Source organism: Acidobacteriota bacterium (genome assembly GCA_028874215.1).
Taxonomy (GTDB): Bacteria; Acidobacteriota; UBA6911; order RPQK01; family JAJDTT01; genus JAJDTT01.
This window is the reverse complement of record JAPPLF010000111.1, coordinates 1-52,806: the sequence shown is the minus strand read 5'-3', so window position 1 is coordinate 52,806 and position 52,806 is coordinate 1. Positions and strand designations below refer to the sequence as shown.

The 52,806-nt window shown below is 63.3% G+C and carries 42 protein-coding genes; 27 read left to right on the top strand and 15 right to left on the bottom strand.

The window, feature by feature from the left end; genetic code table 11:
- The first annotated feature begins 193 nt into the window (after window positions 1-193).
- On the top strand, window positions 194-1,141 hold the full coding sequence (locus OXT71_22705) for a transposase (GenBank protein ID MDE2929209.1): 948 nt from the start codon (window positions 194-196) through the stop codon (window positions 1,139-1,141).
- 275 nt (window positions 1,142-1,416) lie between these two features.
- On the opposite strand, the gene OXT71_22700 is transcribed toward OXT71_22705, so the two are convergent.
- Complete coding sequence (locus OXT71_22700) at window positions 1,417-2,580, bottom strand: Gfo/Idh/MocA family oxidoreductase (GenBank protein ID MDE2929208.1); 1,164 nt, start codon at window positions 2,578-2,580, stop codon at window positions 1,417-1,419.
- Window positions 2,581-2,592: 12 nt separating this feature from the next.
- Window positions 2,593-3,729 (bottom strand): Gfo/Idh/MocA family oxidoreductase, encoded by a 1,137-nt coding sequence (locus OXT71_22695; protein MDE2929207.1) that lies wholly within the window; start codon window positions 3,727-3,729, stop codon window positions 2,593-2,595.
- Window positions 3,730-3,870: 141 nt separating this feature from the next.
- Between OXT71_22695 and OXT71_22690 the strand changes: the two genes are divergently transcribed.
- The 5 genes from OXT71_22690 (at window position 3,871) to OXT71_22670 (ending at window position 11,516) form a co-directional block, all read left to right on the top strand.
- On the top strand, window positions 3,871-5,520 hold the full coding sequence (locus tag OXT71_22690; GenBank protein MDE2929206.1) for a hypothetical protein: 1,650 nt from the start codon (window positions 3,871-3,873) through the stop codon (window positions 5,518-5,520).
- A gap of 49 nt (window positions 5,521-5,569) precedes the next feature.
- Window positions 5,570-6,055, top strand: a complete 486-nt coding sequence (locus tag OXT71_22685) for a tetratricopeptide repeat protein (GenBank protein ID MDE2929205.1) — start codon at window positions 5,570-5,572, stop codon at window positions 6,053-6,055.
- 34 nt (window positions 6,056-6,089) lie between these two features.
- Complete coding sequence (locus tag OXT71_22680; protein MDE2929204.1) at window positions 6,090-7,349, top strand: dicarboxylate/amino acid:cation symporter; 1,260 nt, start codon at window positions 6,090-6,092, stop codon at window positions 7,347-7,349.
- Between the two features lie 92 nt (window positions 7,350-7,441).
- Entirely contained in the window at window positions 7,442-10,150 is a 2,709-nt protein-coding gene (locus OXT71_22675; GenBank protein MDE2929203.1) for a DUF1549 domain-containing protein, read from the top strand.
- A gap of 25 nt (window positions 10,151-10,175) precedes the next feature.
- Window positions 10,176-11,516 (top strand): DUF1501 domain-containing protein, encoded by a 1,341-nt coding sequence (locus tag OXT71_22670; GenBank protein ID MDE2929202.1) that lies wholly within the window; start codon window positions 10,176-10,178, stop codon window positions 11,514-11,516.
- 14 nt (window positions 11,517-11,530) lie between these two features.
- Here the strand turns inward: OXT71_22670 and OXT71_22665 are convergent, their stop codons facing one another.
- From OXT71_22665 to OXT71_22650, 4 genes are all read right to left on the bottom strand, one after another.
- Complete coding sequence (locus OXT71_22665; GenBank protein ID MDE2929201.1) at window positions 11,531-13,240, bottom strand: hypothetical protein; 1,710 nt, start codon at window positions 13,238-13,240, stop codon at window positions 11,531-11,533.
- Between the two features lie 63 nt (window positions 13,241-13,303).
- Window positions 13,304-13,669, bottom strand: a complete 366-nt coding sequence (locus OXT71_22660; GenBank protein MDE2929200.1) for a YbaN family protein — start codon at window positions 13,667-13,669, stop codon at window positions 13,304-13,306.
- Between the two features lie 148 nt (window positions 13,670-13,817).
- Complete coding sequence (locus tag OXT71_22655) at window positions 13,818-14,663, bottom strand: outer membrane beta-barrel protein (GenBank protein ID MDE2929199.1); 846 nt, start codon at window positions 14,661-14,663, stop codon at window positions 13,818-13,820.
- A 137-nt stretch (window positions 14,664-14,800) separates the two neighbouring features.
- Entirely contained in the window at window positions 14,801-15,601 is an 801-nt protein-coding gene (locus OXT71_22650) for a hypothetical protein (protein MDE2929198.1), read from the bottom strand.
- 81 nt (window positions 15,602-15,682) lie between these two features.
- On the opposite strand from OXT71_22650, the gene OXT71_22645 reads away from it, so the two are divergent.
- A complete protein-coding gene (locus OXT71_22645; GenBank protein ID MDE2929197.1) occupies window positions 15,683-16,498 on the top strand; it encodes an SDR family oxidoreductase in 816 nt (271 codons plus the stop codon).
- A 20-nt stretch (window positions 16,499-16,518) separates the two neighbouring features.
- On the opposite strand, the gene OXT71_22640 is transcribed toward OXT71_22645, so the two are convergent.
- The gene (locus tag OXT71_22640) at window positions 16,519-17,406 is read right to left on the bottom strand and encodes an SMP-30/gluconolactonase/LRE family protein (GenBank protein MDE2929196.1); all 888 of its coding nucleotides are present in this window, start codon (window positions 17,404-17,406) and stop codon (window positions 16,519-16,521) included.
- Between the two features lie 20 nt (window positions 17,407-17,426).
- A complete protein-coding gene (locus OXT71_22635) occupies window positions 17,427-18,578 on the bottom strand; it encodes a hypothetical protein (GenBank protein MDE2929195.1) in 1,152 nt (383 codons plus the stop codon).
- Window positions 18,579-18,794: 216 nt separating this feature from the next.
- Here OXT71_22635 and OXT71_22630 point away from each other — a divergent pair, with 216 nt between their 5' ends.
- The 6 genes from OXT71_22630 (at window position 18,795) to OXT71_22605 (ending at window position 27,542) form a co-directional block, all read left to right on the top strand.
- Window positions 18,795-20,717, top strand: coding sequence for a hypothetical protein (locus tag OXT71_22630; protein ID MDE2929194.1), 1,923 nt, complete (start codon window positions 18,795-18,797; stop codon window positions 20,715-20,717).
- 33 nt (window positions 20,718-20,750) lie between these two features.
- The gene (locus OXT71_22625) at window positions 20,751-23,267 is read left to right on the top strand and encodes a DUF1553 domain-containing protein (GenBank protein MDE2929193.1); all 2,517 of its coding nucleotides are present in this window, start codon (window positions 20,751-20,753) and stop codon (window positions 23,265-23,267) included.
- A gap of 51 nt (window positions 23,268-23,318) precedes the next feature.
- Window positions 23,319-24,668 (top strand): DUF1501 domain-containing protein, encoded by a 1,350-nt coding sequence (locus OXT71_22620; protein ID MDE2929192.1) that lies wholly within the window; start codon window positions 23,319-23,321, stop codon window positions 24,666-24,668.
- Window positions 24,669-24,823: 155 nt separating this feature from the next.
- On the top strand, window positions 24,824-25,708 hold the full coding sequence (locus tag OXT71_22615; protein ID MDE2929191.1) for a substrate-binding domain-containing protein: 885 nt from the start codon (window positions 24,824-24,826) through the stop codon (window positions 25,706-25,708).
- 89 nt (window positions 25,709-25,797) lie between these two features.
- A complete protein-coding gene (locus tag OXT71_22610) occupies window positions 25,798-26,793 on the top strand; it encodes an ABC transporter permease (protein ID MDE2929190.1) in 996 nt (331 codons plus the stop codon).
- Window positions 26,790-27,542 carry an ATP-binding cassette domain-containing protein gene (locus OXT71_22605; GenBank protein ID MDE2929189.1) on the top strand — a complete coding sequence of 251 codons (753 nt, stop codon included), beginning with the start codon at window positions 26,790-26,792 and terminating at the stop codon, window positions 27,540-27,542. Before OXT71_22610 ends, OXT71_22605 begins: the two co-directional genes overlap by 4 nt.
- A 278-nt stretch (window positions 27,543-27,820) precedes the next feature.
- Here OXT71_22605 and OXT71_22600 read toward each other — a convergent pair whose 3' ends face one another.
- The 4 genes from OXT71_22600 to OXT71_22585 are packed head-to-tail and all read right to left on the bottom strand — an operon-like array spanning window position 27,821 to window position 30,981.
- Entirely contained in the window at window positions 27,821-28,429 is a 609-nt protein-coding gene (locus OXT71_22600; GenBank protein MDE2929188.1) for a hypothetical protein, read from the bottom strand.
- A complete protein-coding gene (locus tag OXT71_22595; GenBank protein ID MDE2929187.1) occupies window positions 28,426-29,685 on the bottom strand; it encodes an ATP-binding protein in 1,260 nt (419 codons plus the stop codon). The genes OXT71_22600 and OXT71_22595 overlap by 4 nt, the downstream gene beginning before the upstream one ends.
- Before the next feature lie 2 nt (window positions 29,686-29,687).
- Window positions 29,688-30,488 (bottom strand): glucose 1-dehydrogenase, encoded by an 801-nt coding sequence (locus OXT71_22590; protein MDE2929186.1) that lies wholly within the window; start codon window positions 30,486-30,488, stop codon window positions 29,688-29,690.
- 31 nt (window positions 30,489-30,519) lie between these two features.
- Window positions 30,520-30,981 carry a VOC family protein gene (locus tag OXT71_22585; protein ID MDE2929185.1) on the bottom strand — a complete coding sequence of 154 codons (462 nt, stop codon included), beginning with the start codon at window positions 30,979-30,981 and terminating at the stop codon, window positions 30,520-30,522.
- 197 nt (window positions 30,982-31,178) lie between these two features.
- Here OXT71_22585 and OXT71_22580 point away from each other — a divergent pair, with 197 nt between their 5' ends.
- The 3 genes from OXT71_22580 to OXT71_22570 are packed head-to-tail and all read left to right on the top strand — an operon-like array spanning window position 31,179 to window position 34,615.
- A complete protein-coding gene (locus OXT71_22580) occupies window positions 31,179-32,522 on the top strand; it encodes a sugar porter family MFS transporter (GenBank protein ID MDE2929184.1) in 1,344 nt (447 codons plus the stop codon).
- A gap of 41 nt (window positions 32,523-32,563) precedes the next feature.
- Window positions 32,564-33,811, top strand: a complete 1,248-nt coding sequence (locus OXT71_22575; GenBank protein MDE2929183.1) for a Xaa-Pro peptidase family protein — start codon at window positions 32,564-32,566, stop codon at window positions 33,809-33,811.
- A 30-nt stretch (window positions 33,812-33,841) separates the two neighbouring features.
- The gene (locus OXT71_22570) at window positions 33,842-34,615 is read left to right on the top strand and encodes a methyltransferase domain-containing protein (GenBank protein MDE2929182.1); all 774 of its coding nucleotides are present in this window, start codon (window positions 33,842-33,844) and stop codon (window positions 34,613-34,615) included.
- 62 nt (window positions 34,616-34,677) lie between these two features.
- Here OXT71_22570 and OXT71_22565 read toward each other — a convergent pair whose 3' ends face one another.
- Window positions 34,678-35,658 carry a hypothetical protein gene (locus OXT71_22565; GenBank protein ID MDE2929181.1) on the bottom strand — a complete coding sequence of 327 codons (981 nt, stop codon included), beginning with the start codon at window positions 35,656-35,658 and terminating at the stop codon, window positions 34,678-34,680.
- Between the two features lie 72 nt (window positions 35,659-35,730).
- Between OXT71_22565 and OXT71_22560 the strand changes: the two genes are divergently transcribed.
- The 11 genes from OXT71_22560 to OXT71_22510 all read left to right on the top strand — a co-directional run bounded on the left by OXT71_22560 (window position 35,731) and on the right by OXT71_22510 (window position 50,164).
- Entirely contained in the window at window positions 35,731-35,970 is a 240-nt protein-coding gene (locus OXT71_22560) for a hypothetical protein (GenBank protein ID MDE2929180.1), read from the top strand.
- The gene (locus OXT71_22555) at window positions 35,967-37,727 is read left to right on the top strand and encodes a CRTAC1 family protein (protein ID MDE2929179.1); all 1,761 of its coding nucleotides are present in this window, start codon (window positions 35,967-35,969) and stop codon (window positions 37,725-37,727) included. The genes OXT71_22560 and OXT71_22555 overlap by 4 nt, the downstream gene beginning before the upstream one ends.
- Window positions 37,724-39,496 (top strand): CRTAC1 family protein, encoded by a 1,773-nt coding sequence (locus tag OXT71_22550; protein ID MDE2929178.1) that lies wholly within the window; start codon window positions 37,724-37,726, stop codon window positions 39,494-39,496. Before OXT71_22555 ends, OXT71_22550 begins: the two co-directional genes overlap by 4 nt.
- Window positions 39,493-40,959 carry a tetratricopeptide repeat protein gene (locus tag OXT71_22545; protein MDE2929177.1) on the top strand — a complete coding sequence of 489 codons (1,467 nt, stop codon included), beginning with the start codon at window positions 39,493-39,495 and terminating at the stop codon, window positions 40,957-40,959. The genes OXT71_22550 and OXT71_22545 overlap by 4 nt, the downstream gene beginning before the upstream one ends.
- A 13-nt stretch (window positions 40,960-40,972) precedes the next feature.
- Window positions 40,973-42,694, top strand: a complete 1,722-nt coding sequence (locus tag OXT71_22540) for a CRTAC1 family protein (protein MDE2929176.1) — start codon at window positions 40,973-40,975, stop codon at window positions 42,692-42,694.
- A gap of 90 nt (window positions 42,695-42,784) precedes the next feature.
- Entirely contained in the window at window positions 42,785-44,776 is a 1,992-nt protein-coding gene (locus tag OXT71_22535; protein ID MDE2929175.1) for a CRTAC1 family protein, read from the top strand.
- A 9-nt stretch (window positions 44,777-44,785) separates the two neighbouring features.
- Window positions 44,786-45,817 carry a hypothetical protein gene (locus tag OXT71_22530; GenBank protein MDE2929174.1) on the top strand — a complete coding sequence of 344 codons (1,032 nt, stop codon included), beginning with the start codon at window positions 44,786-44,788 and terminating at the stop codon, window positions 45,815-45,817.
- A gap of 123 nt (window positions 45,818-45,940) precedes the next feature.
- Window positions 45,941-47,179: a PQQ-binding-like beta-propeller repeat protein gene (locus OXT71_22525; GenBank protein MDE2929173.1), complete on the top strand. Its 1,239-nt coding sequence runs from the start codon at window positions 45,941-45,943 to the stop codon at window positions 47,177-47,179.
- Window positions 47,180-47,350: 171 nt separating this feature from the next.
- Window positions 47,351-48,697, top strand: coding sequence for a membrane dipeptidase (locus tag OXT71_22520; GenBank protein ID MDE2929172.1), 1,347 nt, complete (start codon window positions 47,351-47,353; stop codon window positions 48,695-48,697).
- A gap of 120 nt (window positions 48,698-48,817) precedes the next feature.
- Entirely contained in the window at window positions 48,818-49,441 is a 624-nt protein-coding gene (locus OXT71_22515; protein ID MDE2929171.1) for a hypothetical protein, read from the top strand.
- Window positions 49,442-49,453: 12 nt separating this feature from the next.
- Window positions 49,454-50,164 carry a membrane dipeptidase gene (locus OXT71_22510; protein ID MDE2929170.1) on the top strand — a complete coding sequence of 237 codons (711 nt, stop codon included), beginning with the start codon at window positions 49,454-49,456 and terminating at the stop codon, window positions 50,162-50,164.
- Window positions 50,165-50,182: 18 nt separating this feature from the next.
- Here OXT71_22510 and OXT71_22505 read toward each other — a convergent pair whose 3' ends face one another.
- Window positions 50,183-51,736 (bottom strand): hypothetical protein, encoded by a 1,554-nt coding sequence (locus tag OXT71_22505; protein ID MDE2929169.1) that lies wholly within the window; start codon window positions 51,734-51,736, stop codon window positions 50,183-50,185.
- A gap of 100 nt (window positions 51,737-51,836) precedes the next feature.
- On the bottom strand, window positions 51,837-52,724 hold the full coding sequence (locus OXT71_22500; GenBank protein ID MDE2929168.1) for a phytanoyl-CoA dioxygenase family protein: 888 nt from the start codon (window positions 52,722-52,724) through the stop codon (window positions 51,837-51,839).
- Window positions 52,725-52,806: the final 82 nt, after the last annotated feature.

Genomic DNA, 52,806 nt, shown 5'->3' with positions numbered 1-52,806 from the left:
AAACGGCCCCGTTTTTTTTTAAAAAAACCCCCCCCGGGCCCCCCGGGGCGGGCCCGGGGCGGCGGTGGTTGGACCGTGTCGCCGCTGACCGTTAGATCCGGATGTGGAGTAAGGTCGGCCACCGTCTTTCCCGATGTCCTGAATGGATACGAGGGCATCAAGGCCCGAATGACAAGCACAGGAAACCGGAAAGATGAAACAGCATACCGTAGGCATCGACATCTCGAAAGCGCACCTGGACGCCCACCGGCTGGCCGACGGCCGATCCGCCCGGTTCGACAATGACCCGGCTGGCTTCCGGGCGCTGATCGATTGGATCGGAACTCCGGTCGAGTGCGTCGCCTACGAGGCCACCGGCCCCTATCACCGGAACCTCGAGGAAGCGCTGTGGAAAGCGAAGTTGCCGCTGTCGAGAGTGAACCCCTGGCAGGCCCGGTGTTTTGCTCAGGCGACCGGGAGCCGCGCGAAGACCGACACCGTAGACGCCCGGATGCTGGCCCAGATGGGGGCCAGCCTGGATCCGCGCCGGACCCCGGCGCCGTCCAAGACGCAACGCCGGCTCCAGGAACTGCAGGGGTGCCGGGACGCGCTGATGCGCCAGCGCACGGCGGCGCTCAACCGCCGCGCCCATCTGCGCGAACCGGTGCTGAAGCGGCAGAACCAGACCCAGATCAACCTGTTCGAGCGCCAGGCGAAGGCCATTGACCGAAAAATGCAGCAACTGATCGCGGCCGATCCGGAGCGGGCGCGCAAGTTGGAGATCCTGACCTCCATTCCCGGGATCGCGGCCACCACCGCCGCGGGTCTACTGGCCGAGATGCCGGAGCTGGGCACCCTGAGCGGTAAGGCGGTCGCCAGTCTGGCCGGGTTGGCCGCCGTTGCTCGCGAGTCGGGGGCTTGGCAGGGACGGGCCTTCATCCGGGGCGGACGGGCGCGGGCGCGACGGCTGCTGTACATGCCGGCGGTGGCCGCCCTTCGCTGGAACCGCGACCTGGCCGAGGTCTATGGGAGACTGACCGGGCGTGGCAAGCCCGGCAAGGTGGCCCTGGTCGCCGTCATGCGCAAGCTCATCGTCCTGGCCAACACCCTAGTGAGTCAGGATCGCACCTGGTTGCCCGAAGCGCCCCGTGTGGTCGGCTGAAGCGACGGAGCGAGAGGACCAGGAAAGGGGGCGTGACGGGTCCCCCGAGGAATGATCTGTAGAACTTCCGGTCAGGCTTGGCCGGAAGCTTGCTTACGGCCTTGAAAGCTCTTCACGCCCTGGGGAGCCTCGGGTCACCCGAAGGGCCGCAGCGAAGCGGAGGAGCCGTAGGCTTGACCCGAGGCTCCCCAGGGCGTACCCGCGCCCAGTGGACCGGACAGATCACGTGCCAACAGGAAACCGGACACCTCACTGACTAACGACCCGGGATGGAATCACCGATGAGAACCCACCCCTTGCAACATGGATACTCCGAGATCCTGGGTGCGGCCGGTTTCGGCGGACCGGTAGCCGGCGAAGATCACCCGCATCAGGTGAAGGCACTCGTCGGCGGTCATGGGGGGCGGTGACAGGCCCCGCGTGAAATCCACGGCGGCCTGGATCAGGGTGCCGTACAAATCGGGATCGTCCTGGTAGTAGAAGAGCTGGACTCCCCGGGGAGCGTCCGGGTGGGTCGAGTACCACTTCAGAGGCTCCCCCGAGGGCAGGTCCAGGTGCATCCAGCCCTTGGAGCCCCAGAGCCGGATCTGGTTCTGGTAGAAGCGGTCCAGGTAGTAGCCGGCGTTGAGCGTGCCCACCAACCCGCCGCGCATGCGAAACGTCACGACGGCGGCGTCCTCCACGTCGATGGGCTGTCCGCCCACGTTTTCGCAGAGGGCCGAGATCCGATCGATTCTGTCGCCGGTGAGATATTGCAGAACGTCCAGGTAGTGGATGCCGTGGTAGATGAGCTTCCCGCCTCCGGCCTTGGCCTTGGAGGCCACCCACAGGCCGTGGTACTCGGGGCGGGTCAGCCGGGTCTGGTCGGCGATCCAGTCCATGGTGGCGGAGTAGGGTTTTCCCAGGTAGCCCTTTCCGATGAGCTCCCGGGCTTTCTTGATCGCCTCGCTCACCCGGGTCGACATGGCCAGCATCAACTCCCGTTTCCGGGACTGGGCCACCGGAACAAGCGGCTCAAAGTCCTCCAGTCGCGCGCAACCTGGTTTCTCGGTGATGACGTGGCTGCCGGCCTGCAGCGCCATTCGGATGGCGGGAGGGGAATGATGGCCCTCCAGGGTCACGACCACCAGCTCGGGCCGAGCCTCCTGAAGCATCTCCCGATGGCTCCGGTAGAGCCCTGCCAGACGATCGCCCAGGATCGCCCTGGCCTGGTCGAACTTCTTCCCGGTGGGGTCGGAGACTGCGACGCGGCCCACGCCGCGGGCGCTCGCGAATCCCTGAAAATAGCTGCGGAGATGACCGCCGGTCGCCTCGGTCAGCACGCCCGCCGAGATGGGCTCTTCCGATCCGGCCCGGACCCGGGTGGCGTTTGCGGGAACGGCGGCCAGCGCCGCCAGTCCGCCCAGAGCTTGTCGTCGGGAAATCTGTTGGTGTTTCATGCTGCCTTCCGGTCAGCCCAGATCCTGGGTTCGGCCGGTTTCGGCGGACCGGTAGCCCGCGAAGATCACTCGCATCAGATGCAGGCTCTCTTCGGCGGTCATGGGGGGCGGGGCTTGGCCGCGCGCGAAGTCCACGGCGGCGTGGACCAGGCTTCCGTACCGGTGGTTGGAGTTGTCCTGATAGTGGAAGAGTTGGACTCCCCGGGGAGCATCCGGGTGGGTCGAGTACCACTTCAAGGGCTCGCCCGAGGTCAGTTCCAGGTGCATCCAGCCCTTGGAGCCCCAGAAACGGATCTGATTCTGCTTGGAGCGGTCCAGGTAGTAGCCGGCATTGAGCGTCCCCACCCAACCGCCGCGCATGCGGAACGTGACGACGGCGGCGTCCTCCACGTCGATGGGCTGTCCGCCCACGTTTTCGCAGAAGGCCGAGATCCGGTCGATTCTGTCGCCGGTGAGGTATTGCAGAACGTCCAGGTAGTGGATGCCGTGGTAGATGAGCTTCCCGCCCCCCGCCTTGGCCTTGGAAGCCACCCACAAGCCGTGGAATTCGGGGCGGGTCAGCCGGGTCTGGTCCGCGATCCAGTCCATGGTGGCCGAGTAGGGCTTTCCCAGGTAGCCCTTGCGGATGAGCTCCCGGGCTTTCTGTATGGCGTGACTCATCCTCGTATGCATGGCCAGCATCAGTTCCCTTTTTTGCGACTGGGCCAACGGCGCCAGCGGCTCGAAGTCTTCCAACCGGGCGCAGCCCGGCTTCTCGGTGATGACGTGGCTGCCGGCCTCCAGCGCCATTCGGATGGCGGGAGGGGAGCGATGGCCTGCCAAGATCACGACCACCAGCTTGGGACGGACCTTCCGGAGCATCTTCTGATGGCTGTGGTAGAGACCTTGCAGACGATCCCCAAGGAGGTCCTTGGCCTGGTCGAACCTCTTCCCGGTGGGGTCGGAGACCGCGACCCGAGCCACCCCCGGGGCGCTCGCCAACCCCTGGAGTAATTGGCGGATATGGCCGCCGCCGGTCCCCTCGGTCAGTACGCCCGCCGAAATGGGCTCTTCCGATCCGGCCCGGATCCGGCTGGTGTTTATGGGAACAGTGGCCAGCGCCGCCAGTCCGCCGAGAGCTCGCCGCCGGGAAACCTGATGGCGTTTCATGGCGCCAGGATATCTCCGGAGTCACAGCCGGGCAATCGAACTCCTGGCGGCGTTGCTCCGGTTCGCCCGCAAACCGACTTGACCGCGGGACAGGATCATCGGATGTTCGATGCGGACCCGAAACGGATGGGAAGGAGAAAGATGAAGACCAATGCCTCAGAGACCACCCGTATGGATGGACGGCCGAACCACTATCGGATCGGCTGGCTCCTGTCCGGCGTGCTCTGTTTGCCTAGTCTGTCAGGACTGGAGGCTTCCAACTCGGCGTTCCTGGAAATCGGGAATCGGAAACAGCTTTTTCTGGACCGCCAGGTGGTAGAGAGCCTGACCCACGCCAAACGGGTGCTCAATCCGGCGGCCAAGCACCCGGCCAACCCCTTGGTCAAGCCGGACCGGCCCTGGGAAGGCCACTATCTCGGGCTGGGCAGGATTCTCTATGACGAGGACCGAAAAGTTTTCAAAATGTGGTACGGGAGCACGGACCGCTTCACTGCCAAGAAAGGGGGAGATCGGCTCCGCCCCTACCGTTGGGACTGGTCGGTGGAGGATGGCCGGGCCGTCCGGCGAAAGGTGGAGGAAATCTACGGCTACAGCGAATACGCCGGGCGCAACGATTGGATCCGGCTCTACGCCGAATCCACGGACGGAATCCACTGGAAGAAGCCGAATCTGGGGCTGGTGGAATTCCAGGGTTCCCGCGACAACAACATTTTGCCCGCCGGCCAGTACGTTCCCAGCCACTACGATCCCTACGAGCCGGACCCGGACAAGCGCTACAAGAAGGTGGTCCGGCGCGAGTCCAGCATCGATCCGAAGAACGACCCGGGTCTCTACGCCTGGGACGGCGTCCAGGTCGACTTCTTCCAATCCCCCGACGGAATCAACTGGACGCCGTACCCCGACAACCCCCGAACCGTGGGGAAGGGAGATCCCTGGTGGGTGCGGCGCTGGGGCGGTTTCGTCGGCAACTGGGACCCCATCGGGAAGCACTACGTCCAGTACCAGGAAAACTGCCTGCATCGTTACTGTCCCCTGGGCATCCGGGTCATCGGCCGCGCCCGGAGCCCGGACATGATCCATTGGACCGAGATGGAGACGATCATGGTCCCGGACCGGGACAATGATCCCGACACCGAGTTCTACGGCATGCCGGTCTTCTACTACGAGGGGTTCCGGATCGGGCTGGTGTGGATCTTCCGGACCACCAACACCCTGCACTATCCCCAACTCGCCGTGAGCCGGGACGGAGTCCGATACGAGCGCGAGTTCCGGGAGCCCCTGGTGAGGGTGGGGGATAATGGCGACTTCGACGAGAGCACCGTCTACGTTCGAGCCCCCATGGTCCACGACCGACAGATCCGGATCTACTACTACGGCGGCAACTGGAGAGGCCCGGAGGCCCTTCATGCAAAGGGAGACCGGGCCGTCTTCGCCATCGGCCTGGCGACGCTCCCCGAAGACGGATTCGTCTCGGTGGACTCGGGCAAGATCCACGCCGGCGAGCTGGTGACCCGGCCCCTCCGCTTCCAGGGCCGGGAGTTGGTGGTGAACATGGACGCCGCCAAGCACAACCACGGTTCGGGCCGGCTCCAGGTCCGGGTCGAGCTTCTGGGAGTTTCCCACGAACCCATTGAGGGGTTTCTGCTCCGCGAGTCCGATCCGGTCGCCACCAGCGGCCGGCACGTCATGAGCTGGCAGGGAAGAAACGACGTGAGCCGTCTTGCCGGCCGGACGGTCCGGCTCCGGTTTTCCATGAAGAACGCCAAGCTCTACTCCTTCCAATTCCGGTAGCCGGAAGAGGTTCGCATGGGAACCCGGCTCAAAAGCGGGTAAGCTGGACATGATGACGTCGTTCAAGCGCGATGAGGCTCTGCGCCTGCTGGAGGAAGGGAATCAACGGCATCAGCACGGGGACATCGAAGGCGCCAAGGAGAAGTACAAGGCGTCCATCGATGTGCATCCCACCGCCGACGCCCACACCTTCCTGGGTTGGATGTACGGGATTCAGGGGCGTCTCCGGCTGGCCATCCGGCATTGCAGGATCGCCATCGACCTGGACCCCGATTTCGGCAACCCCTACAACGACATCGGGGTCTACCTGATGCAGCAGAACCGTCTCGACGAGGCGGAGCCGTGGCTGCGCCGGGCCATGCAGGCCGAGCGCTACGAGCCGCGCCAGTTCCCGCATCTCAACATGGGGCGGATCCACCTGGCCCGGAAGGAATACGGAAAGGCGCTGGAGGAGTTCCGGCGGGCGCTTCGACTCGCGCCTGAAGACCGGACCGCCGCGGCCGCTTTCCGGGATCTGGTGGGGAAGTTGAATTGAGGGCCGGGGCCACAGAGACGAGAGGAGAGACCAAATGATCGCAGGCGGATCCGTCTGGTACAGGCAGCTTCACTGGCAAATCGCCATCGCCATGGTACTGGGAATTCTGGCCGGCTTGGCCGGAGGCGAGTACCTGGCGGACAAGCTGGGTTGGATCGGGCAACTCTTCATCAAGCTGCTCAAGATGGTGATCGTTCCCCTGGTTCTCACCTCCATCATTTCAGGCGTGGCCTCGGTGGGAGGCAGCGGATTGGGCCGCATGTTCGGAAAGACGCTCAGCTACTACGTTTTCACCAGCTTTTTTGCCGTTCTCACCGGATTGGTGCTGGTCAATCTCATCCAGCCGGGCGTCGGAGCCGACCTTGTGGACGCGGAGACCAAGGAGATGCCCGACGTCACGGTGATAAGTTCGCCGGTGGAGCTGATCCTCGATATCGTTCCGGAGAACATCGTCGCCGCCGGCGCGGAAACCAAGATGCTCTCCATCATCCTGTTCGCGATTCTTCTGGGAATCAGCATCGCCAGCCTTCCCCGGCGCCACCGGGAACCCCTGGTGGGTTTCATCGGAGCGGCCTTTCAGGCGATGATGCGTCTCACCTCCGGCATCATCCGCTGGGTGGCTCCCATCGGTGTCTTTTCCCTGATCCTCACCCTGGTGGGAACCACCGGCCTGGGCTCCTTCAAGGCGTTGGGACTCTACGCGCTGGTCCTGGTCATCGGGCTCTCATTCCACCTGTTTTTCACGCTTCCGCTGATCTTGCGGTTGGTGGGCGGCATCAATCCCATCATCCATTTCAAGAACATGGTCGAACCCATGGTCATGGCCTTTTCCACCAGTTCGTCGGGCGCGACGCTGCCGGTGACCATCCGATCGGTGCAAAAGAAAGTCGGCGTCTCCAACCGCGTCACTTCGTTCGTGCTGCCCATGGGCGCCACCGTCAACATGGACGGAACGGCCCTCTACGAGTGCGCCGGGGTCCTGTTCATCGCCCAGGTGATGGGCGTCACCATGGGTTTCGAACAGCAGCTCCTGATCGTGGTGACGGCGTTGCTGGCCTCCATCGGCGCCGCGGCCGTCCCCTCAGCCGGTCTGGTGGTGATCTTCATCGTCCTGGAGGCCGTGAATCTGACGGGTCCGCAGGTGGCGTTGATCGTGGGAGCCATGCTGGCCATCGATCGCCCGCTGGACATGTACCGCACGGTGGTGAACGTCTTCAGCGACTCCTGCGGCGCCGCCATCATCGCGCGCTCCGAGGGCGAAACGGAGGTGGATACGGTGGTGGCGCAGGGTTGATGAACGGGAGGTTGATCGCGGAAGTTCGCCACGGTGTATAGTGTCGTTCCAGAAAGTCGTTCTTCCGTCCCCAAGTCGAGACGAAGCGGGTGATGATCAGGTTTCTGTCCGCTGCCCGTACCAGGATTTCTCCCCCTATCCTTGGCATTTTTCTGTTGGCGCCTCTCGGCTGGGCCGTGGCGCGCTCGCCGGAGCAGGCTTCGCCACCGCAGGGCGACGGATTTCAGGTTCAACTGTTCGAGGATCTGCCCGCCCATTGGCGCCACGAGTGGTCGTTTCAGGGACTTGAGCCCTCGTTGAGTTGGACGACGCCCGTGTTGGGGATCAGTGGGCTCCCCGGGCGGATCTCCCCCGCGGGAATGACCATGCCGCGGAACCGGCCCTTCGCCTTGACGATCCAGGGCGACGTGAACTTGCCGGGAGGCAGCTACGAGTTCCGCCTCCGGAGCCGCATGCACGCCCGTTTCTTCGTGGACGAACGGTTGCTCCTGGAATCCGCGCCTCCCAAGCCCAAGGAACTGACGCCGGCGGAAATAGCCGCCAAGGAGGCGGCCGAGAAGAAGGCCCGGGACGAAGCGGCCCAGCGGGAGGCCGAGGCTCAGGCGCGGCAGGACCTCCTGCGGCAGCGGTTGGAAGACGCGCTGCTGGAGCAGAACGAAGAGACTCAAAAGGCGGTCGCGGCGGAACTGGAGAAGGCGAACCGGAGACAGAAGGGCGAGTTCTCCGATACCCAGCCACCCGCAGGGATCCAGGAACTGGGGAAGAAGGTCCCACTCGAATCCGGTCGATATCGCCTGAGGATCGAACTGACGGGCGAGAAGTTGGACCGGGAGGTCTCCATCGTTTACCGAAAGGGCGAGGACGGGCTGCGTTTGCTGAGCCGGGGCGATCCCATTCCCTTCACCGAGAGAGCGTGGGTCGAGTGGAACGAAGCGGAATCCCGGCGTCACCGAGAGGTCGAGGAGGCGGTTCGCAGGCCGCGGTTGGCGAAGTGGGAACAGTATTGGGAGCAGAAGCGTCTGGACCAGGCTCGCGCCGCCGCGGCCAGAAAGCCGGTGGAGGTCGAACGGGCCGCCGGCATGCCCGAGTTCAACCTCATCGACCGCTTCCTGGGCGCCAGAATGGCCTCCCACGGGGTGGAACCCGCTCCACTCACCAACGATTACGAGTTCGTTCGCCGGATCCATGTCGATGCCTGGGGGCTGATCCCCACCTGGGAGCAGGTCCGGGAGTTCGTCAGCGATTCGGATCCCGACAAGCGGAACCTGCTGATCGATCGCCTTATGACCGGCGACGGATGGGCCGATCCCTGGGTCGGTTACTGGCAGGACCTGCTGGGAGAGAACCCGAAGCTCTACGGCGGAGTGCCGCACTCCACCGGTCCTTTCAAGGAGTGGATCCATCGAAGTTTCGTGGAGGATCGGGGATACGACCGGTTCGCCACGGAACTCCTGCTCATGGAGGGAACCCGCGAGCAACTGGGGACCCTGGGCTTTCATCAGTCCTTCGGCAGCGACGTGCCCATGGCCGAGAAAGCCCATGTGATCTCCCAGGCGTTCATGGGCGCCACCATGAAATGCGCCCGTTGCCACGACTCCCCGCTGAACCGGTACCGGCAGCGGGACCTGTTCGGGATTGCCGCCATGCTCGAAGGCGAGCCGGTGGGAATTCCCGAGACCAGCAGCGTGGGTGAAGTCCCGGGACGCCGCAAGCCGGCGGTTCCGGTGACCAGCAAGCCGGGCGACCTGATCCCTCCATCGTTCGTATTCGACCATGACCGAAACCTTGAAGAGGTCGGAGCGGGCGTACGCGCCCACCGGAGAGCGCTGGCGGATTGGCTGGTTTCCCAGCGCCGTTTCGCCCAGGTCGGTGTCAACCGCATCTGGCAGAGGTTCATGGGCCGCGGACTGGCGCACTCCATCGACGATTGGGACTCGCCGTCTGCAGTCTCCCATCCTGGATTGCTCCAATACCTGACAGACGAGTTCATCGGAAGCGGCTACAGCGTCCGGCATGTCCAGGAGCTGATTCTCAAGTCTCACGCCTATCAGCGGCGAAGGGACCAGACACTCGCCGAATTGCGGGACGCCGCCGGCAGGCCCTTTTTCGCGGCGCCCGGGGCCCGCCGAATGCGTGCGGAGGAGATCGTCGATTCGCTCCACGTGACGGTGCGGAGGCCGTTCAAGAGCGAGCGCATCGCCTACCAGAAGCTGGACTACGGAGTTCCTCAACGCACTTGGCAGATCGTCTCCCTCTCCAACGAAGAGGACGTGGCGGTTCTGGCCAAGCCGCTGCTGCAGGAGATCATTACGCTGGCGAAGGCCTTTGGGTGGCGGGATCAGCGCCCGAATCCGGTGAGCGTGCGAAACGACGACCCCCACGCCCTGCAGCCCCTGGCCATGGCGAACGGCGAGTTGATGCACCGGCTGGTCAAATTCACCGACCGTTCCTATTTCACGGAGCTCTCAAAACGAGCCGCCACCCTGGACCAATACGGGGAGCAGTTGTTCCTGAACACTCTTTCCAGGCTTCCCAGCGATGGGGAGAGGGATTGGCTCCGGAACGAGCTCGGGGCGGTCTGGGACCGGAGGCTCGTTCCCCCGGAGCTTCGGGAGACGCAAAGGGAAGAATCCCGGGTCCGGGAGGTCACCATCACGGACGCCATCGCGGCTCACGAATACATCATGCAGGTGCGGCAGGGGGAGCCCGCCGCGGCCGCCCTCACCCCGTCCTTCCGCCGCCAGGCGGAGAAGGTCCTGTGGGCCGTTCTCAACTCTCCGGAGTTCATTTTTCTGCCATGAAGAGTCCGATCGAAGGAGACGGGTCATGAAACACTCCAGGTCCCCAATGCATCGGCGAGAGTTTCTCGGAACCACGGCGCGGCTCGGCGCGGGTTTGGGCGCGTCCGCGGTCGCAGGCGGATTTGCGTCGCGCCAGGCGACGGCGGCGGCAAGAACCGGGACCGACTCCGGCGAAAGGCCGAAAGCGACGGCCGACACCTGCATCTTCGTCTGGCTGGCCGGCGGCATGTGTCATCTCGACACGTTCGACCCCAAGCTCAAGGGGAACGGCGAGGAGATCGCGGGAAGCTACTACAACCCCATCCCCACCAGCGTGCCGGGGATCCAGGTCTGCGAGCACCTGCCCCGGGTCGCGGAACGCATGGACCGCTTCGCCATCGTCCGGTCGGTGAACCACCGGTTCAACGAACACACGCAGGCCGTCGACTTCGTGCACACGGGCCGATTGGCGAGCGGGACCATCGTCTACCCCTCCATCGGTTCCATCGTGGCCCATCAACTGGGCGGATTTGACCCCAAGGCGCCCGCCTACGTGGTGGTGGGCAATCCCATGCAGCCCAGGGGACCGGGATTCCTGGGCGGCAAGTCAAACTTCGTCTACCTGATCGATACGGAGGCCGGACCGGCCGGGCTCCGGCTGCCCGGCGGGGTTTCGGTTCAGGAGTATGAAGACTGGACCCGGACGCTGAAGAGCTTCTCCGAGCCGTATCTGGAGAAGCATGCCGAGACGCCCATGGTCCAGGCCTACGCCTCGGTCATGGATCGGGGTTTTGAAATGATGAGCCCGAAGTTTCAGAGCGCCTTCTCGGTGAAGGAGGAGCCGGCTGAATTGCGCGAGGCCTACGGGAAGGAGTTCGGGCAGCGGCTGTTGTTGTCGAGGCGCCTGGTGGAGAACGGAATTCGATTCGTCGAGTGCTCGTTCAACCTGCACTTCATCAACGGCTACGGGTGGGACGCGCACGCGTTCGCCCAGAAACGGGTCCACCTGCTGATCCGGCAACTCGACCGGGGCTTGTCGGTGCTGGTGGAAGACCTGGAACGGCGGCGCCTGCTGGACCGGACCTTGGTGGTGGTGGCGACGGAGTTCGGCCGCCCGCCGGAATTCGACGGGCAGGGAGGCCGTGGACACCAGTGCGGCGGCTACTCCGTCGTGCTGTTCGGTGGCGGTGTCCGGGGCGGCCAGGCCATCGGGGCCACCGACGAACTGGGCAGGGAGATTGTGGAACGGCCCGTTTCCATCCCCGATCTGCATGCCACGATCCATCGGGCGTTGGGCATCGATCCCGAAGAACCTCTCATGACGCCCGGCGGCCGGCCGGTCCCCATCACCGATTTCGGCCGGCCGGTGGAAGAACTGTTCAGTTGACGTCCCGGCGGCGCCTACCAGAAGACGACGAACAGCAGCCAGCAGGCGACCACCAGGTAGAGTCCGATCCAGAGCTCGGGCCGCAGTCTCCAGGGTAGCCGGCCGCTGGGCGGAACCGGGAAGGGGTATCGGGGCTTGGACGGAGCCTGCAGCAGGGTCTTCTGGAGCCAGGTGCCCTCCAGGACCTTGAGGCGGTTTCCCATGAGCGACTTGAGATCCCGGTCCGATTCCTTCCGGCTGTAGATGAGCCCCTCCAGCTCCTCGTCCGTGGCCGGTCCCCGGAACAGGGTGATGATTCCCGACGCGACGACCATCACCGCCGCCGGCAGCAGCAGGTTCCACAAATAGGCCCACCAGAGGTTGGTGTACCAGGAGGGGAGGGGCCACTCGTAGTATTCCCCGATGAGCGCCGAAAAGCCGTAGATCAGCCCGGCCACCAGCCCCATGGATCCCGTGGCCCGGTGAACCCGGGTGAAGACTCCCATGAGGATGACGGTCATGAGGGGAACGGCGATGGCTCCGGCCAATCTCAGGTAGAAGGCCACCATTCCCGACTCCAGGAAGGGGACGTAGACGAAGCCCAGGGCGATGATGATGGGGACCGCGATCTTGCCCACCAGCGTGTAGTGGTCGTCCGTGGCGTTGCGCACCAGGAAGCGGGCGTAGACGTCGCGGACGAAGAGGCTCGAGATCCCCATGCCGATGGAGGCGAACGTCGAGTAACCGGCCGCCACCAGACCGGCCAGAACCAGGCCGATGAGGCCCGCCGGCAGGTACTCCCGGACCAGCATGGGATAGGCGGAGTCGATGATCGCCAGATCCGGAAAATGGGCCCGCGCCAAGGGCCCGAGGCTGACGTTGAACCAGAGGCAGACGGCCGTGATCACGCTGGCCAGCACGGCGCCCATCTTGAAGTCCCATTCCGACCGGGCCCCCAGGAAGCGGATGGCCTCGTACTGGTTGATGACGGCGTAGGTGACCAGCACCACCACCAGCCCGAAGACCATGAGGATGGGTGTGGCGCCCTCGGGCGTGTAGCCCCCCACGTGGAGCAGCTCCCCGGGCAGGGATTCGTCCACCTCGGCCAGCTTCCTGGTGAGGCCGCTCATGCCGCCGGTGCTGAACCAGACCACCCCCCAGAGCACCAGCGAGGAGACGATCATGGCCACGGCCTGCAGGGCGTTGGTGATGACGTCCGACTCCAGCCCGCCGGTGACCACGTAGACCACGGCCGTCGCCGCCACCAGGACCACGACCACCCAGGCCCAGGTGGCGTCCAGCTCTCCGATGATGTGCAGGACCAGGTAGAGGGAGAAAAAGATGTTGCCCACCACGTTGGTGCGGGACTGGATGTTGATGAATACGGCCAGGATCCGGGTGAGGGGGCCGAACCGGAACTCGAGCCACTCGGCGTTGGTGTAGACGCCGGAGCGGTACATGGGAATGATGACGAAGCAACTGAGCACGAACCAGCCGGCGGTAATGCCCAGCCACCACTGGGTGAGTTGGGAGAGGCCGAAGCGGTAGGCGCCGCCGGCGATCGCCACATAATCGCCGCTGTCCACGGCGGTGGAGAAGGCGGAGAGTCCCACGGCCCACCAGGGCAGGGACTTGGCGGCCAGGTACCAGTCGAAGCTCTTCCGGATGCCTTTGAAGGTGATGAGGCCGTAGAGGACGATGCCCAGGTTGACCACCACGACCAGCAGCCAGTCTACAAGGGTCATGGAGTCCTCTCGGTCATGGTCCAGAAGAATAGCAGAGATCCGGTTGTCTGCCCTGTCAACGGGTCACGGCTTGCGGGTGGGGAGACGCAGGATGACGACAGGGATCACGATGGCAACAATGGCCAGAAGTGCCTGCACCCACGGATGCGGGAGTTGGTAGGCGGACCAGCCGACGGTGGCCCAGAGCAGCAGAACCAGCAGGATCTTGGTCCGAAGCGGCAGGCCTCGTTTCTCTCGATAGTCGCGAATGTAATCCCCGGTCCAGCGGTGGTTCATCAGCCAACGGTAGAGGCGGGGAGAACTGCGGACGTAGCAGGCGGCGGCCAGTAGCAGAAAGGGGGTCGTGGGGAGCAGGGGCAGGAAGATGCCGGCGATTCCCAGCGCCACCGAGATGCTCCCGGCGACGACGAGAAGGGGTCTGATCAGCATTGGTTCAGGTTACTACGGTGTGTAGAGGAGGTATCGGGGCGCCCGTGGCATTGGAGGGGATTGTCGGTCTGGAGATCGGCGCGTGAAAGATGGTGGTCCTTGATGGCGTCTTGCTGCTCGCGTTGTCTCCGCTAATATCACGTCTTTTTTAGAAGTAGGTGATCAGGCCGATCGACAGGTGGGTGCCGCGGGCCGTCACACTGGCGGGGACGGTCACTGCAACGTCGCTGAAGGGCGTGGTCCAGCGTTCATTGCCAGACTTCGGACGGCGCACCTCCGCGCGAAACCCGATGTGATCGCCGAGCATTTTTTCCACTCCGGCGCCGGCCACCCAGCCCTTGTAATCCTGGTCGCGGGAAGTCGTTCCCGACGTGAACTCGCCGGTTGCGCAGGGGACGGGACTCAGGCAGCCGTTGAAGCGAGTCGTGAACTCCGCTTCAACGAGACGGATGCCTGCGAGGCCGTAGAGGCGCAGATCCCAGAAATTCAGCGGGCCGGGGCTGCCGCCCAGCTTGAACGCCACTCCGTAGCTCCGCTTTTTCTCGAACGACCAGTCTTCCGGCCAGCTCTCTCCAAGCTGATTGCGGCCGGGGGACGATCCGATCCCCGGCAATCGGCCGTCCACCGTGCCGCGGGGCAGCTCGACGTCGAATTCGACACTCGCGAAAAAACCGGTCCCCGGAAAGGGCAGGTGATAGCCGGCTACGAAGCCGAATCCATAGGTCAGGGATTTGGAGGAATCCTGGTCCTGGAGAATCTGGCCGGCCTGCGGCGCAGGCACCAGAGTGTTCGGGTCGGTGTTGTCGACGGTCTTCTCGAAGGTGACGTCGAGATATTCCATGGGAGCCGTGACGCCGACGTAAAAGCCCCGGTCCTGGGCAAGCGCCGGGACCATCCGGGCCAAGAGGATCAGGAGTACGGTCACCGATACGGCGGACAACCCTCGATGGATCGATAATGGGGGGAGGCGCCGTGGCCGGGCCGCTCGGTTCATCAATGAAACTCCATCAGGGACAAGTGTTTCGTGGACGGCTTCGGGCGGAGTCTACTGAATGCTCCTGACAGTTTGACTGGAGGCCGATCGGTGATGCAAGTTCCGTCCAGACTCCTCAACGCGCGCCCCAAACACCTCTACGGACCGAAACGGTGAATCAGGCCGAAGCGGACGATGCCCAACCGGTTTCTCACCTTGTAAGGACACGGCCGGCGGGGGTTTCCCGGTCCGCAACGGTTGTTCCCGGAGTGGTTGACGGTATGGGTGCTCCAGCCGAAGTCAAGAAACGAACCCTCAATCCGAAACCTCCAGGCACCGGTCAGCGGGGCCTCGATGCCGGCGCCGATCACCGGACCCAGGCCGGTCGTGCCGGCGCGAAACGAATCGTCCGGGTCCCAATGGGGGAGAATGTCGCGGCCCGAGTCGATGTCGGTGACGAAGTTGGTCACGCCGGCAGCCGCCAGGCCGGCGGTGGCGAATGCCGTCGCCACCCCCACAGGCAGGTCGAAACCGACACGTCCCGTGGCGACCCAATCGATATTCGAACCGGCCGTCTCGTCCAGCCCTTCGGGATCGAGCCGGTTCGATCTGCCGGACAGGTCGCCGAACGTGCCGTCGAATTCGACCCGGAGCCGGACACCCCCAAGGCCGAACTTCGTTCCCAGGAGCACCCCGGCGACGAACCGGTTGTCGCCGTAGTCGAGCCGGTATCCCGGTTGACCCCAGTTTGCGAAACCTTCGATGTCGACGATCCGGTTGCCCGAGAGGCCGGAGCCGATGAAGATTCCGGTATAGGTCTCCGCCGTGCCCGAATCCGAATCGTCGCTCGCCGCGCCGGCCGGCATTCCGGTCGCCAATACAAGCATTGCCGAAAGGGCAGGGATCGCTCCGCGCCACGAGATGCCGGACCTGTGAGCGGGCTGGCGGATGTGTTGCATAGCCTTCTTTCCAGAAACTAGAATTCGCATTAATTATGCCTCACGGGGGGGACCATCATGGCCAATGAGAAGAGTGGGAGGATGGAGGCGAAGCGCGTCCTGGTCACGGGCGCGGGGACCGGGATTGGGCGGGGCATCGCCTTGGAGTTCGCCGCCGAGGGAGCCGCGGTGGTGCTCCACTACTGTCACAGCAGCGCCGGCTGCCAGTCGGCCGTGGAGGAGATCCGGAGTTCCGGGGGGCGAGCCTTTGCCGTGGGCGCCGATTTCCGTCGGATGGAGTCGGTCCAGGGCCTGGCGGCAACCTCGGCAGAGCTTCTGGGCGGAATCGACGTCTTGGTCAACAACTCCGGCGTAACGGCGAACAGCCCGTTCGAGGAGACCAGTCCCCACCAATTCGACACTCTCTTCGACATCAACTTCAAAGCCATGTTCTTTCTGACCCAGGCGGTGCTGCCCGCAATGGTCGAACAGGATAGGGGCGCGGTCATCAATCTGACTTCGGTCCATGCCTATGCGGGTTTGGTCGAGCACTCGGTCTACGCCGCCTCCAAGGGAGCCATCGTGGCGTTCACCCGCGAGGTCTCGTTGGAGCTGATCCAGAAGGGGGTTCGCGTCAACGCCATCGCGCCGGGCTGGGTCCGGGTCCCGAATCAGGAGAGGGTCCTGGGAGAGAATTTCGACTGGGAAGCGGCCGGGAAGACGCTGCCCGCCGGTTTCGTCGGCACTCCCCGGGACATCGGCCGTCTGGCCGTCTTTCTGGCGTCCGAGGAATCGCGCTACATCGTGGGACAAACGCTGGTCATCGACGGAGGCCAACTGGCGATCATGCCCAATACGGGCGATTTCCGTGGCCGGCGCCGTTTCCGGTTCGGAGAGGATTACGTGGGAGTTCCCTGAATCGGGGGCAGTTCCGGGAGTCAGGTCCCGAGGCGGGACCGGAACTCGGGCACGCCCGTGGAACCGGGCTTGAGGACGATGAGGGCACCGGCCGCCGGTCCCAGGTCCTCGTCTTCCGGATGGTTCCCGGTAGTGACGTAGAGGTCCGAAAGGTCCTCTCCTCCGAAGGCCACGCTGGCGGTGAACCTGGCCGGCAGTTCGATGGTCCGCTTCCGGCTGCCGTCGGCGCCGAACTGGAGCACCTTTCCCCCCATGGCCATGGCGATCCAGAGGTTGTCCTCGGCGTCCAGGGTCATGCCGTCGGCGTGCCCGTCGCGGGCGGCGTCGAATCGCAGAAAGGCGCGCTTCCGGCCGATGTCGCCGGTGCGGGGATCGTAGTCGAATTTCCAGACCACGTTTTCCAGGGAGTCGATGAAGTAGAAGGAACGGCGGTCGGAGGTGAAAGCCATGCCGTTGGGGATTCCAACCCCTTCCAGCACCACTTCGTATGATCCGTCGCGATCCAGCCGGTAAAGACGTCCCCGCTTCCGTTCCAGATCTTCGAAGGGCATGGCGCCGGCGAAAACCCGGCCCCCGGGATCGGCGATGACGTCGTTGAAACGCCCGCCGGACTCGGCCGGGATCTCCTCCAGGAGCGTTCCGGCGACCCGGCCGTCCCTCCAGACCGCCACGGTGCACCGGTCCATGAAAAACAGCAGCGAGCCGTCTGCCTGGAGTGTCATCCCGCCCACCATCCGGCCTTCGTAACAGAGCCGGCTCTCGCCGGTGGCGGGTTCGTACCAGTAGATCCGGCTCGACAGGATGTCTGTCCAGTAGAGCCTGCCCTCGCCGGGGTGCCAGACCGGCCCTTCCCCGACCGTGCAACGGAGATCGGCTGCGATCTGGTACTCAGGGGATCCGCGGGTCATGGACTCTGCTCCTGCCGGATTCAGTACCGGCCGTACTCCTTGCCGGCCTCCGCAAACGCCTGGATGTTTCCCGGAGCCGAATCCATGATCTGGCCGGTGGACCGAAGAACGTAGCGGCCTCCGGCAGCGGCCGCGTCAAGGCAGCGTCTCACTTCGTCCCGAACCGCCTCGGTCCCGCCCTCCGGCAAAACGCGTTCGTTGAATCCTCCGTTGAGAGTGATTCGATCCCCGACCCGGCGCTTGGACTCGGCCAGGTCGAAGTCGCCCGACGAGGTCTTGGGAGTCAGCGTCTCCAGCGAATGGGCGCCGGTGTCGGCCATGTCCTCGATGAAGGCCTGGCCGCAGCCGCAGTTGTGGTAGCTGACCAGGAACCCCGCCTCCTTGGCCGCTTCCACCACCGCCTTGTCGTAGGGGTACATGAAGCTCCGGAACTGCTGGGGAGAAAATCCGATCCCGACCCACGACTGGTCGTAGAGAATGGAATGAACTCCGGTGGCGGCCAGGTGGCGGACCCGGCGGATGGCCCGGTCCCGGAGGAATTCGGAGAACTTCTCCACGAACCGCGGCTGGTCGATGAGGTCGCAGGCCATGGTCACGAGTCCGCGCATGTTGGACGCCTCGCCCCAGACTCCCATGAAACAGTGCATGAAGAAGGCCCGGTCTCCGGCCGCATCCACCATGGCCTTCAGCCTGTCCTGGTTCACGCTCTCCGGCTCCGGCAGGTAGCGAATGCAGAGGTCCAGGTCGCGCTCGTTCTTGACGGCCGGCTCCACCTCGGCCACCTGTCCCTCGCCCATCCGGTAGCTCCAGGTGACGGGTCCCTCGGGAGTGGTCGCCGTGAAACGGTGGGTGCGAAAGTTCCGGGCGTCCTCTTGGACCTCTTCTTCCACCCTCCAGGTCTCCAGTGCCTCTTCCGGCCAACTGTAGAGCAGCCGGGGATAGCGGTGCATGGAGAACCGGCGCTCGTCCGGCGTCACCACCACCGGGTCCAGGCCCAGGTCCTCCTGGATCCGGACCATCTCAAGCGGGTCTTGCACCAGGCCCTCCAGTACGGCGCGGGGTCCTTGACCGGTGAGCCGCCGCAGGAGCGGCATTCCCAGCCAAGCGCAGACCGGAACCCGGTCGGTGGGTCGTCCGGTGTAGGCGGCTTCGAAACGATCGCGGGTGTCCATGCGTAGTCCCGGAAGGGAAACTCAGGGTAGCCCATGGTGTCGGAGCAGCGCAACGAAACGGGGTCTGCTCGAAGTCCGAATTGGACCATTCCGGCTGTCGATGGTGTGGAATAAATCGACGCAGCTTTGTGCTATGATTCATAGTACGTGTATCGCCAAAATGGGTCAGATCAGAGTGTTGATGGTCTCTGCAAAGTATCCCCTGGGTTGAAGACGATGAATTCCAAAATTGAGAGATTCGTTTCCCACACGCTGCCTGCGGTTTTTCTGTTCGTATGCGCAGCCCTGGCCATCCCTCCCGTTCAAGCCGAAGAGAAGACTCTGCCGAGCGACCCCCGGGCGCTCTACATCCATCCGGTGGGAGGGCAGCGGGGAGCGGTCGCGGAGGTTCAGATCAAGGGACAGACGCTCCAGGGCGCCTATGCCGTCTGGACCAACAGCAGCGCGCTTCGCGGCCAAGTGAAGCGGATCGAAGAGATCGATGAGGTTGGAGATCAACCCTATGCGATTGGGTCGGTCCCATTGAGCCACCGGGTCACCGTGGAGGTGGAGATCTCGCCCGACGCCGAAATCGGCGGCTATTCTCTCCGTCTGGTGTCCCCGAGGGGCGTCTCCGACCCTCTTCCGTTCCGAGTGAGTTCGGAACGGGAGCCTCTGATCCTGGAGGACGCGAGCCGGACCGGACCCGGCCGTCCGACTCAGGGACAGTTGTTGGAATATCCGGTGGCTGTCAACGGACTGATCGGCCGGTCGCTGGGTGGGGAAGTCGACTACTACAGCTTCGACGTGGACGCGGGCCGTGAACTCTATTTCGAAGTCTTTTTTCCGGCCCGTGGCAAGGGGCCGATCCCCAAGATGCTCCTCTATCTGTATCGGCATGAACCGAGCTGGGTGGACCCGCACCGCCTCCGGACGCTGGCGTTCAATGATGACCCCGTCGTTCATGAAGCCGGCCTGTTCGCCGAGCACGGGAAAGTCCGCAGGGCGAGCCTGAAGCATCGGTTCGGCGAATCGGGGCGCTATCTGATCGCCGTCAAGGGCTTCGACGACCGGGGCGGACCCGATTTCGTCTACCAACTTCGAATCGCCGACGCGGAAGTCGAAGAGATCTCCGCTGACAGGAGTTCCTGGCCGCTGGCGCATTCCGATCCTCACGCGTGGTTCGAAAGAAGGTTCCAGGTGAACCTCTCCCCGGCCCGTCTCCAGGAACTGTCCAGGCGAACCGTTCTCCAGGCCGGGGGAGCAAGAGAAATGAAGGAAGGGATCGGATCGGCCGGTTCCTCGGGCGTCGCCGGAGGGGATGACGCCGCCGGACCGGCTCCGGCACCCGAATTGCTCGGAGCCGTTGCCACTCATCGGATCGAAGGAACTTCCGGAAATGTTCCGGAACCGTCCCAAGTCACTCTGCCGGCGATTGTGGAAGGGGTCATCGATCGTCCCGGTAAGGCCGACCGCGTCAGATTTACGGCAGAAGCGGGCCAGGCCGTGGCGGTGGAAGTCGAGACCCCCCGGGCCGGAGTTCCCGTCTTCGTTCCCTGGGTGCAGGTTCTGGACCAGGAGCAGGAGGTGGTCTTCAGCGCCATCTACAATCGAGTCACGGGCAACAACGTCATGCTGTTCCGTGAACTCGAATCGAAGATGATCTACACCTTCGACCGGGGAGGCGAATACACGCTGCAGATTCGCGAGTTGACGACCGCCCACGCAGGTTCCGATTTTGCCTACCGCGTGTTGATCCGGCCTCAAATTCCCCACGTCGGACAGTTGAAGCTGGAGCCGGATCGCCTCAACATCGTGCAGGGTCAGGCCAGCCGGCTGACCGTCACCGTGGACCGCGAAGAGAAATTCGAGGGGGAGGTCGCCCTCGTCGTCGAAGACCTTCCGGAAGGCGTGCACGCCTATGCGACGGCGGTTCCGGAGGAGGAACGTCCTCCCGCCTTCGACGAATCGGAAAAACATATGTTCCGTCCCGAGACCCAGAAGGTTTCCATTACGCTGATGGCCGAAGACGGGGCCTCGACCACGAACCTTCCTCGCATGGTGCGAGTCAAGGCCCGGGCCATCGTGGGCGGAGAAATGGGACCGCTGATTCCGGTGGGCGTGGTTCCCTTGATGGTGGTGGCGCCTCCACAATCTTGAACTTTTGCAATCCTGACGGAGAAGGATCCCTTGATGAGATCGTTCCTCACCTCTATCGCTTCCCTCTGGCTCGGTCTTTCCGCGGCCTACGGAAGCCACTCCATGCGGCCGGCTCCGAGTCATGATCCGGCGTTGCTGTCGGCTCGGATTTTTCCCGAATCGGCCACGCTTCGGGAGAAGGGGGCCTCGCAGCGGTTTCTGGTCATCGGGAGGTTCGCCGACGGTTTGGAGCGGGACCTCACCTCTTCAAGCCGATTCGGCCTCGGAGATACGGGCCTGGCAAACGTCGACGAGGCGGGCAAGGTCAGCGCTCTGGCGGATGGCGAGACGGAACTCGAAGCCGAGATCCAGGGCCACACACTCAGGGCCGCGGTGCGAGTCGTGGATTCGGGAAGGGAAACCCCGCTGAGCTTCGAGCGCGCCGTCTCACCTGTTCTCACCAAGAGCGGCTGCAACGGCAGCGGCTGTCATGGTGGAGTCAAGGGCAGGGGCGGCTTCAAGCTGTCGCTCAACTCGTTGAATCCACGCGAGGATTACGACTGGATCGTGAGGGGGGGCGTCTACCATGTGCTCTCGCCAGAGGCGGGTGAACCGCTGGTTCCGCGGATCGATCTGGCCGAGCCGGCCGAAAGTCTTCTCCTGAAGAAACCGACCTTTGCCATTCCCCACGGCGGCGGCCCCCGCTTCGATACGGATTCCCAGGAATACGGGGCGATCGTGAACTGGGTCCGGAAAGGCGCTCCCTTCGAGCCGGAAGGAGGCGTCACCGTTCCGCGGGTCGAGGAGGTGGCGGTCTACCCCGAGGAAATCGTCCTGGATGGCAAGGGAGTCCATCGTTTGGCGGTCACGGCCAAATTGTCCGACGGCCGGACCCGGGACATCAGCGAGGAGGTTCGCTACGAATCCCAGAACCGGGCCGTGGCCAAGGTGGATGCCGACGGCGTGGTCACCGCCGTCAAGACCGGTGAGACCAACGTCCTGGTGCGAGCCGCCGGCCACACGGTTCACGCCCGCATCGGCGTCATCGCAGAACCCATCGCCGACTATCCCGAAGTCCCCGAGTGGAACTTCATCGACCGGCACGTCATCGCCAAGCTGAAGCGGTTTCACCTGATTCCGTCAGAGCTCTCGGACGACTCCGAATTCCTGAGGCGGGTCTGCCTGGACGTCATCGGCACCCTGCCGCCTCCGAACCGGGTCCGGGAGTTCCTGGAGGACCCGGGTCCGGACAAACGGAACCAGCTCATCGAGATTCTGCTGGACTCGCCGGAATTCGTGGATTTCTGGACCTTCCGGTTTGCCGATCTCTTGCGGCTGGTGCAGGAACCCAACTACAGCCAGCTCTACTATGAGTGGATTCGAACCAGCGTCGCGTCCAACACGCCGTACGATCAGATGGCCCGGGAGCGTCTGGACGCCCAGGGACGGGACCGGCCCTCGCGGCACTACTATGAGAACAACTCGCAGCCGGAGCGGATCCTCTCCGAAGAGTTGCGCGTCTACACGGGACGGCGCTTCGACTGCGCCCAGTGCCACGACCATCCCTTCGAGCCCTGGTCCCAGGATCAGTTCTGGGGGCTGGCCGCCTTCTTCGGGAATCTCGACTTCATCGGCTACTACGACATCGCCTTCGACAACCCGGCCGGCGGGTACGGAGACAAGGGGAAGGCGGGGCCGTTGAAGCATCCCCGGAAAAAGACCGTGCTCCATCCGGAATTCCTGGACGGGACGCCGTTGGCCGAAGAGTTGCGGCCCAACCAGCGCCGGGAGTTGGCCAAGTGGCTCACCTCTCATCCCTACTTCGCCGAAGCCTTCGTCAATCGGATCTGGGGCTACTTCTTCGGGAGGGGGATCGTGGATCCGGTGGACGATTTCAAGGCCTCCAATCCGCCGACGCACCCGGAGTTGCTCAATGCGCTCGCCGCCGATTTCCGGGAGAACGGCCACGACCTCAAGCGCCTGATTCGGACGATCGTACAGTCCAGAACCTACCAGTTGTCGAGCCGGCCGAACGAGAACAACCGCGGCGACCAGATCAACTATTCCCATTTCCTGCCCAGGCCGCTGGAAGCGGAGGTTCTGCTGGACGCCATCTCCCACGTGGCCGGCGTGCCGGAAGTCTTTCACGAGAAGCCGGAGTCGCCGGAGGGACAGCCTCCACCAGGAACGCGAGCCATCCAGTTGAAGGCTCCGGTGCGTTATTTCTCGCATTTCCTGGACCTTTACGGCCGCCCGATGCGATACGCGGTCCCCGAGCGCGACGCCGGCCCCAGCGTCTCCCAGGCCCTGCACCTCTACGCCGGGAAGACCTATACCGAGAAACTGACCCGGGAGGGCGGACGGATCAGCCGGTTGGTCCAGGAGGAGACCCCGCAGGGGGACATCATCGAACATCTCTACCTGGCGTCATTGTCCCGCCTGCCCACGGGCGAGGAAAAAGACCAGTTGGAAGCGGTGTTGGCGAATATCAAGATGCCGGGCCGGAAGCAGGCGTTCGCCGATCTGACCTGGGCATTGCTCACATCCAGGGAGTTTGCGTATAACCATTAACCGAACCTCGTGCCCGCCCCGGGCTCAGGATCGCGGAGGTTTTGGAGTCGCATGAAGAAAATCGGTTGCCTGACCTGTACCGAAGCGGAGCTGGGTCGACGGGATTTCCTGCGGGTGGGCTCGGTGGGCGCACTCGGCCTCAGCTTGAGCCAGATTCTGGAGTGGGAGAGCCTGATGGCCGGCCCGGCCGCTCCGGCGGCTCGAGCCAAAAAGGGGGAAGCCTGCATCCTCCTCTGGCTGGGGGGTGGTCCCAGTCAGATGGATACCTGGGATCCTAAAACCAACAGCGCCTTCAAACCCATCGCCACCAACGTCGACGGCATCCAGATCTCGGAGATCCTGCCCTTGACGGCCCGGCACATGGACAAGCTCTCCGTGATTCGGTCCATGCATACCGAGGAGAACAATCATCCTCAGGGGCACCACTATGTTTTGACGGGGCATCGCCCCAACGCCGCCGACAAGTTCCCCAGCTTTCCTTCCATCATCACCAAGGAACTGGGCCCCCGGGGAGAAGTACCGCCGCATGTCCTCTGCCCCGGTTGGGACTCGGCCGACGCCAAACGCTACAACGATCTGTTTCGTTCCGCTTTCCTGGGCGCCAACTACGATCCCATGATCCTGGCGGACCGGGGTGAGAAGGGGATCGACGTCACAGATCTGGTCCTGCCCCAGTCCTTTCCCGTGGAGAGCCTGGAGAACCGCAGTTCCTTTCTCAAGATTGTGGACAGCTACTACCGCCAGAAGGTGGAGTTGGCCGAGTTCTCCAACATGGACGGCTTCCGGGAGAAGGCCCTTCAGATGATCCTGTCCCCGGCGGTCCGGGACGCCTTCGATCTTTCTCAAGAGCCGGAGAAGATGAAGGAGGCTTACGGCAAGCACAAGTTCGGGCAGAGCGTCCTGCTGGCCCGGCGCCTGGTGGAAGCCGGCAGCCGCTTCGTCACCGCCTCCGGTTACAGCCACAACGTTTGGGACACGCATGGCGACAACGACGCCAAGCACCGGGACGAGTTGGTGCCTCCTTTGGACCGGGCGCTATCGACCCTGCTGGAGGACCTGCACCAGAGGGGTTTCCTGGAAACCACCGTAGTCCTGGTGATGGGCGAGTTCGGCCGCACCCCCCACATGAACCCGAACAATGGCCGCGACCACTGGCCCGAGTGCTGGTCTGTGGCCCTGGGAGGCGGGGGGATCCGAGGGGGACAGATTGTCGGCGCCAGCGACGAACGGGGCGGTTACGTGGCCGAGCGCATGGTCACCATGGGTGACCTGCACGCCACGATTTACAAGGCCCTGGGAATCGACTGGAACAAGGAACTGATGAGCCCCACCGGTCGTCCCATCAAGATCGCCAACTCCATCGACGACATGACCGGAGTGCCTCTCAAGGAGTTGGTCTGAGACGGTCCGGTATCCCGTCCGTTCGGGTTTCCACAACTCGATCCGGAGACCGGTTCCCGCGCCGAGACCTTCTGCTGGGTGGGTCCGCCTCGGCAGCTGCACTGCTTTCCTCCTGCACCGGGGCTGACCCTGACGGCCGGCGGGAGCAGATTCGAATCTCCCTCGTCGGAGCGGTGCTGAACAACCCCTTCTGGGATCTGGTCGCCCGGGGTTTCCGGGCCGCCGGCCAGGATTTGGCCGGGGTGGCCGTGACCTACGCCGCCCCTGAAGAGTTCAGCCTGGCCAATATCAACGCGCTGATCCAGAGTGTAATCGCCGGATCTCCGGACGGGATCGCCGTCGACTATCGGGGACGGGAGTTTGAAGAGGTCACCCGGCAGGCCCTGGACCGGGGGATCGCAGTCCAGTTCTTCAACAACTTCGAAGGGCTCGCTTCGAACGATCCCCGGATCGTACGGCTGTCGGAGACGGCCGTCGGCCTGGACAAGATGGAAGCCGCCCGCCGGAGCGGGGAAGCGTTCCTCGAGCATCTGACGCCCGGCGATCCGTTGGTACTGTTCAACGGGCTCCCGGACTCTCCGGAGCACCTCATCATCCAGAACGCCTATCTCAAGGTGTTTGCCGAAGCCGGATGGACTCGGGAGCGGATTGAGCTATTTCCGGTGGGATTGGACCCGGCCCAGAACTTTCAGCTCATGAAGGTCTACCTGACAGCCAACCCCGAGACCCGCGGAATCGTCTGTTGGGATTCACTGACGGGGTCGGCGGCGGCGCGAGCGAAGATGGACGTGGGACTGGACATCCCGGTCGTGAGCTGGAATCTGGATGCGATCACCATTCGGAGCGTGAAGGAGGGGGCGCTGACCCTCACCCTGAGCCAGCAGCCGTATCTTCAAGCCTACTACGCCGTTGTCGCCCTCTACCTCAAGCTGAGGCACGGCATCCTCGAAACGCCGTTCGTCGACCCGGGCCGGTTTCTCGTGGACCGGTCCAACATCGACCAGGTGGAGGAATTGTTCAAGCGGGGTGTCCTCGGGTAGCTGGAACAAAAAAAAGCGTTTCTCCATCCTGAGTTATAGATAGTTCAACCAGAATTCATATCCGAGAATCCAGATCAGGGGATCGAGGTTTGAAGCGAGCGAACAGACTCTTGGTCCGGACACTCCGGCGTCCCGAGTCAGGTCCCCTGGTGGGTTTGCTGGCTCTGGGACTTCTGTTCCAGAGCCTTTCGGGCGGAAACTTCCTGACCTTTCCCCAACTGAGCGCTCTGGCCGCTCTCTCGGCTTCGTTGGGCATGGTGGCCCTGGGCGTGACCCTGCTCATGATCAGCGGGGAGTTCGATCTCTCGGTCTCCCAGACTTTCGCCCTGGCGCCCATCCTCATGGGCCGATTGATGACCGATCTGGATTGGCCGGCGGCGCCGGCCCTGGGATTTGCCCTGACCGGTGTGCTGTTGGTGGGTCTGATCAACGGACTGTTGACCACGCTGGCCCGAATCCCGTCGTTGATCGTGACCCTGGGAATGTTGTTCGCCGTCACCAGCCTGAATCGCGTCCTGGCGGGCGGCTATCCGGTCCAACTCTATGGCCGGGAGGGCCCGGTGATCCGCCTCATGGGTGAGGACGTGCCGGCCACGCCCGTGGGGGCCCCGTTCCTCTGGATGCTGGTCGCGGGAGCCATCCTCTGGTTCGTCCTGGAGCGGACCGGTTACGGAAACTGGACCCGGGCGGCCGGGCACGCGGGCGGAAACGTGGCCCGGGCCATGGGGGTGCCCGTCTCCAGAGTCAAGGTGACGAACTTTGCGTTGTGCGCGGGGTTGGCCGGATTGGCCGGCTGTCTTCAACTGGCGGATTTCGGGTCGTCCGGCGTGAGTTCGGGCGAGAACTACAATCTGTTGGCCATCGTCGCCGTGGTCATGGGAGGCACCTCTCTTTTCGGGGTTCGCGGAACCATCCTGGGAACGCTGCTGGGGACCTTGATCCTGGGCGCCCTCAAGACCGGCCTCATTCTGGTCGGGACCCGAGGGGAATACTACACGGGGCTGATCGGCGTCCTCCTGCTGGTTGTGGCGGTGATCAACGCCCGGGCCGAGAAAGCCCGCCGTGGGGATGAGAGGAGCTCGTGAACCTGCCGATGGGTCAGCCGCCGCCGGTCGTGGAGTTATTGGAGATCTCCAAGACCTACGGCGAAGTGGAGGTGCTGGGAAACGTCACCCTCTCTCTGGGCGCCGGCGAAGTGGTCGCATTGATCGGAGACAACGGGGCGGGGAAATCCACGCTGGTCAAGATCGTCAGCGGCTATCTGAAGCCGACCTCGGGACGAATGAAGGTCGGAGGCCAGGAGGTCCGTCTCGAGTCTCCCCGGGAGGCCCGCCGGCGCGGAATCGAGACCGTCTATCAGGATCTGGCCATCATCGGCCAGTTGAGCCTGTGGCGGAACTTCTTCCTGGGTCAGGAATTGAGGAGAAAGTCACGCGGCGTGAGGGTCCTGAACCGGAGCGCCATGAGAAGAATCTGCCTCGAACGGCTTCAGGATTTCGGTTTGGAGAGTGTCCATTCTCCCGACCAGTCGGCGGCCTCGTTGTCGGGAGGCGAGCGCCAGACCCTGGCCATCGCCCGGGCAGTCCATTTCGAATCGCGCCTGCTGATCCTGGACGAGCCCGTAGCCTCCCTCTCGGTACGGGAGGTGCGCCGGGTTCACGAAACCATCGACCAGGCCAGGAAGCGGGGCCTGGGCATCCTCTACATCGACCACAACATGAATCACGTGGTCCCCGTCGCCGACCGGATCGCCGTACTGGAGCGCGGCCGACTCAAGACGGTCGTGCAAAGTGGAGAGGTGAGCGCCGCCGACCTGAACGACCTGTTGGTGTAAGGGGCGGCGGTCTCCGACCGCCGAACAGGAACGGCGGTCTCCAGCCGCCGGACTCCGAACCAACACCACCCCGGCCACCCAACGGGTCCACCGAAGATCAATACGGCAGCAACCCGCCCTCGACGTTCATGGCGCTGGACGTTATCTACGCAGCGTCGTCGGAGCAGAGGAACGCCACCACGTTGGCCATGTCCTCCGGTTGCTGGGTGAGAATTGCAAATGGCTCACTTGCCATAGCGAGCTCTGGTCGCTCCCGGTTCAGTTCGGTGATCTGCTGGTCATGAAAACCAGGTTCTCAGCACGTCCCTGAATTCACGGAATGCGTCATCCTCACAATCTCGCAGAGAAACACGTTCGGCGAGCTGTCGATACAAGGACGCACTCCGCGGTTGTCGCGCTTGCCGCAGCGCCGCTTGAAACGCTTCCTTGGGCCGGGCCGGTTTGACCTCGCCTTTTCGCAACCATCCTTCATGCACCAGCCAGCGATGAAGTCCCGGTTGCCGGGTTCCCCAACCTGTAATTGCAGCGACATGCGGCGATGGGCTCCACACCCAAGCTTCCAACTCGGGCGCGATCACGATCGCACGAGCGTTGCCATCACCCCAGATATAGTCGAGAGCCCGGTTGAGGCCGTCTTGTAGTTGTTCCCGCGTTTGTTGTTCCCGGCCACTGCCTTCATGGTCGAAAATGAGGAGTCCGTGGCGGTACTGTTTTGCGAAGGTTCTGAGGAACTCGACGCCTCGCAGCGCACACGCGGGATCGTGCTCCGGCTCCACAAAAACGTCTTTTTCGATGGCTCGAATTCCCAAGGCTTCGGGTCTCGCCAGCAATCCCTCCAATGCAAATTTCAGGTCCTTGTCGGCGGCGAGGATGACCAGATCCTTCAACCCAAAATCCCCGATGCGAGCAACGCGCCGAGACTGGTTTCGCCGCGCCACTCTCTAAGCCGGGGATGTTCGGCGCCCAGTACAATGTCCGTTGATCCGGCTTCGTCCTTAGCAAAACAGAGAACGTCGCTTGCACGAGCTGCGTTCAAAATTACCGTGGAGTGAGTTGCGAGCAGGACTTGTGCTCCATACACCGACGAAAGGGAATCGTAGACGGTCGAAATCGCACCCGGATGGATTCCGTTTTCAGGCTCTTCGATCAGATAGACTCCCCTTATATTGTTGAGATAGGCAGGTAGCGTCAGCGCGGCCAGCCGGAGGGTGCCGTCTGAAACAAGCCAGGACGGCACTGCCACTCCCCCTTCATATCCAAAAACCATGTAGCAGTGTTTGTCTTCGGGCCGTTCCACAGTCGTGATTTCCTTGAAGTCGGTGAGGGCAGTTTGAAGATGAGAGATCCAGGACTTGTAACGTCCCGGATCCTGTTCCCTCAGATGGGCGATCACCCAAGGCAGATTGGATCCATCCGGCAGAAAACCCTTGACCCGTTGGGGGGGGCTCGGGCGCTTGATCTGAAGACTGTTGAGGACGAATCGTTGAACTCCGGTGTTCAACAGCTCCCGAAACCAAGTGGCCACAGGGAACGATTTCTCGTCTGCTGGTAGGTTGCCCAAAGCGGACCTGTGTGGTCCCAGCTTGAAAGAAGGTGCCCAGCCCTTGCCCGGCCTGGCATAGATTTCGCTGTAGAAGTTGTCGTTTCCCCCCGGCACCTTCGAGATTACAAGCCTCTCCTGGCTCTGACCCTTGCGAGTTACCAGCGAACGGGGAGGTATAGCTGACATTGGGAAGAGTAGGGGGCGCTGCGGATTGACGACAGCCGCCTTTTTCAGCCGAAAAGTCTCGGACTTGAATTCGAAGCGGCGCTGGGTCTCGTCGAAACCAATCGCCACTTCGTACCTTGCCGTGTCCAATTCCTTTCGCGCCGTTTGACGACGAATGTCTTCGGGAATTCGGGCCTCGATCGCGAGCTCGAAGCCTTCACCTTGCCTTCGAAAGAGCAGCTCCTCAGGATTTGAGGCCCGGTTCGATAGAGCGTCCTCCAGACCATCGGACACGACCTCCTGCAGAAATGCCACGACGTCCAGGAACGTCGATTTGCCTGAGGCATTGGGGCCGACCAGAACGTGGAAAGAGTCGAGTGGTCTGGAAATATACCGCAGGCAACGGTAATTCAGAGCTTCGATGAACGTGATCATCGTTAGTACGGCAGCAACCCGCCCTCGACATTCATGGCGCTGGATGTAATGTACGCGGCGTCGTCGGAGCAGAGGAACGCCACCACGTTGGCCATGTCCTCCGGTTGCTGAATCCGGCCCAGCGGAATGCTGTCCACGGCTCCCGCCTTCACGGAACCCTCGGGAACGTCCAAAATCTTGGCGGTCTCCCGGTCGATCAGGTCCCACATGGGCGTGTCGATGATGCCGCCGCAGATGCTGTTGACCAGGATCTGATGATCGGACAGCTCCAGGCCCAGTTGCTTCCCGAACCCGATGGCAGCGTGCTTGCTGGCGGCGTAGGCTCCCAGCGGAGTGTTCTTCCCCGGCGCGATCTTGCCGGCCCCCGAGGCGTTGATGACGATCCGTCCGCCGTGCCCCTGCCGGATCATCTGCCGGCCCGCCGCAGTGCAACAGAGGAAGACCCCCTTGGCGTTGACGGCCATCAGGCGGTCCCAGCTTGCTTCGTCGGTGTCGATCAGGGGAGCGACGATGCCGATTCCGGCATTGGCCACCAGGATGTCCAGCTTGCCGAAGGCCTCGACCGTCGCACCGATCATGGCGTCGACGTCTCCGAATGACGTCACGTCCGCCTGCAGGCCCACCGCCTCGCCGCCGGCGGAACGGATCTCCGCAGCAACGGATTCGGCGCCGTCCTGGTCGATGTCCGCTACGGCTACCTGAGCCCCTTCCCGGGCTAGGCGCAACGCGATGGCCCGGCCGATGCTGCGTCCGCCTCCGGTGACCAACGCGCTTTTCCCTTCGATTTCCGAATATCTGGCCATGGTGGTGCGCTCTCCTGTTCGAGTCCTGGCTTCAGTCAGTGAACTCCATCAACTCAAGTACAAATCCATCCGGATCCTTGAAGAAAACCACCTTGAGGGCGCCATACTCCCAATCGTCTCCCAGGTCGAAGACCACCGGCGCGGAGACGAACTCCACTCCCGCTTCGGTGAGTTCCCGGTAGGCTCGATCCATGTCCTTCACCCCGAAGCAGAAGTGCCCCTGGTTGGACATGCCCAGTACGGCATTGGAGTTCTCGCCCGGGGGGTCGACGTAAAGCTGAAGGTCCACAAGAATCCCGGGCGTTTCCGGAATGGCCAGCCGAACCACCTGCATCACCACGTTCTCCTTGGCTGCCATCTGGGAGATTTCCTTCCCTTCCAGCCGGTGCCGCTCCACCTCCTTGAAGCCGAGCACGTCACAGTAGAATTTGAGTGAACGGTCCAGATCGCTGACGGTGACCGCCACGTGGTCCAGATTCCTTACCCATTCCATATCCAATCCTCCTGGCTGGGAACTTGTTTCGGTCAGGCTGCTCAGGAACTCTGCCGGAGTTTGATCGCCCGGTCATCCTCGCCTCAGAACGGGGCGATTATCATTGACAATCGGAATTCAGATCAAGTCGACAACCCGTGCTGTATTCATGGCTCCATACGCGACTTTCGCCAGTTGCGAGCTTATACTCCTCACCCATGGTACGAACACGCTATCTCTACGGTGTGGCTCTGGTGGCGGCCGTCGGCGGATTCATCTTCGGATACGACCTCTCCATCATCGCCGGCGCCAGCCTCTTCCTGAAGGAAGAGTTCGCCCTGAGTCCGTTCTGGCTGGGATTCGCCGTCAGCAGCGCGGTCATCGGCTGCATCCTCGGTCCCCTCTTCGGAGGCGGCCTCACCGATCGCTGGGGACGGAAGAGGGCCCTCGTCTTTTGCGCGATCCTGTTCGGGATTTCGGCCATCGGGACCGCGCTGCCCCGGAACATGACGGAGTTCTACATCTTCCGGATCGTGGGCGGCGTCGGCGTGGGCCTGGCCTCCATCATTTCCCCCATGTACATCGCCGAGGTGGCTCCGGCCCGGATGCGGGGGCGGCTGGTTCTGGTCAACCAAGTGGCCATCGTGGTCGGTTCGCTGTCCTCCATCATCGTCTCCTACTACCTCTCCCTGATCGGCTCATGGCGCTGGATGTTCGCGTCCGAGATGGTCCCCATCGTGATCCTGCTTATCGGCCTGGCGTTCGTCCCCGAGAGCCCCAGATGGTTCGCCCAGGTGAATCGGAAGGAGGAGGCCCGGGCGGTGCTGACCCGGATCGGCGGAAGCGCATACGCCACTGCGGAGCTGGAGGAGATCGCCCGGTCGCTGAAGGAGAAATTGGGGAGTTTCCGCGATCTGATCAAGCCGGGCATGAGAACGGCCCTCCTCATTGCCTTGACCCTGGCCGTCCTGCAACAGTTGAGTGGGACCAGTCCGTTGCTGTTCCACACTCCGCTCATCTTTCAGCGGGCGGGCTTCGAGAACATCTCCGACGCCATCCTGCAATCCATCATCGTCAACGTCTGGAACCTGACCTGGACCTGCATCGGACTCTGGGCCGTCGATCGTTACGGCAGGCGCCCGCTGTTGATGACGGGGACCATCGCCATGGCGGTCGGGTTCCTGCTCATGGGCATCTTCTTCTACTACGACATGGCCGGGATTTTTCTCCTGCTCACCATGTTCCTGGTGGTGGGAGGCTACGTCATCAGCCTGGCGCCTCTGGCCTGGTTGATCATGTCCGAGATCTTTCCCACGCACCTGCGGGCGAAGGCCATGCAGGTGGCGGCGCTGGGCCTCTGGGTGTCGGCGTATCTCGGCGCCCAGGTGTTGCCCCCCATGATGTCCTACTTCAAGGAGGACCTGGGGACCGAGGCGTACGCGTTCTGGATCTTCATGGCGGTCTGTATCTTCGCCGTCATTTTCGGATGGAAGATGGTGCCCGAGACCAAGGGCCGGTCCCTGGAAGAGATCGGCCGTTCGTGGACCCGGAACGTGAAGTAACGCCTCACCGCGATCATTCCGAACCTCCCGGAGCCTTGAACATGTTCTTCAACCAGGAGCGGGCCAGGAGCTTCATGCGGGAGTGCGGCCTCGACGCCCTGATCGCCGCGTCCCATCTGAACATCACTTATTTCACCGGCTACTTTTGCTGGCTCGATCCCACCATTCGGGGGTACATGCTGCAACCGGGAGCCCCGTCCAGCCTGGCGCTGCCCGGCTACGCGGTCTTTCCACTGGAAGGGGAACCGGCTCTGGTGCTCAATCCTCTCTTCGCCGTCAACGGCGCGGACCTCTGGGTCCGCGACCTCCAAGTCTTCGGCGCCTCCGGCGTGGACGACACGCTCACCTCGGGCGATTTGCCGGACAACTATCGCAGGATCCACGACCTGCTGCTGGAGCCGCCGCGGGCGTCCAGTTCCCTGGAGGCGCTGTTGCACATCCTGGAAGCAAGAGGCCTGACCGGTGGGCGCGTCGGTGTTGAAATGGAAGCCCTGACTGCGGACCGCAAGGAGGAGCTGGCCCGGGCTCTTCCCGGAGCCGCTCTGCTCGACGCGTCAAACCTGATCCGGCTGATTCGGATGGTCAAGAACGACTATGAGGTCGGTCTTCTGACCCGCTCGGCAGAGATCAACGAGGAGGCAGGGTTTCAGGTTCTGTCGGAGACGAGGCCGGGCACGACCCTGGGAGAGATGAATGACCGTTACCGGGTCCTGGCGGCCCGGGAGGGGGCCGACTTCGACCACTTCTGCATCGGCCTCGGCGGGCTGGGCATGGCCACCGAGCCGGACTACGCACTGGGCGAGGACGACGTCATGATGGTGGACTTCGGTTGCATCTACCGGCGTTGCTTCTCGGACACGGGGACCACGTTCGCTCTCAAGGAGTTGTCCGATCCGCTGATGCGCCGGTTCGAAGCAGTGCGTGAATGCGTTGCCGCGGGGGTTGGTGCAATGAAGCCGGGCGTCCGCTGCTCGGCCGTCACGGCGGCTATGTTCCGGATCCTGGAAGAGCTGGAATTGACCGCGTCCTATCCCCACGGCCACGGGGTCGGTCTGGACGTCCGGGACTATCCCACCGTCGTGGCCGACAACGGGTTGCGGGTGAACGACGACTGCGTCGACGTGGCCTCGGACATGCCCTTGGAAGAGAATATGGTCCTGAACCTGGAGGCCTCCATGTTCCTTCCGGGCGTCGGTTCGCTCCAGATGGAGCGCTCCCTGGTGATCACGCCTGGCGGGTGCCGCGACCTGGTGCCTCAGGATCGATCACGGCCGTACATACCCTGCTGAGGGCCGTGACTGATCCGCGGCAACAACAGGGTGGCTGAACCCCTCGACCCCCGCACGGCCGGCGAGATCCGCAAGCGAAGCCGGAGCTTCTTCGAAGCCGAGCTGGATCGTTACCGGGACGTTTCTCCGCCGTCCATCCAGGATGACGATCAGACCCGGCGACTGCTCCAATCGTTGCCTGCGCCGCCGGATTCGAAACTGGTCGACATCGGGTGCGGTACCGGGATCGTCGCGTCGCACATGAAGCGGCTCTTCCCGAAAGCCGCGGTGTGGGGACTTGACATCTCTCCCAAGGTCATCGCCAGGGCCAGGGAATTGGACCGGACCGGGAGCATCGGATTCGCCGTGGCGACGGAGTCGGAACTCCCATTTACCGATTCCGTATTCGACTCTGCCGTGTGCCGATTCTCGCTCCACCACTATCCCGATCTGGCGGCCCATTTTCGGGAAGTCAGGAGAATTCTCAAGAGGAAGGGGATCTATCTGATCGTCGAGGTCCTACCCGAAGCCGGGCGGTTTCAAACTATGCTCAACGACGTGTTCGCCGCCGCGGAGCGGGAATCGGCCGGACACGTGGCCTACTATTCGCTGGAGGACTTCAGGGATCTGCTTGCGCCCGCGAAGCTGACGCTACGGTCGGTCCAGCCCATTCCGCTCCAATTGAAGATCGCCAAATACCTGAACCATTGCGAGGAGATCCGGAAGACGCCGCCGTCCTTTCAGAAACGGATCTCGTTTGAGGAAGGGGATGACTGGTTTTCGGTCCGGCTGCCGGCTGCCGGACTGTTTGCCGAAGCGGAATAAGCAAGGCGCCACGCCTGTCATTCGGCGACCACAACCGGCAGGGGCTGTCGGCCCGGAGGCCGTTACTGGTCGATCCGGTACAGCGGCTCCAGTCCCGCGGCGATCCGGTCCAGGTTCTCGGCGGCGCACGCCGCCCGCTTGCGCGCGGTGCCGTCGGTGACCCCGGCGATGTGAGGCGTCGTCACGGCGTTCGGCAATCGGAAAATGGCATCGGACAGATCAGGCGGTTCCTGGCTGAAAACGTCGATTCCGGCGCCGCCGATCCAGCCTTCCACCAGGGCCTGCTCCAGGGCCGCCTCGTCCACCAGCTCTCCGCGGGAGACGTTGACCAGGAAAGCGGACGACTTCATCAGCTTCAGCCGGCGCTCGTTGATGATGTGGCGGGTCTCCCGGTTGAGATGCAGATGCAGGGAGACGACGTCCGATTGGGCGATGACGTCGTCCATGTCGGACGGCTTCCCGGCGAACTCCAGTCCCAGCTCGCTCACCTCATCGGGTCCGACGTCGCGGATGTCGATGGCGAGAGTCTTCATCCCGAAACCCGGGGCGCGCTTCGCCAACTCGATACCGCTGGCCCCCAAGCCGAGAATGCCCAGCTTCCAACCCTCCATTTCGGCGCCCATCGGCCTGTAGAGTTTGCCGCTGTCGAGGACCTCCTTCGAATCGTGGTACCTGCGGGCCAGCATCAGGATGAACATCATGGCGCAGTCGGCCAGGGCCACGGCGCTGAAGGCTCCCGGGCAATTGGAGGTCGGCATTCCCTTCGACTTCCAGTATTCCAGGTCGAAGTGGTCGAACCCCGTTCCAAGGATCTGCCAATGCTGGACCTTGCCCGCCGCCGCCAGGTCGACCATCTCCCGGGTTCCCACCGATCCGCCATGATCGATGACGGCGTCGATGCCTTCGAACTGCGGGGCCAGGGGCTGATCGTAGTCGGCAATGCGCAGGTCGTGATTCTTCGTCACGGCGTCGACGAGCTCGGACCCCCAGCGCTCGAACAAACCGGGTAAGGGGAGAAACAGCACCTTCAGTCTTTGGCTCATGGGCGCATCATAGCATGAGACGCGGTCCGTTTCGGTTGACGCTTCCGAGATTCAGCGGGTATGTTTTTCCTCATGAAGACGACCCTCAACATCGATGATACGGTGATGCAGCGCCTGCGGGAAGAAGCGGCCCGGCGCGGCACCACCATGTCTGCTCTCGTTGAGGCGGGACTCCTCCGTGTCTTGGGGGGGAGTACGCGAATCGACGATGGACCGGAACCCCTGGTACCGTTGCCCACCTGGAAAAGCGGCGGGCTCCGGGTCGGCATCGCCGACCGCGAAGCGCTCTACCAAAAGATGGATGAGGCGTGAGTGCTGGTCTTCGATACACCTCCCTTCGTTGGCGCGGGCTCCTCGCGGCCCTTTTCCTGCTAGCGGCCCTGTCACCTCTGGCCGGATCGGACTCCGGCACGGTCCTCTTCAGCGACCAGGCTCAGGCGGCCGGAATCGATTTCGTCCACTTCAACGGGATGTCGGGAGAGAAGTACTACTGCGAGATGGTGGGGTCCGGCGGCGCCCTGTTCGATTACGACAACGACGGCGATCTGGACCTCTATATCGTCCAGGGCAACATGCTGGGGCCGGGAAAGGCCCTCAAGGACGCCCTCTTTCCACCGCGGGTCCCGTTGCCGCTGAGAGACCGCCTGTATCGAAACGACCTGGAGATCCGTGCGGACGGGAGCCGGAACCTGCGCTTCACCGACGTCACGCAACAGAGCGGCATCGAGTCCGCCGGATACGGCATGGGAGCGGCGGCGGCCGACGTCGACAACGACGGCTGGATCGATCTCTTCGTGACCAACTTCGGGAGGAATCAACTCTTTCGCAACAACGGGGACGGCAGCTTCCGCGAGGCCGCGCTGCCGGAAAAGGCCGCGACCCGTTGGAGCGTCAGCGCGGCGTTCCTGGACTACGACCGCGACGGTTGGCTCGATCTCTTCGTCGGCAACTACGTCGACTTCAGCTTCTCTCACACCAAGAACTGTTTCGGTTCGACCGGGCGCGTCGACTACTGCGGGCCAACCAGCTATGAGCCGGTCCCGGACCAGTTGTTCCGCAACCGGGGAGACGGGAGCTTTGAGGACGCATCGGCCGCGTCCCAGATCGCCCGTCAATACAACGGTTCCCTGGGCGTGGTCACGGCCGACTTCAACCTGGACGGTTGGATCGACCTCTACGTGGCCAACGACCAGCGCCCCAACCATCTCTGGATGAACCAGGGAAACGGAACCTTCAGAAACGAAGCGTTGCTGGCCGGTTGCGCCTTCAACAAGGACGGGAAGGCGGAGTCGAGCATGGGCGTGGATGCGGCGGACTTCGACAACGACGGCGACGAAGACCTGTTCATGACGCACCTTCTGAACGAGACCAACACCCTCTACCGGAACGACGGCACCGGCTGGTTCGAGGACCAGTCCTCGGGCACCCGGCTCGCGCCCCCCAGCGTCCCCTTCACTGGGTTCGGAACGGCCTTCCTGGACTACGACAACGACGGGTGGCTGGACGTCCTGGCTCTGAACGGCCATGTCTCCACCTTGGAAGCCCTGGCCAAGGACAATGACCCGTACCCGCTTCATCAACCCAATCAACTCTTCCGCAACGTGGACGGAGAGACGTTCGAGGACGTGACCGGCGGGGCCGGGCCGGTGTTTGAGCTGTCGGAGGTGAGCCGTGGCGGCGCCTTCGGGGATGTGGACAACGACGGCGACACGGACGTCCTGGTGGCCAACAACAACGGGCGCGCGCGGCTGTTGATCAACCAGACGGGACAGCAGCGGCATTGGCTGGGACTGCGGCTGATGGACCGGCGGCTCAAGAGGGACCTGCTGGGGACTCGAGTCGGCGTGTTCCTCGCCGGAGGCCGGACGTTGTGGCGGCGCGTCCGGACCGATGGGAGCTACGCCTCTTCCAACGATCCCAGGCTGCTCTTCGGACTCGGAAACGAGACGCGGGTGTTGAAGGTCCGCGCCGAATGGACGGACGGCACAAAGGAGGAGTGGGACAGCCTGCCGGTAAACCAATATACGGTTCTCTATCGGGGTAGCGGAACGGCGGTGACGAAACCATGAACCGGCGAAGGGGGCAACGCCGAGCCTGGGGTGACCGGCGGACGCTCGTTGCCGTCGCGGGTCTTCTGATTCCGTGCCTGTACTTCATGTCAGGTGTCGTGAGTTCCGCCTCCGGCGTCTTTACCGACGAAACTCATGCGGTCGGGATCGATTTCGTTCACTTCAACGGGATGTCGGGGGAGAAATACTTCTGTGAGGTGGTGGGATCGGGCGGCGCCCTGTTCGACTACGACAACGACGGAGACCTGGACCTCTATATCGTCCAGGGCAACATGCTGGGGCCGGAAAAAGCTCTGCAGGACGCCCTCTTTCCGCCGCAGGTTCCCCTGCCCCCGAGAGACCGCCTGTATCGAAACGACCTGGAGGTCCGTGCGGACGGGAGCCGCGTGCTGCGCTTTACCGACGTTACGGGGCAGAGCGGGATCGAGGCCACCGGGTACGGCATGGGGGCGGCCGTGGCCGACGTCGACAACGATGGCTGGATCGACCTCTATGTCACCAACTTCGGGCGGAACCAACTGTTTCTGAATAACGGGGACGGCAGCTTCCGCGAGGCGGTGCTGCCCGAAGAGGCCGCGCCCCGTTGGAGCGTCAGCGCGGCGTTCCTGGACTACGACCGCGACGGTTGGCTCGATCTGTTCGTGGGCAACTACGTCAATTTCAGCTTCTCCTACACCAAGGACTGTTTCGGGATCACGGGGCGCGTCGACTACTGCGGGCCCCTCAGTTACGAGCCGGTCCCGGACCAGTTGTTTCGCAACCGGGGCGACGGGACTTTCGAAGACGTGTCGGCCCCATCCCAGATCGCCCGGCAATACAATGGTTCCCTGGGCGTGGTCACGGCCGATTTCAACCAGGACGGCTGGATCGACCTCTACGTGGCCAACGACCAGCGGCCCAATCATCTTTGGATGAATCAGAAGGACGGGACCTTCAGCAACGAGGCCTTGCTGGCCGGCTGCGCCTTCAACAAGGATGGGAAGGCGGAGTCGAGCATGGGGGTCGACGCGGCGGACTTCGACAACGACGGTGACGAAGATCTGTTCATGACGCACCTCCTGAACGAGACCAACACCCTCTACCGGAACGACGGGAGCGGCTGGTTCGAGGACGAGTCCTCGGGAACCCGTCTCGCTCCCCCCAGTGTCCCCTACACCGGATTCGGCACGGCCTTTCTGGATTATGACAACGATGGCTGGCTGGACGTTCTTGCAGTGAACGGACACGTCGACACGCTTGACGTCCTGGCCAAGCAAAACGATCCTTATCCGCTTCATCAGCCCAATCAACTCTTCCGCAATTTGGAGGGGAGACGGTTCGAGGACGTGACGGGTGGAGCCGGCCCTGTTTTCGAGCTTTCGGAGGTAAGCCGGGGTGGAGCCTTCGGGGACGTGGACAACGACGGCGACACGGATGTGGTGGTGATCAACAACAACGGTCCCGTGCGGCTGTTGATCAACCGCATGGGCCAGCAGCGCCGCTGGCTGGGGCTGCGGTTGATGGACCGGCGGCTCAAGAGGGACCTGCTGGGGACTCGAGTCGGTGTTTTCCTCCCCGGAGGACAGACCTTGTGGCGGCGCGTCCGGACCGACGGGAGTTACGCCTCCGCCAACGATTCCAGGCTGCTCTTCGGACTTGGAGACGAGACGCGGGTGTTGAAGGTCCGCGCCGAATGGACGGACGGAATGGTGGAAGAGTGGAGCGCCCTGTCCGTCGACCAATACGCGATTCTCTATCGGGGTAGTGGTACAACGGTGGCGGGCCGATGAACTGGCAGAGGGGAGAACGGCGAAACCAGAGCACGAGCGCCGTTGGCCTTGCTCTGAGCCTGGGCTTCGCGGTCTCTGTCGGGGTCCCGGCCCCGGCGGAAGACCTTCCTCCCGTGGCGGATCTGGCCCCGCTGAGGGATGAATTCGACGCCACGGCGTGGGAGCAGATCGAGGCGGCCGTGAACCGGCTGCGCTCGGAGCCCAAGTCCGCGGAGGCCAATGGCAGACTGGGCATGATCCTCCATGCCCATGAACGCTACAAGCCTGCGGAGCCGCTCTATCACCGGTCACACCTGCTGGACCCGGGCCACTACCCCTGGGCCTACTACCTGGGAGTCGTCCGCGTCCCGCTGGGAAAGCTGAACGAAGCGGCGTCCGCGTTCCGCCGGGCCGTGGCGCTCAAACCGAACGACGTTCCGGCCCGCCTGGCGCTGGCGGACGTCCTCCGGCAGCTGGGACAGCCGGATGCGAGCCGCGAGGCGTACCAACGGATCATCCGGGACCACCCCGGCTCGGCCGTGGCTCACTATGGCCTGGGTCGGGTCCACGCCGGGGAAGGCGATCTGCCGCGAGCGGTCGAACAGTTCCGAAAGGCGTGCGACCTGTTCCCGGAATATGGCGCCAGCCACTACGCACTGGGTCTGGCTTATCGGGATCTGGGCGAAGGCGCCAAGATGCGGGAGCATCTCGTCCGGTTCCGGCAACACTCGACCGGGGAGCCGCCCCGCCGGGACCCGTTGCTGGACGCGATCCAGTCACTCGCCTCCGGAGCCACCCGGTATTTGGAGCAGGGGATCGCCCTTCGCGACCAGGGAGATTTCCGAGGCGCGGAAACGGCTTTTCTGAAGGCGCTGGAGATCGACCCGGATCACTCGGTGGTCCACGGGAATCTCTCCTCCCTGTACGTGGTGCTGCGTGACCCGGTCAAGGTGGAGGAACACTACCGCAAGGCGGTGGCCATCGACCCGGGCATGTACAAGACTCACTACAACTTCGGCATGTTCCTGGGCATGTCCGGCCGTATGGGGGAGGCTGAGGAGGCGCTGAGAAAGGCTCTGGAGATCAATCCCTACCACGCCCTGAGCCACAACAACCTGGGGTATATCATGGCGCAGAAGGGCCAGGCCGACGAAGCGGCGCGGCATTTCCGTCTGGCCATCCAGTACGAGCCCAATTTCCATCTCCCCCACTTCAACCTGGCCCGCCTGCTCATGAGCCAGGGGAAGCCCGCCGAAGCGGTCCGGCACCTGGAGAAGACGCTGGAACCCGAAAACGAGGGCACGCCCGTATATCTGCACACCTTGGCCCTGGTGCGGATCGAGTTGAAACAGTTTCAGAAAGCCAAGGAGGCCGCGCTGAAGGCGAAACAAATGGCCGCTGCGTCCAACCAGCAGTCCCTGTTGCGGGAAATCGAGGCACTCCTGACCCGGCTGGAGGCGATGAGTGCTTTCGGCACCGAGTAGGATGAGAGACTCCATGGGCCGTTTGCCGCGGGCATGCGTGCTGACTTTGGCCGTAGTCTTGGCCGGCGGACGACTGGAGGCAGAAGGGGACCCCGCATTCCGGGAAGCAGCCCGAGAATTGGGTCTGGACTTCCATCATTTCATCGGAGCTACCGGAGAGTTCCATCTGCCCGAGATCATGGGCTCCGGGGTCGGACTGCTGGACTACGACGGCGACGGCGACCTGGACGTCTACCTGATCCAGGGAGCAATGCTGGACCCGGCCAAGGCCCTCTCCCAATCCATGTTTCCGTTCCCAGGACCCGCCCCGCCGCGCAACCGCCTCTTCCGCAATCAGTTGAAGGAAACGGGCCGGCTCGGGTTCGTCGATGCCACCGCCGGCTCCGGCGTGGGCCACGAGGGGTACGGGATGGGTCTGGCCGTCGGGGACTACGACGGCGACGGCGATCTGGACCTTTACCTGACCAATTTCGGACCCAACGTGTTGTATCGGAACCGAGGCGACGGGACTTTTCGGGATGTGACGCAAGACGCCGGCGTGGACGATCCCAGGTTCAGCACCAGCGCCTCTTTTCTGGACTACGACGGGGACGGCCGTCTGGACCTCTACGTCGCCAACTACGTCTCCTTTACCGTCCGGGGAAACAAAGTCTGCGGCGAGCCCCGCCGGGACTACTGTTCGCCCAGCGTCTACGAGCCGGTGCCGGACCGGCTGTTTCGGAACCTGGGGGGTGGCAGGTTCGAAGACGTCAGCGAGGAGGCCGGGCTGGGCGCCGCCTTCGGGGCCGGGTTGGGCGTCATTGCGGTGGACGCCAACCGGGACCGCAGGTTGGATATCTACGTCGCCAATGACGGGACACCCAATCAACTGTGGATCAACGGCGGCGAGGAGGGCTTTGAGGATTTCGGGCTGATGTCCGGCGTGGCCTACAACGCCGACGGCGTGGCGGAGGCGGGGATGGGGGTGACGGCCGCCGATTTTGACGGCGACGGCGACGAGGACCTCTTCGTCACCCACAACCAGCGAGAGACGAATACCCTCTACCTGAGCGATCTGGCCACGGGGTTCACCGACGCCACTTCCCGGTTCGCGCTGGCCCAGGCAAGTGTCCCCTACACTGGTTTCGGCACCCTCTGGTTCGACTACGATCACGACGGCTGGCTGGACCTGTTCGTGGCCAACGGGGCGGTGACCGTGGATGAGAACCAGCCCTCCGATTCGGTCTATCCCTACGCCCAGAAGAACCAGCTCTTTCGGAACCACGGCGGGGGCGCGTACCGGGAAGTGTTCGCCTCGGCCGGGGGACCGGGACTGGATCTGGTCGAAGTGAGCCGTGGAGCGGCCTTCGGGGACCTGGACGACGATGGCGACGTGGATGTCGTGGTCTCCAACAACAACGGACCGGCGCGTCTCCTGCTCAACCAGGCGTCATCGAGCCGGCGCTGGCTCGGCGTGCGCCTGGAAGGCGAGAATGCCCCCTACGCCGGGATCGAACAGGCGGGAGTTGCCGTGCTGCGGGAGGGAGTCCGGCCCCTCCTGCGCCGCTGCCGAACCGACGGCAGCTATCTCAGCGCCCATGACGGACGGATCCTTTTCGGTCTCGGCACGGCTGTGGAAGTGAAGGGTGTGGCCGTCGAGTGGCCGGACGGCCGATGCGAGGTCTGGCCTGGCGGAGAGTCCAACCGCTATATCACGGTACGCCGTAGTTCAGGACAGCCTTGCGGTTCCGAGTGATGGGCCGAGTCACAGGCCTGTGCCGTCTAACGAGAAAGAGTGTTGGCAGTATACTGGGACGCATGATCCGGTAGTCGGAAGCGACGAATCATGGCGACAGCGAATCTGGACGGAAAGGCGATTCCAGGGCCGTTCTTCTTGGTCCCGCGGCGGGTCTGGTTGACTACGGGGATCCTGGCTCTGGCCCTTTTCGGGGGGAACCGGGAAGCCGCCGGGCAGGAGGACGGCTCCCGGGCGGCGGTGCAAGTGTTGCCGATTCCGGACACGGTGCTGGCGCCCGAATGGATGGAAATCCGAGGGGAACTGCAGATTGAAGGCAAGGACACCCTCGGTGTATTTCACGATTTTCGGTTCTCGGACCGCGTCGAAGAGAGTGGAATCGAGTTCCTTCACCGGATCGTGGATGATTCCGGGAAGCACTGGAAACCGGTGCACTACGACCACGGGAACGGAATTTCCGCCGCGGACGTGGACGGAGACGGGCTTGAGGACATCTATTTTCTCAACCAGGTCGGAGCCAATCAGCTCTGGAAGAACCTGGGCCGCGGCCGGTTCCGCGACCTGACCGAAGTGGCTGGAGTCGGCGTGCCCGACAGGATCAGTGTGGCGGCCTCCTTCGCCGACGTGGACAACGACGGCGATGCCGACCTCTTTGTCACCACCGTGCGCCAGGGGAACGTCCTGTTCGAAAACAGGGGCAAGGGCCGGTTCCGGGACGTGACCGGGGAATCGGGCCTCGCCTATACGGGGCACTCATCCGGAAGCGTGTTCTTCGACTACGATCGAGACGGCCTCCTGGACCTGCTCGTGACCAATGTGGGCGTTTACACGACCGAGCAGGTCGGCAGGGGAGGTTACTACGTCGGGGTGGACGATGCCTTCGGGGGCCACCTGAGGCCGGAGCGTACGGAGAAGAGCCTGCTCTACAGGAACCTGGGCGATTGCCGGTTCGAGGAGGTGTCCGGGAAAATGGGACTTGTCGATGAAGGTTGGAGCGGCGACGCCAATCCCATCGACGTCAACCGCGACGGTTGGCCTGACCTCTACGTCCTGAACATGCAGGGCAACGATGAGTACTACGAAAACGTGGAGGGCCGGAAGTTCGTCAAGAAGAGCCGCGAGTTGTTTCCCAAAACCCCTTGGGGATCGATGGGGATCCAGGTCTTCGATTTCGACAACGACGGGCGCATGGACATCTTTCTCACCGATATGCATTCGGACATGAGCGAAGGCATCCCTCCCCTCTTCGAGAAGCTCAAGTCGAACATGCAATGGACTCCGTCGCGCCTGGGCATTCCGCGGGAGCAGAGCATCTACGGGAATGCGTTCTATCTCAACCAGGGTCAAGGGCGATTCCGGGAAATCTCCGATCAGGTCGGCGCGGAGAACTACTGGCCCTGGGGCCTCAGCGCCGGAGATCTGAATGCCGACGGCTACATCGACGCCTTCATCGCGTCGAGCATGAACTATCCATTCCGATACGGGGTCAATTCGGTCCTGCTCAATGACGGGGGAAAGACCTTTCGGGACAGCGAATTCATCCTGGGAGTAGAGCCCAGGCGCGGAAACCGTACGGCCCGGCCCTGGTTCGAACTCGACTGTGACGGCGAGGACAAAACGCATTCAAGTTGCCGGCAACGGAGCGGGCGATTCGTGGTCTGGGCCGCCTTGGGGTCCCGCTCATCGGTGATATTCGACTTGGATGGCGACGGCGATCAGGACATCGTCACCAACGAGTTCAACTCCGAACCGATGGTGCTGGTCAGCGATCTGGCCGAGAAAAAGCCGATCAGCTATCTGAAGGTCAAGCTGCAGGGTGAGCGAAGCAACCGGGACGGTCTGGGCGCACGGGTGACGCTGCAGACCGGCACCCGAAGTTATACTCGGGTCCACGATGGCAAATCGGGTTACCTCTCACAGAGCCGGCTGCCCCTGTACTTCGGACTGGGGAATTCGAATACCGTGGACCGGATCGAGGTGATCTGGCCCTCCGGGGAACGCCAAGTTGTTTCGGGTCCCATCCCGACCAACCAACAATTGGAAATCAGGGAACCGGACGCGACAAGCGCCGGTTCCGAATGAGGTGAAACCATGAGCAAGGAAACCGTGAGCAAGAGAGTGTCTCGATGGTGGGTGGGTGTTCTGGGAGCGGCGGCTTTGGCCATTGCCGGTCCGGGCTGTGGTGGTTCGCCCCCAGGGGAGCCGGCAGCTGAGGAGCCGGCAGCCGAGGAGACCACGGCTCCCAGCCTGGTGACGCAGGCGGAGCACGAAGCCACCAAGGCCAAGTTGACGGTGCAGTTCAGCGACGATTTCAACCAGGCTTATGGTCCTCCGGACCAATTCGACCTGAAGCGGTGGACCCGCATGCCGACGGCCCGGGCGCGAATCCGGGACGGACATTGGCTGCTCGAGGTTGAGCGCGCGCCCCCGCCCGGTCCCGGCGAAGCCGTCCTGGGCGGTTTCGGCACCACCGGGAAGTACTTCAATCCCGGATTGGCCGGCACCAACGGCGCGGAGGTGACCGTCGGCGTGTTCAGCCACGAGGACTACCCCGAGGAAATGGACGAGAAGGGACAACTGGTCCAGGCGTGGAGCATCACGCTGGGCAGTTGGCACGGTTTCGTGGGTGGCCAGGAGGAGGAGGATCGGGGGGTGCAGCTCCATTTCGACCTGTTGCGGGACGACGGGCTCTTCGTCTACCTGGTGCGCGGTCTCAGGCCCGATGACTTCGAGAAGTATCCGAGGGACAAGTTCGGGACCGAAGAAGCCAAGACCATGACCCCCCAGGAGCTCAGGGTCGCCCATGAGGCGGCCATCGCAACGGGTGGTCCCTACGTGACCGTTCCCTGCATGGCGCTCGCCACCCGGGTTTATCGGGACCCGGCAGAGATCGCCGACTTGCTGGAGCGGCCCCGGCGCTGGGGGGTCTACCTGACCGACGACGCCAACACCGTCTACTGGACCCTGGACGACCAGGTGATGGACGTCCTGGACATCACCGGTTACTTCAGTTCCTCACCCAAGTCGGTGGAGGACGGCGCCCTCATCTCCATCATGGGAGTCGCCACGCACCAGCTCAACGTCTGGAAGATGGACGATCTGGCGTTTCTCGCGTCTCCCTGACGGAAGGTTCTCCTCCATTCGGGACTCGTTTCGGTTCCATCCGAAGGAGGAGGAGAGCGTGGGCCAACTGAGGTCCCCCAGTCCTGGACAGGCATGATCACCTCCGTTTTTGCGATTCAATTCATGGCGTTGACATTCCTCCTGGCGTCTCTCCTGGTGGCGCCGCCGCTCGCGGCACAGGACTGGCCCGAGTTTCGCGGACCGACCGCCCAGGGACACTCGGACGCCGTCGGGCTGCCCCTGACCTGGAGCGAAGCCGGGAACGTCGCCTGGAAAGTCCCCATTCCCGGGCAGGGTTGGTCCTCGCCCGTCATGCGCGACGGCAAGATCTGGCTGACCACCGGGATTTCCCAGGAGGACTCACCGCAGGCGCGCCACTCGCTTCGCGCCCTGGGGCTGGACTTCGATTCGGGCCGTCTCCTGCACGACGTCGAGGTCATCGCGCTGGAAGGTTCCCCCTCGCTGCACACCAAGAACTCGTCGGCGTCTCCGACGCCGATCCTGGAAGCGGACCGGGTCTACGTCCACTTCGGCGACTTCGGCACGGCGGCCCTCGACGCCCGGGGCAAGATTCTCTGGAAGACCCGGAACCTGCGCTACGTGGAGCAGTACGGACCCGCGTCGACACCGGCCATCGCGGATGACCTGCTGCTGATCAGTTGCGACGGCACCGATACCCAGTTCGTCGCGGCGTTGGACAAGAACGACGGCACGGTGCGGTGGAAGACCTTGCGCGAGGACGGCGACATGGCCTATTCGACGCCTCTGGTCATCGACGCCGCCGGTATGCGTCAGGTCATCAGCACCGGTGGCAACGTGGCCGCCTCCTACGAAATGACGACCGGAAAGATGCTCTGGTGGATCCGGTACATCGGTTTCTCCCAGGTTCCCCGGCCCCTCTTCGTCCACGGTCTGGTCTACCTGGTCAATCCCGCGCTGGGCAGGCCCGAGTTGTATGCCGTTCGGCCCGACGGCCGTGGAGACGTCACCAAATCGCACGTGGTCTGGAAGTGGCAGCGCGGGGTTCCCATCACGCCCTCTCCTCTGATCGTCGGGGATGAAATCTATTTCGTCAGCGACGGAGGAGTCCTCACCTGCCTGGATGCCAGGGAAGGGACTCTGCACTGGCGGGAACGGCTGGGAGGCAACTACTCCGCCTCTCCCGCCTTTGCCGACGGCAAGATCTTCCTTCTGGACGAAGACGGGAAGACGACGGTCATTCGGCCCGGGCAGCGTTTCGACAAGTTGGCCGAAAACCAATTGGACGGACGAACCCTGGCCTCCATGGCCATCGCCGGCCGATCGCTCCTGATTCGCAGCGACACTCACCTGTATCGGATCGAGAAACCCTCCAACCGATAGGAGGCGGTTTTCCTGCCGCCCACTGGAGGGGGGACTGTTAGTCCCCCCGTCTTCGGCGTCGCTATACGATCGGTCATTGGCCGGTGGAGGAGATTCCTAGTAACTTGGTTGAAACTCCGAAGAAGTCAAACCAAACGGAGATCACCCCATCCCAAAAGGAGCGCAGGAAAAATGAACAAGCTCACAAGGCGTGGATTCGTAGGGGCCTCCCTGGCAGGAACAGCACTCCCGACGACTGTCTGGACCCAGAGGAGCAACCCGGTTCCGGAGGACTACCGTCCGGTCACGCTTCGGCCGGAGATCCGGAAGGTGGTCGACGATTGCCGGCATTTGGCTCTGGAGGAGTTGAAGCCCACCCGGAGCCAACTGGAACGGGGTTTCGAACTGCATTACAGCAGCTACGTCGCCGACGTCTGCGGCTGTCTCTATGTGGCGGATCCTCTCTTTATCTGGAAGGGCGACCGTCTGAATGGTGAACTGGCAAGCTACCGAAACAAGCTGGAGAGGGACGGTCTGGACCCGGAGGATGTCCAACAGAGGGTAGTCAACCGGTGGCGCGACATGAAGGCCTTTGAATCCGCCTTCGACCCCCAATGGCGAGAGGACTACCGGAGCCTGTATCGCCTGGCGGGCATCGACCTGGCGGTGGAGGACGTGGGGCACTTCAGTGAACCCAGCTTCCGCGCCGGCCTCCAGCACACGGCACGGGCCGGGTTCGTCTACGACAAGATCAAGGCCGACGCCGTGCGCGTATCGGGAGTGGACGACCTGGATGCAGCCCGGCAGGACGAAAAGGTCGCCATCCTCCTGCACCTTCATGGCGCCAACTGGTTCGCCATGACTCCCGATCCAATTCAGACCCTGGACCTCTTCTTCGCCCTGGGAGTCCGGGCCTCCCAGTTGACCTATCACGAGCAGAACAGCCTGGCCTCATCCGACGATTTCGATGGTGAGAGAGACCGAGGGCTCAGTTCACTTGGCAAGCGGGTGGTTCGCCGGATGAACGAGTTGGGAATCATGGTCAACCTGGCCCACTGCGGGCACCGCTCGGGGCTTGATGCCATCGAGGCCTCCAGCGAACCGGTCATCAACGCCCACACGGGCTGCCGGGCCATCTACGACCACTACAAGAACGAAGACGACGATTATCTTCGTACGCTGGCCCGGAAGGGGGGCGTCGCGGGGATGTACGCGGGATACCTGTCGCCCGATCCGGACTCCGGTTTTTCCTTCAACGCCTGGTTGCCCCACCTGGAGCACGCCGTCAAGGTGGCGGGTATCGACCACGTGGCCATCCCCTCGGATCTGACCTTCATGCCGGACTACCCACCCCGGCCCATGTCGTGGAGCAACTGGCCCTACTACACGGTGGGACTGGTTTGCCGCGGATTCAGCGATGCCGAAATCCGGAAGCTCATCGGCGGGAACTTCCTGCGCCTCGCCAAACAGGTGCTGGACAAGCGCCCCTGGGGTCCCTTCATCGCCCGAGGCGAAGGATACAACTGGGTGGCCAGATAGCTGTGGTCTTGTATGGAGGGGCGATTTCCAATCGCCCGTACGCCGTGTTTCGGGAGTTTCGAAGAATCGGCGGTTAGGAAACCGCCGCCCCCACACCATCGCGGAAGGTGAACAGAAAAAATGAAGCCGCTTTCAAGACGTGGATTCGTAGGGGCCTCCCTGGCGGGAGCAGCACACCCGACCCATGTCTGGACCCGGAGAAGAAACCCGGTTCCGGAGGACTTCCGTCCCGTCACGCTCCGGCCGGAGATTCGGAAGGTGGTGGACGCCTGCCGGCATGCGGTTCTGGAAGAGTTGAAGCCCACCCGGAGTCAACTGGAACGGGGTTTCGAGCTACATTACGGCAGCTACGTCGCTGACCTCAGCGGTTGTCTCTATGTGGCGGATCCTCTCTTCATCTGGAAGGGCGACCGTCTGAAACGCGAGCTGGAGAGCTACCGAAACAAGCTGGAGCGGTCGGGGCTGGACCGGGACGAGATCCAGCAACGGGTGCTCAACCGGTGGCGGGACATGAAGGCCTTCGAATCGGCCTTCGATCCCCAATGGCGAGAGGACTACCGGAACCGGTATCGCCTGGCCGGTATGGACCTGGCGGTGGAAGATGTGGGGCACTTCTACGAACCCAGCTTCCGCGCCGGCCTCCAGCACACGGCACGGGCCAAGTTCGTTTACGACAAGATCAAGGCCCACGCCCGGCGAGTTTCGGGGGTGGAGGACCTGGATGCAGCCCGGCGGGACGAATAAGTCGCCGTCCTCCTGCACCTCCATGGCGCCAACTGGTTTGCCATGACTCCCGATCCGCTTCAGACCCTGGATCTCTTCTTTGCCCTGGGGGTCCGCGTCTCCCAGTTGACATCTCACGAACAGAACAGCCTGGCCTCCTCGGACGAATTCGAAGGCGAAAGAGATAAGGGCCTCAGCCGGCTCGGCAAGCGGGTGGTTCGCCGGATGAACCAGTTGGGAATGATCATCAACCTGGCCCACTGTGGCCACCGCTCGGGGCTCGATGCCGTCGAGGCCTCCAGCGAACCGCTCTTGAATGCCCGCACGGCCTGCCGGGCGGTCGACGACTACTACAAGAACGAAGACGACGACTATCTTCGCACCTTGGCTCGGCGGGGGTGTGTTGCGGGCATCATGGCCGCAGACTACTCTTCCGATCCGGACGCCAATTTTTCCTTCAATGCCTGGTTCCCCCATCTGGAACACGCCGTTAAGGTGGCCGGCATTGACCACGTGGGCATCCCGTCGAACCTGACCTTGACGCCGAGCGACCCACCCTGGCCCATGTCGTGGAGCAACTGGCCCTTCCTCACGGGGGGTCTGGTTTGCCGCGGACTCAGCGATGCCGAAATCCGAAAGATCGTCGGCGGGAACTTCCTGCGCCTCGCCAAACAGGTGCTGGACAAGCGCCCCTGGGGTCCCTTCATCGCCCGAGGCGAGGGCTACAACTGGGTGGCCAGATAGTCGCAGCCCAGGTCCGGCTCAATCGGCGAAACGAAACGAAAAGAGCCTGCTCCGTTCCATGTGGAACTTCAGCACGATGGAGCGCCCCTTCAAGCCGCTGACGTCGGATCCCTGGTTCCATTTCATGGTATGCCGCAGGCTGTCGCTCTTGACCGGCACCGCGTCTTTCCGGGCGAATCCTTCGATCGGTGTTCCCCCGGGCTCCAGGATCTCGACCGCCACCGACCCCTGGCTGGCATCGGCATTGACGACGAGCCGTTCTCCGGACATCCGGATCGGCTTGGTGGTCAGACTTCCGCTTCCGGCGTCGATCGACACGAAACCGTCCAGGCGGAGTTTTGCCAGGCCCACCTTGCCCCCTTGGACCTCTTCCCGGCGGGTCGCCCAGTGGAGGCCGCTGAACCCGATGTAGTAGATCCAGATCTCATCTTCCACCACGAGCGGGTGCTGCATCACGAAGAGCATGCTGCGGTCGAAGGCATCGGGCCGGGTTCCCAGAGGCAGGAAGACGTTGCGGTCTCCGGCGCGTTCCCAGGTCCGCCCGTCGCGGCTGAACGCCAACTGGATGTCGACCGTGTCGAGCCAATCGGGTCCGGATTGGATCTGTTGTGAGGTTGCGGTCTCCAGTCCGGGCAGCGTGTGGTAGACCGCGATGAAGCCGAAGTACACGTCACCGTACGGCATCCACTCCATGTTGTAGAACTGCTGGTTCCAAGGCGGATCTTCCCGGTCGGCGCTCATGATCACGCCCCGGGGCTCCCATTTGAGGAAGTCGTCGCTCTCGCTCTGGCGAACCTCGCGCCGCAGGAAGCTTCCCTCCACACCGGGCCACAGGTCCTCGCGGAGGTCCCGGCGGACCTTCCAGTCCGGTGGAAGGTAGACGGGATTGACCCGGGTGTGGGCGACGTAGGTGCCCAATCGAGGATCCCACATCACCGAATTGGGACTGTCGGCCATGGGAATCACCGGTTTGTCGGTGGCCCGCTTCCAGTGAATCCCGTCCGCGGAGAAGGCGATTCCGATGCCGTTGCCCGAGGTTCCCAATCCCGGAGAATCGTGCAGGTGGTAGATCATCTTGTAGCGGCGTTCCGGGTTGGTTTCGATCGCATCCTTGAAGACGCCTCCCGCAACCTCGCCCTTTCCGGCGGTGAAGACCAGGTTGTTGTCCTTGGATCCCTGGTGTTCCATCAGCCCCAGGTTGGGCAGCTCCCAGTGGATGCCGTCCTTCGAGGTGGCGTAGGCGAGGAAGACCTTGCTCCAGTCGTAGACGGCCGCGTCGTACCATATCTTTAAGAGCTGCTCTTCGGCGTCGTAGATGACGTTCCCCATGACGACCACCAGATCCTGGCCTCCGACCTTCTGCTCCGGCTCAAGTGCGAGAACCGGGTTTCCCTCGTACTTCACCGGTTGATTCAGCAGGCGGTAAGCTCTTTCCAAGGAGCCGATGACGGAGTCATCGACGAACAGTTGCTTGGTGGTTCCGACATCAACCGCCCCGTCCGAATGCCTGGTCCAACCCAAGCCTGAGAAGAGCGCGGTCAGGACCGCCGTCAGTAGTAGTCTCTTGATCATGATTCCCATATTCCTTTCGTGAACCAGGAGGGGACATCCTTGTCACATATACTCCTCGGAATCGGCGGTTAGGAAACCGCCGCTCCGCTCCGGCACATGATCAGCTCGCCAGTTTTTCCGGCATCGTCTTGCGTTTCCGGATCCGAAGCGGGATCCGGAAGTTGGCATCGGCGTCCGAGTCGGTTCCCGTCTCCCGAGCCAGAAAGAGGGGCACGTCCTCCGCCTGAGGATTGGTTCGATCATGGGCCGTGGGAAAGCTGCGCATGATGATCCGCTGCTCCCGGTTCAGCGTCTCGATCCACCGGGGATCGCATTGCCGCCGGTCTCCCTCCCAGAGCCAGGAGGGGCAGTAACTCACGAACATGTTCTTTCGGATCGTCTCCGAATGGTTGACGTCGACCCGGTGCCAGGTCCCGCAGTGCATCACCGTCATGCTTCCGGCGGGAACCACCAGGGGGACTTCCCCCGGGACGCTCTCGTGGGTGTAGTACTGCTCGAATTCCTGGTTTCGATGACTGCCCGGCATGTAGATGAAGTTGCCCATTCCGGCATGAGGCAGATCCGTGAGCCAGAGGCCGATGCAGAGGCGCAGAGGAAGTTCCGTGGAGAAAACGCCATAGGGCGTGGGCCGAGGCGAGTCCGGGTGCCACATGGACTCGTCCTTGAAGTCCGGGGGCCGGATGAAGATATCCGAGCGGTGGAGCTTCAGGAGCTCGCCGTAGAGATCGTAGCCGTACCCCACGTGGCGCGGGTGATCGATGAGCTCGCGCAGAACCGGATCGGCGGCGACGCAGTGAGGCTGCCGAAAATCCTTTCCGGGAGCATAGTTCGGATCGGTGGCGGCAACCCGGTCGATGGCCTCGATATAGCGTTCCACATCCTTTTGCGGAATGGCGTTTTCGAAGACCAGGATCCCGTTTTCCTGGAATTCATCCCATTGATCCGGGGTGAAGCCGGGTGGAGCCACACGGTAAGAACTCTCTGTCACGCGAGTCTCTCCTTTCAATTGCGGGTATCCTAGTGTGATGTCCCGCAAATACGTGTAGCAAGGCGCTCCACTTTGTCGATGA

Coding starts and splice junctions, on each gene's coding strand:
- OXT71_22705 (MDE2929209.1), top strand. CDS start 194: ATGAAACAGCATACCGTAGGCATCGACATCTCGAAAGCGCACCTGGAC.
- OXT71_22700 (MDE2929208.1), bottom strand. CDS start 2,580: ATGAAACACCAACAGATTTCCCGACGACAAGCTCTGGGCGGACTGGCG.
- OXT71_22695 (MDE2929207.1), bottom strand. CDS start 3,729: ATGAAACGCCATCAGGTTTCCCGGCGGCGAGCTCTCGGCGGACTGGCG.
- OXT71_22690 (MDE2929206.1), top strand. CDS start 3,871: ATGAAGACCAATGCCTCAGAGACCACCCGTATGGATGGACGGCCGAAC.
- OXT71_22685 (MDE2929205.1), top strand. CDS start 5,570: ATGATGACGTCGTTCAAGCGCGATGAGGCTCTGCGCCTGCTGGAGGAA.
- OXT71_22680 (MDE2929204.1), top strand. CDS start 6,090: ATGATCGCAGGCGGATCCGTCTGGTACAGGCAGCTTCACTGGCAAATC.
- OXT71_22675 (MDE2929203.1), top strand. CDS start 7,442: ATGATCAGGTTTCTGTCCGCTGCCCGTACCAGGATTTCTCCCCCTATC.
- OXT71_22670 (MDE2929202.1), top strand. CDS start 10,176: ATGAAACACTCCAGGTCCCCAATGCATCGGCGAGAGTTTCTCGGAACC.
- OXT71_22665 (MDE2929201.1), bottom strand. CDS start 13,240: ATGACCCTTGTAGACTGGCTGCTGGTCGTGGTGGTCAACCTGGGCATC.
- OXT71_22660 (MDE2929200.1), bottom strand. CDS start 13,669: ATGCTGATCAGACCCCTTCTCGTCGTCGCCGGGAGCATCTCGGTGGCG.
- OXT71_22655 (MDE2929199.1), bottom strand. CDS start 14,663: ATGAACCGAGCGGCCCGGCCACGGCGCCTCCCCCCATTATCGATCCAT.
- OXT71_22650 (MDE2929198.1), bottom strand. CDS start 15,601: ATGCAACACATCCGCCAGCCCGCTCACAGGTCCGGCATCTCGTGGCGC.
- OXT71_22645 (MDE2929197.1), top strand. CDS start 15,683: ATGGAGGCGAAGCGCGTCCTGGTCACGGGCGCGGGGACCGGGATTGGG.
- OXT71_22640 (MDE2929196.1), bottom strand. CDS start 17,406: ATGACCCGCGGATCCCCTGAGTACCAGATCGCAGCCGATCTCCGTTGC.
- OXT71_22635 (MDE2929195.1), bottom strand. CDS start 18,578: ATGGACACCCGCGATCGTTTCGAAGCCGCCTACACCGGACGACCCACC.
- OXT71_22630 (MDE2929194.1), top strand. CDS start 18,795: ATGAATTCCAAAATTGAGAGATTCGTTTCCCACACGCTGCCTGCGGTT.
- OXT71_22625 (MDE2929193.1), top strand. CDS start 20,751: ATGAGATCGTTCCTCACCTCTATCGCTTCCCTCTGGCTCGGTCTTTCC.
- OXT71_22620 (MDE2929192.1), top strand. CDS start 23,319: ATGAAGAAAATCGGTTGCCTGACCTGTACCGAAGCGGAGCTGGGTCGA.
- OXT71_22595 (MDE2929187.1), bottom strand. CDS start 29,685: ATGATCACGTTCATCGAAGCTCTGAATTACCGTTGCCTGCGGTATATT.
- OXT71_22590 (MDE2929186.1), bottom strand. CDS start 30,488: ATGGCCAGATATTCGGAAATCGAAGGGAAAAGCGCGTTGGTCACCGGA.
- OXT71_22585 (MDE2929185.1), bottom strand. CDS start 30,981: ATGGAATGGGTAAGGAATCTGGACCACGTGGCGGTCACCGTCAGCGAT.
- OXT71_22580 (MDE2929184.1), top strand. CDS start 31,179: ATGGTACGAACACGCTATCTCTACGGTGTGGCTCTGGTGGCGGCCGTC.
- OXT71_22575 (MDE2929183.1), top strand. CDS start 32,564: ATGTTCTTCAACCAGGAGCGGGCCAGGAGCTTCATGCGGGAGTGCGGC.
- OXT71_22565 (MDE2929181.1), bottom strand. CDS start 35,658: ATGAGCCAAAGACTGAAGGTGCTGTTTCTCCCCTTACCCGGTTTGTTC.
- OXT71_22560 (MDE2929180.1), top strand. CDS start 35,731: ATGAAGACGACCCTCAACATCGATGATACGGTGATGCAGCGCCTGCGG.
- OXT71_22550 (MDE2929178.1), top strand. CDS start 37,724: ATGAACCGGCGAAGGGGGCAACGCCGAGCCTGGGGTGACCGGCGGACG.
- OXT71_22545 (MDE2929177.1), top strand. CDS start 39,493: ATGAACTGGCAGAGGGGAGAACGGCGAAACCAGAGCACGAGCGCCGTT.
- OXT71_22540 (MDE2929176.1), top strand. CDS start 40,973: ATGGGCCGTTTGCCGCGGGCATGCGTGCTGACTTTGGCCGTAGTCTTG.
- OXT71_22535 (MDE2929175.1), top strand. CDS start 42,785: ATGGCGACAGCGAATCTGGACGGAAAGGCGATTCCAGGGCCGTTCTTC.
- OXT71_22530 (MDE2929174.1), top strand. CDS start 44,786: ATGAGCAAGGAAACCGTGAGCAAGAGAGTGTCTCGATGGTGGGTGGGT.
- OXT71_22525 (MDE2929173.1), top strand. CDS start 45,941: ATGGCGTTGACATTCCTCCTGGCGTCTCTCCTGGTGGCGCCGCCGCTC.
- OXT71_22520 (MDE2929172.1), top strand. CDS start 47,351: ATGAACAAGCTCACAAGGCGTGGATTCGTAGGGGCCTCCCTGGCAGGA.
- OXT71_22515 (MDE2929171.1), top strand. CDS start 48,818: ATGAAGCCGCTTTCAAGACGTGGATTCGTAGGGGCCTCCCTGGCGGGA.
- OXT71_22505 (MDE2929169.1), bottom strand. CDS start 51,736: ATGATCAAGAGACTACTACTGACGGCGGTCCTGACCGCGCTCTTCTCA.